This is a genomic window from Paenibacillus sp. N22P23, from assembly GCF_059383735.1.
Genome location: NZ_JBXENT010000001.1, coordinates 1 through 57,671 on the forward strand (window position 1 = coordinate 1; position 57,671 = coordinate 57,671).

Genomic DNA, 57,671 nt, shown 5'->3' on the forward strand with positions numbered 1-57,671 from the left:
GGGATAAGCGCTGAAAGCATCTAAGCGTGAAGCCCCCTTCAAGATGAGATTTCCCAGTATGTAAGACCCCTGAAAGACGATCAGGTTGATAGGTTCGAGGTGGAAGTGCAGTAATGCATGCAGCTGACGAATACTAATCGGTCGAGGGCTTATCCTACGAACATTCGCTCGGATGTTCAACTTCGGATCAAGATCAGCTAATCAAGACCTTCGCAAAGGTTCGTATCCAGTTTTCAAGGCGCAACACGCCATACATAATGAACCGACCAGGAGCAACTGGTCGGTTTTTTGTTGTGCAAAAACGAAGGATATGGTACCTTGATCTTCGAATACATGACGTTATGGAGAACGCTTACAGACAATAGTTCAAGGGGATGCTGCGAGTGTGGAGAAGGATTCAAGGGAATGCAAGAAACTGCTTGCTCTACGAGCCGCTGTTTCTGATCCCATTTAACATGTACATGACCTACGCTTCGATCTATATGCTTGAACTGGGGGTAAGCGAAACGCAGATTGGGCTCATTACATCAATCGGGATGGCGATGCAAATCTTCACGTCTTTAATTAGCGGTCATTTGACTGACAAAATGGGCAGGCGGCGCGCCCTGCTCGTTTATGATGTCATTAGTTGGAGCGTCGCGACCCTGATCTGGGCAGTTTCACAGAATTTCTGGTTCTTCCTGGTAGCCGCTGTTGTGAACAGTTTTCAACGTGTGCCGACTACAGCTTGGTACTGTCTGCTTGTGGAAGATACCGATCCAAAGGATCGTTCTATCGTGTTTACGATTCTTATGTTTATCGGTGTCATCGGAGGGCTGTTCGCGCCGCTTGGCGGCTTGTTTGTAAGTCAATTTACGCTGGTGCCTGCTATGCGGATTATGTATGTGATTGCTTTTGTAGGGATGACCATCATGATGATTGTACGTCATTTCACTACTCATGAAACTGCAATCGGGATTAAGAAGATGGAAGAAAGCTCGACTGTCAGTCTCTCAGATACGATTGCGGAATACAAAGCTGTTATGAAATTGATCTTAGCGAATAAAGCGCTGATGATTATTTTCGGCGTCTATATCCTGTTCAATTTTCAAATGACACTGCGTAATACGTATTTGTCTGTTTATTGGGTGGATGCCCTGCATATCAATGACTCGGTCATTTCAATCTTTCCGGCGATTTCATCGGCTGCTATGATCCTGTTTCTGATGGTGGTTACACCAAGACTCAAGGAGCGCCTCGCCAATCGATATATGATCGTCGGCTTCCTGATTTCAGCGGTGTCGTTCGTCATGCTGCTGACAACCAGGCCTGAGAACATTACGGCAACGATCATTAGTACGGTTCTGATGGCCATCGGCGGACTGCTGGCAAGCCCTTATTTGGAGTCTTCCATACAGAATGCGATCGATGACCATAACAGAGCGAAAGTTTTCTCCATTCTTGGTGTACTCATTCTGATTTTTACGTTTCCAGCGGGTATACTTGGCGGATGGACGTATACGATCAATGCAAAGTTCCCGCTAGTCTTTATCGTAGTGGCGTTTCTTGTAAGTGTGCTTATGATGGTCCTTTATGCTAGAAAAACGGCGCGAACCGCCATTCACAACTCCATATCAGGATAAACGCGTGTGTTAATAAAAGGGAAAACCATGCTGCTGATGATGAGTCAGAGCATGGTTTTTTATGTTTTTACAGGAAAAGTGTCAATGTACAATTTGCGATATGAAGTAAAGAATGGAATATATAAACATCAAATGGACGCCTCTATAATAAGCCTTGTAAGCACCACTACAAAGTAAAGGGGTAGAACATGAAACGGTATACAAAGCTAGCAAAAGGCGTAACGCTCTCACTCGTCCTAGGCATGCTTCCAACGCTTGCTGCTTGTTCTGACAACAACAACGGCAATCAAGAAGCATCGAACACAACAGCAACGGCGACGAACAATCAAGCTGCAAACAACGGTGCAGCAGCAACCGATGAGAAGCCGGCGGCTGATATTTGGAACCAGAAATTCGATCCTCCGATTACGATTACAACCGCGGTTGTAGATGATGGCGCTTCCAGGGGCAATGCCTTCAAGCCTGGTGAGTCCATGGAGGATAATGCTCATACCCGCTGGATGAAAGAAAACATGGGGATCGACATTAAGTTTGATTTTATCGTAACGAAACCGGAAGATTATGATACCAAAATTCGATTGCTGCTCTCCAGCAACGGCAAGCTTCCGGATGTATTCTCGGCACCGGGCGACTCGGTTCAGAATTTGATTTCTGCAGACCGGGTTATGCCGCTGGATGAAGCGATAGAGAAATATGCGCATCCGGAATACAAGAAAATTCTTGAGAAATACAACTATGCACTAGGTGGAGTAAAACGTGATGGTAAGCTTTACGGGCTTCCAAGCTTCTTCATGGGTGATGAAGGTACGGTCATGTGGATTCGTAAAGATTGGCTGGATACGCTAGGGTTGCAGCCGCCTAAAACGATCGCTGAACTTGAAAACGTTCTCAAACAATTCACGGAGAACGATCCGGACGGCAATGGCAAAGCGGATACATTCGGTTTGGCAGTACCGTTAAAAGAAGGTCCATGGACATGGATGGGTCAAACGGACGCGATTGTCGGTGCATTTACGAAGCAAATGATCAATACGTACGATGTTACCAGCTATTGGAACTTAGGTGATGACGGTAAGCTAAGCTATGGTGCGATTCATCCGGATGCGAAGAAGTACCTGACAACGATGAGAGACTGGATGAGTAAAGGCTACATGGATAAAGAAGCAGGTATCAAAGATCCGATGAAAGCTTCCGAGATGGCTGCAAGCGGTAAAGCCGGCGTTATGTTTGGACCTTTCTGGATGGGCGACTGGCCGCTTAGCGACGTGACAAAGTTGAATCCAAAAGCTGATTTTGAGCCTTTCGATCTTCCAGCCGGTGCTGACGGAACCGTTGGCCGTGCAGAGAAATCAATTACTGGCGGCTTCACAATGTTCAACAAAGACTTCAAAGATATTGAAGCTTGGTTTGCTTACTTCAACAAAATCTTCGCTAAAAACTTGGAGCAAGAAGGCGATCCTTACTTCGATCCACGCTTCAAAGACGGTTATCACGAAGGTTACGATTATGTAAATATGGATGGCAAAATCATCAAAGGTAACTACAAGGATGAAGGCGTACCGGAAGACAAATGGCCGCTTAAAGACGGCAGCCGGATGGATATGCGCTTCATGATCGCAAGCATCATTGGCGGTACGACAACGATTCCGTTCTCCAATGACGCTCCGATCAAGAAATTCCTTGCTGATCCGAATGCAGAGCCGATAACAACCAGAGAGTTTGACGTGAAGCAAATGGCGAAGAAGCAAATCGTTGCTGCAGGTGTCCGTATGAACCAAGGTATCGAAGAAGGTAAAAACTATTTCACCGGTCCGATGACAGCTACGATGAAATCCAAAGGCGAGCTGCTGAAGAAACTTGCTACGGAGAGTTACTTGAAAATTATTTACGGAGAGAAGCCAATTGAGTCCTTCGATGAGTTCACTGAGCAATGGCTGGACAATGGTGGCGAGAAGATTACGGAAGAAGTAAATGAATGGTACGCCGATAGTATCAAATAACAAGCATGGAATGACAGCGTACAAAACGGGGGAGAGGCTGCTGCAAGCTGTCGCCGACCCCCGTTTTTCTATGGAAAGGAAGGATGCAGTGTGGCGTCATATTGGAGGAAGACATGGCCGTTTCATTTACTGGTGTTGCCTGCGTTAGTGTTATGCATCATTTTCAATTACATTCCGTTATTCGGCGTCATCATCGCTTTTGAAGACTATCAGCCATGGCTGGGCATCACCAAATCGGCATGGGTCGGACTAGAGCACTTCCGCACATTGTTTGAATATCCGGACAGTAAGCAGGTCATTTGGAACACACTCATTATTGCATCATTTAAACTAGTCATTAATTTGTTCATACCGATTATTTTTGCGCTGCTGCTGAACGAGGTTGCCAAAACCTATTTCAAACGAATTCTACAGACGCTTGTTTATTTGCCCCATTTCTTATCATGGGTAATTCTCGGCGGAATCATGATCGATATCCTGTCTACGGATGGCGGTATCGTGAATAGGGTGATCGAAACGTTTGGCGGGAAGAGCATCTTCTTTCTAGGCGATGGCCAATGGTTTCGGTTTACGGTCATAATAAGCGATGTTTGGAAGGAATTCGGCTTCTCGGCAATTATCTTCCTAGCTACGCTCGTTGGCATCAATCCGGCTTTATATGAAGCGGCAGAGATTGACGGGGCCACGCGTTGGCAGCAAGTCATTTACATATCCATACCTCTTATACTGCCTATCGTTATCGTAGTAGCTACGTTATCTCTTGGACGTATTTTGGATGCCGGATTCGATCAAATCTTGAATCTGTACAATCCGCTTGTATTCTCGCATGGCGACATTATTGATACGTTTGTATACCGTGTGGGCTTGAACAATGGTCAATTCAGCTTTGGTACAGCCGTGGGGCTATTTAAGTCGGTAATCGGCTTCATCTTGATTATTGTCAGCTACAGATTGGCTTACAAGCTAGCCAACTACCGAATCTTCTAAAGGAGGCCCGTAATGAAATTTCGCTCCCGAGGTTACGCTGCATTTGCGATATCCAATAATATTGTGCTGAGTTTGCTCGGCATTCTCTGTATCCTTCCATTGATCCACGTATTTGCGGTGTCCTTCAGCTCGCGTGCCGCAGCTACAGCGAACATCGTCAATTTCTGGCCCATCGGCTTTACAGTGGACGCCTATGCCAAGACTTTAGCCAATGAGAAGTTTCTATTGGCCATGTGGATCGGTGCAGAACGTACAATTCTGGGGACGGTCATATCGATGGCAGTTATTACGATGGCGTCCTACAGTTTGTCGAAAACAAGCCTTCGATTCCCGGGCCGCCAAGTGTATACGTGGATCTTTGTCTTCACGATGTTGTTCTCAGGCGGCTTAATTCCTTCTTATATCGTCATCAGTAAGCTTCACCTCCTAGATAGCATTTGGTCCTTAGTATTGCCAGGTGCGGTGAGTGTGTGGAATATGATCCTCATGCTCAATTTCTTCCGGACCATTCCACAAGACTTAGAGGAAGCCGCTTATATCGATGGAGCAGGTCATTTGCGCGTATTATGGAGTGTATATTTACCGGTTTCTATGCCCTCTATCGCGACTTTATCACTGTTCACTATGGTATCGCATTGGAATTCATGGTTTGATGGCATCATCTATATGTCGAAGCCGGACGGCTATCCACTTGCCTCGTATTTGCATTCCATGATTGTCAGCGATAATTTATCCCGAATTGGAGTATCGACGGAGTCGATTGCCAACTTCTCGAACCGAACGGTCAAAGCAGCGCAAATCTTTATCGGTGCATTGCCGATTCTGATGGTGTATCCGTTCCTGCAGAAATATTTTGTCAAAGGCATCGTGCTCGGTTCTGTAAAATCCTAATCGTTATTCATGCAGAAGAGGAATGGATTCGGATGGTGACTATGTTGAAAATCAGACGTCTCGTAGGCGGCAGAATGAATATTTTCACCAAGATCATGATCGTCATCGTGCTCCTGCTTGTCCCGATCGTGATGATGTACAATTCCTCTAACAAAATAAGTACGGGCGTAGTGGAACGAGAGCTGCTTCAGGTTAACCTGAATCGGCTCCGTTTCTTTGTCGATCAGATGGATACAGAGGTTGATCGGCTATGGAGAGCGGCGTTCGTTATTGCCAGAGAACCGGATGTTGTCCAGCTCCAGTTCCGAAACTCAGATGCAGGGACATATTCGAGGCTTGAAGCAAAGAAGCTGCTGCAGGAGAAGCTCGATATGCAGTCGACGACTTTAGCTTGGACCAACAAACTGACTGTTTTCTCGCCACCGTCCGGTGTAGCGGTATCGACCAATTGGATGGAGGAGTATAATGAAGCTTATTTCGAGAACGCGGTTCAAGATCATTGGGATTATCGGCTTATTGTAACGGAACGCGGTGAAGAGAAGGCATTCGTGCGTCATTTGATACTGCCCTTTACTCCGCTAGGGAAGCCCGAAAATCCAAATTTATTTGTGGAAGTAACCTTCTCAACAGAGAATCTCGTCAACATGCTGGAGCGGTTCATGCAGGGCAGCGGCGGCAAACCATTCTTATACGATCCGGCATTCGAGACCATTCAAACGCATGATTCGGATAGGCAGCTGGTCGGAGAGATGACGCGTCAATTTGCCATCCTGAAACAAAATAAGCTAAATAAAGAAGGCTCCATCAAGATCACGTTTCATGATGAACCCTATCTGGTTAACTATGCTGCATCTGCCGCATTAGGCTGGTACTTGGTAGATTTTGTGCCGATGAAGAAGGTGCTGCAGCCGATTGACCAAAGTAAACGTATTTTCTATGGGGCGGGGCTGCTGCTTTTGGTACTTGGAGTAGCTGCTGCGGCATTATTGTATCGGAACGTACAGAGGCCGATCTATGAATTAATCCGCGCTGTTAAGTCGCTGCGTCGCGGTGAATATGGGCATCGCATCAAACGTGAGCCGCAGAACGAATTTCACTATTTAATCGAACAGTTTAACTTGATGTCAGACGACATCCAAACGCTTATCGATAAGGTCTATATTGAAGAACTGCGCGCGAAGGAATCCTCACTCAAACATTTGCAAGCACAGATTAACCCCCATTTCTTGTACAATAATTTTGCATATATCCAAAGTATGGCGCAGCTGGACCGTACGAAAGCGATCATCGCTTTCACACAGCATTTAAGCCAGTATTATCGCTATACAACAAAGACGGAGCAGCAGCTCACCTTCCTGGCGGAAGAGATGGATCTGCTTCGCAATTACTTGGAAATACACCGGATGCAGTCGGAACGGCTTCGCTACGATGAACATATTGAAGAAGGCATGATGCAGCTGCTCCTGCCACGACTTCTCCTGCAGCCGCTAGTCGAGAATGCGATCTTGCATGGCATGGGAGGCAGGAAAGGGGAGTGCCGGATTATCATCTCCGGGCATCGAACGGAGAACGGCTGTGAGCTTGCAGTGGAAGACAACGGAATCGGAATGAAGCAGGAAGCGCTGGAGTTACTCAGAAGCTCACTACTGCAATCCAGTGCGCTGCATAGTCTCGGATTATGGAACGTGCACCAGCGGTTGAGGCATTATTTTGGCCCATTATCGGGCTTGCACATTGACCACTCTGAGTTAGGTGGACTACGTGCCCGGCTCGTAATTATCAAAGAGGGAGGCGATTCCCATATTTGACATGCTGATTGTCGACGACATCCCTTCTCAGGTAGACAGTATCGCGGCGACGATACCGAAGGAAGAACTCGGTATTGCACGCATTCATAAAGCATTCTCAGGCGAAGAGGCACTCGCGATATTCCGGGAGCATCCCATTCAGCTTATCATTACAGATATTCGTATGCCGGAGATGAGCGGCGTTGAGCTCATTCAGGAAATCAGAAGAACGAATCAGAAAGTGAAATTGATTGTTCTGTCAGGCTATGCGGACTTCGAATATGCACAAAGTATCGTGCCGTATAATACTTCCGGTTATCTCATGAAGCCGGTTAACCCGCAGCAGCTTCGCTCGATGCTGGAGAAACTCGTAGACGAGATTGCGGATGAGTTGAAGGTGCACAATCAGCAGCAGCGCAGTGTATATGCTTTTCGCGAAAACTTGCCAACACTACGCAGCGAACTGCTTAATCGGCTGCTATGTGATGGACGCATACCTGATGCAGAGCTTGAGCGGAAGCTATCCCTACTGGATCTGCCATTCTCGTCTCAACAGGATATCGGGATGTTCGTCGTGCGACTGGAAGGGCGCATGCAGGATTATAAACGAATGGATCGGGCACTCATTGAATATGCGGTCATGAATATGGCGGAGGAAGTGTTTCATGATGCGTTCCATCTATGGTTCTGCTTGGACCAGAATGAGTATCTGGTATTTATCGCCTCGCCTATTGGAAGTAGAGACGGCTCATTCACAGGGATTGACCGATCTGCACTCGATTGCCGAGCAGCCAAGCTGAAGAAGAAGGCGGAATCGCTGTTAAACAACAGCTTGTCCATTGCACTCGCCGTGAATGGGACATCGTTTCCAGCGGGAGTGGCCAAGCAATATCGGATGATCATCAACGGGATTCGGACGATCGAAGACGGGCGGCAAAGTGTGTTTCTGCGGGTGGATGACCAACCGGAGCCGTTTGCGATCGGGAATATGACCTCCCTGTATAAGCCACCGCTGCTGCTAAATTTGCTCGATACTGGCAATTGGGCCGGAGCGGACAAGAAGCTGAGTGAAATTTTCAATGAATTAAAGAGTGTCCATTACCCGCCCGAATACGCGAATGAAGCCTACTTTACAATCGCAGGTGCTTATCAGTATATGGCGCACAAGAAGGGGAAGCTGCTGAGTGAGCTTGGCGGCTCTACTTTTGGACTCATGCCTGCAGCTCCTTCCTTGGCGCAGCTGGAGAAGTGGGCTTACTTCCTCTTTAGAAGTATGCAGGAGCTGTTTGGCGATCAATCAGAGAAGCAGAAGGTTAGTCTTATCGACAAGGTGCATAAATTTGTGGAACAGAATATGAATGGAAGCCTGTCCCTTCAGACAGTTGCGGCGCATATTGGACTGCATCCGGCCTATCTGTCACGAGCCTATCGAGCGGAAACGGGCAATAATCTAAGCGATTATATTCTGAAATATCGGATGGAGCTCGCAACCTATATGCTGCGCAGCAGCGATAAGAAAATCTACGAAATTGCACAGACGCTTGGGTATCAAGCCGTACCGCATTTTATCAAGCTGTTTAAGGCGCATTCCAATATGACGCCTCAGGAGTATCGGGAGCGGGCTGTACTGCCATCGGGCTAGAAGGATGCAGCGTTAATACGAAATTGTGCGCACATAAAAGGATTTTGCCGTTGCCTTCCCGAAGTTCTAGGAGATAGGTTGTCGAATAGGTGGAGGGAAATGTGCATGACGATTGTCAAAGATTTACGAGATGGCGAAGAATTTGTCGGTTTCTATCTCATTAAAGAGAGCGAAGTGAAGCAGACCAATACGACGCCTCCCAAGGATTTCATGAATGTGGTGCTTTCGGATGCCAGCGGTCATGTGGCTGGGAAGCTGTGGGATGCGACGGCTACGGATAAAGAACACCTAGTTCCGCTTACCCTAGTGAAGGTACAAGGTGTGGCTCAACTCTATCGGGAGAAGCTGCAGGTGAAGATCGTTCGCATCCGCAAAACGACGGAAGCCGATGACGTTCAGTTAACGGATTTTGTAAGATCGGCGCCAGTTCAACCTGAGGTGCTGCTTGCAGCAATTAATCAGGCCAAAGACAGCATAACGGACACAGATATTCGCGCTGTTGTGGACTATTGCTTAAACAAAGTCGGCGATAGGCTGCTCCATGCGCCAGCAGCGAAATCACATCATCATGCCTACTACGCAGGCCTCGTGTATCATATTTCGCGTATGCTGGAGCTGGGAGAGTTCATCTGCAAGCAGCGGCCGTTCTTGAATGCGGACCTGCTAAAGGCCGGTATTATTTTGCATGATATCGCAAAGCCGGTAGAGATGGTTTCTGAGCTTGGCATCGTATCCGATTACAGCAATACGGGCAAGCTGATCGGGCATATCTCGCAAGCGTCGCTCTGGGTAGCGGAAGCTGCGATGCGTCTTGGCATCGATCCGGATTCCGAGCGTATCATGGCACTGCAGCATCTCGTGCTCTCCCATCATAATCTGGGGGAATGGGGAAGTCCCGTGCAACCGCAGTTGGCAGAAGCGCTGGCACTGCATCATATTGATTCGATCGATGCAAAGCTGCAAATGATCGAGGATGCTTTCGATACTACTGGCAGCCATGAGGCCTGGACGCCACAAATTCGTGGTTTGGAGAATAAAGCGTTCTATCGGCTTACATTTTAATACCTTCTGAAGGATGGCGGCAGCCGATTCTTCTTGCTACAATAGAACGTATCACCATTGTCGGAGGATTGTTATGATTAGATTTGGCGTTATCGGAACCAATTGGATTACAGATCATTTTATCGAAGCAGCAAGAGAAGTGGAAGCATTCAGCCTAACCGCAGTCTATTCCAGAACTGAAGAGCGAGCGGAGGCGTATGCAGCCAAGCACAACATCCCGTTTACATTCACTGATGCTGTTGAGATGGCAGCGAGCAGTGAGCTGGATGCCGTCTACATTGCGTCGCCAACTTCGCTCCATGCCGAGCTGGCCATCTTGTTTATGAGCAAAGGGAAACATGTACTCTGTGAAAAGCCGGCAGCCTCGAATACGCGCGAGCTGCAGCAGATGGTCGATGCGGCGAAACAATATGACGTTGTTTTCATGGAAGCGATGAAGAGTACTCAAATGCCAGGCTTCACGGCGATCATGGAACACCTGCCGAAGCTTGGGAAGGTCCGTCGGTATTTTGCCAGCTACTGCCAGTATTCCTCGCGTTATGATGCCTATAAAGCAGGACAAGTATTGAATGCTTTCAAGCCGGAATACTCCAATGGGGCACTGATGGATTTGGGTGTCTATTGCATCTATCCGCTCGTTGTTCTGTTCGGTCAGCCGGATGAGATTCGTGCGAGCGGATATTTGCTGGAATCCGGCGTGGATGGTCAAGGAAGCCTGATTGCCAAGTACGCGGACATGGAAGCATCCATTATGTATTCCAAAATAAGCAACTCCTCGCTGCTAGCGGAAATCCAGGGTGAGGAAGCGACCATGACGATCGACAGCATTAATTTGCCGATCAACATACGCATCCAGTACAGGGATGGACGGGTTGAAGATGTGTCAAGACCGGTTGATCGTCCTACAATGAGCTATGAAGTTGAGGCTTTCGTCCATTTGATTCAAAGCGGAGAAAGGGAGTCCAGGCTCAATTCGCTTGCGAATTCCTTAGCCGTCATGAATATCTTAGATGAGGCACGGCGTCAGCAAGGCTTGGTTTATCCCGCTGATCTCAAATAAATAGAAAAGCTGCAGTTGCATGAGTCTAAGACTCACGTGACTGCAGCTTTTTGGCCATTACGTGTTTCGATCATCCACGCGTTTATAATGTGCTGGGGTGCTGCCGGCCACTTTCTTGAACATGCGGTAGAAATGCGGCAGGCTCTCAAAGCCACACATATTCGCGATTTCGGCAACCGTATAATCGGTGTCACCGAGCAGCTCCTTGGCATGCATGATTCGTTTGGCAATGACGTATTCCGTTACGTTCAGCCCGGTCATCTGCTTAAACATTCTGGAGAAGTAGGAAGGACTGACGGCTGCACGCGCCGCGAGAGCGGACAAGCTTAAGCTCTCTATCAGATGAGCGTCAATATAGTTCAGCGCGGATTGCAGCCATACCGGCCTTGAGCCGCCATGCTGCTGCTTTGGTTCTCCGGGATTCATTTTGCGATTTGTATGGAGAAGTACGGTTTGCAGCAGCAGCAGTACAGCTTGCCGAAAGCCGGGCTGACGCAGAAGGAGCTCTTCGTTCATCTCGTCGATGATGGATTCGATACGAGCGCGTTCTGCCGGGAGCAGCTCAATCCGGTAATTGCGCCCCGTCTTGGCCACATCGAAACAGCGCAAGAATGAGTACGTGTCCTTGCCAATTGCGGTAGTTTGCACATATTGTCCGCTGAAAAACAGAGCTGACGACGTAATCGGTTCATCCGAATGCGGGAGTGTGCGATGTATGGTGTTGCCTGGGATGAGATAGAGGTCGCCTGCCTGCATCTCATAGAAGGTATGATTGATAAAGAACGAGCCGGCGCCGCTGTGCACATAAATCATCTCGTACCAGTCATGCAGATGGTCAGGCAGCTCCGACTGCAGGTTCTTCGTACTGCGCAGAACGAGCTCAATGGGCAACGAAGTATCAGGATCAAAATGTTTGCGAAGCGGGTTCAACAGCTTGCCACCTCCAAGTTGTATGGATAGTACAAAAAAAGGTATATTTTCAGCGAAATCGATTATTTATATTCTGTTTCTTTGTTTCTATAATAGAACTATATCGAAGCTGAAGAAGATTGTCTATCATACTGTCAACTGGAAGGCGGCGCAAACGTGGAACACCGTATTGAAACAGGCGCAGATGCATTGTACATGGACGAGCGCGATCATGTAGCAACAGCGCTTCGCGATATGAAAGCAGGAGAATCGATTCATTACCGCAATGCAGCCGGGCTGCAAATGATAACGCTCGCAGAGGATATTCCATTTGGTCATAAAGTGGCGATCTCGGACATTGAGTTTGGACAAGACGTTCGCAAATATGGTGAAGTTATTGGGCGGGCCGTGAAGCCGATTACGCTTGGCCGCCATGTACATGTACACAACATTGAAGGCATCCGCGGCCGCGGAGACCTGGGAACGAAGGAGGCCGCGCAATGAGTAAGACATTCATGGCGTACGAACGCCCAAATGGAGATATCGGAATCCGCAATCATCTGCTTATCATCCCGACTGTTATCTGTTCGAATCAGGTATGCAGCCGGATTATGCAAATGGTACCAGGTGCCGTTGCTATTCCGCATCAGCACGGATGCAGTCAGATCGGCGCTGATAAAGAGCGTACGTTTGAAGTGCTTGCAGGTACAGGCAAGAATCCTAACGTTGGCGCAGTTCTCATCATCAGCTTAGGCTGCGAGGTAGTAGACCCTATTGCATTGGCTGAGGATATCCGTAAAACAGGCAAGCCTGTCGAGGTGTTCGACATTCAATCCGTAGGCGGTTCGGTCAAGGCGATTTCATATGGTACGGAATTGGCGAAACGGATGATGGCTGAGCTGGAGAAGGAAGAGAAAGTACCGGTTCCGCTTAGCAAGCTTAAAGTAGCGGTAAAATGCGGCGGCTCTGACGCGACTTCAGGTCTTGCCTCCAATCCGGCACTCGGTGCTGCAGCTGATTCGCTAATAGCAGAAGGCGGTTCCATCGTTATTGGTGAAACGACGGAGATTATTGGCGCGGAGCATTTGCTGGCTGAGCGCTGCATTACTTCGGAGCTTTCCGATCGTCTCTACTATATCGTTAGCCGTTTTGATAAAGAGGTTGAACGTATGGGTGCAGATATGCGCGGCGGTAATCCGAGCCCTGGCAATATTGCCGGTGGATTGTCTACGATCGAGGAGAAATCGCTCGGTTGCATTAGCAAATGCGGTAAAGCGCCAATTAAAGGTATCATTGAATATGCGGAGTATATCCCAGAGAATGGGCTTTATTTTATGGATTCGCCGGGTAATGATATTGAATGCGTATCGGGCATGGCCGCTGGCGGCGTTCATATCGTATGTTTCACAACGGGTCGCGGCACGCCGACAGGCGCTGCAGTTGTACCGGTCATTAAGATTACCGGAAATAAGATGATGTTTCAGCGAATGGAAGATAATATGGATATAGACGTCAGCGATATGCTAGACGGAACGGCTAGCCTTGAACAAGCGGGAGAGCGGATCTGGCAGGAAATCGTTGAGGTTGCGGAAGGCAAATGGACGAAAGCGGAAGTACTGGGTCATCAGGAGTTCAGTATTAACCGGATCGGACCAAGCTTATAAAATTAGCGGAGGTGCGTAAGGCATGAGCGCGATGAAAGAGAATTGGCTGGATTTAGAGTATCGCCCAGCCCTGCCTGCCAATAAAGAAATGGGCATCGGTATTATCGGAGCAGGAGAGATCGTGGATGCGTGCCACCTGCCGGCTTATCAAATGGGCGGACTTCGCGTTGTCGGTATTTATGACGTGAATAAGGAGCGGGCAGAGAAGCTTGCTGCAAAGTACGGTATCCCTAAAGTATACCGGGAGCTTGATGAGCTGCTTGCAGACCCGGATGTGCGAATAGCGGATCTTGCAATCCCTGCGAAGATTCAGCCGGAGATCGCGGAACGGGCAGCAGCGGCAGGAAAACATATTCTATGCCAGAAACCATTGGCGGAATCCTATCCGGAAGCTGTGCGCATTCAACAAGCATGCGAGCGTTATGGGGTAAAAGGGGCAGTCAACCAGCAAATGCGATGGTCGCCAAGCATTCGTGCGAGTCATACGATCATTCAGCGCGGCTGGCTTGGGGAGCTGCTGCAGGCTTCGATTCAAGTGAATGTGAAGCAGGACTTTGCCAACTGGGGCTGGCTGCGTGAAATGCCGACGCTGGAATTCATGTATCACAGCATTCATTACATGGATGCGATCCGCTTCCTGTTCGGCACTCCGGAGTATGTGTACGCAGACGGAGCTCGTTTCCCGGGCCAACGTACGATCGGGGAAACACGGACGCTGCTCCACATCAAGTTTGCAGGCGAAGCACGCGGTATTATTCATGATAATCATAACCATATTGCGGACGAAGACGATTGGTATGCGACTTATCGCTTCGAAGGCACGGAAGGTATCATTAAAGGGACGAACGGATCACTCTACAACTATCCGGTTGGTCGTGAAGATACACTTAGCTTCTTTACGAAAGCGATTCATGAGGATTACTGGTTTACGCCGAAGCTGCACGGTAAGTGGTTCCCGCATGCATTCATGGGGACGATGGGCGAGCTAATGCGTGCTGTCGAAGAAGAGCGCGAGGCGGAGAACAGCGTTGCGGATAATTTGAAGACGATGCAGATGGTGTTCGGGGCGTATTTGTCCATGAAAGAGAACCGTCCTGTGACGCTTCAAGAGATCGCGGACAGCGTTTAAGCTGTTTTAGGGGAAGAAGAGCCTTGTCATGTGAGATGACAAGGCTCTTTTTTGTTGTGGATTCGATGGAGTTAGCGATTCTTTTTGATATACGCTGCGATCTCCGCGAGCTGAGATGGATTAGCTTCCTTCATAGCGCGAGAGGCTCCGTACTTAGGGTCATTCTCTATTTCGCGCGCACTTTGGTATACCCAGGAGTTTAGATCGTGGATAATACGATGCGCATAAATAATGGCTTGGAAATCTCGTTTGGTCCTACCAATCGAGATTAATGCAGCCACATCGCTTAAGTCTTTCTTAATCTTCCCGTCTTTGACGACCTCTGCCAGCTGCTCATAAACATAAGGTTGTGCAGATAGTCGATTGCCAAAGGAGGAGTCCAAGAATTGATTGGCCGCTTCAGCTGAATGACCGTATCCTGTCGTTTTGAGTGAACCTTGGTTATATTCACTGATCTCTTCGCTAAGTCTGTTATGCAGACGGTAAATAGCAGATGCGACTTCTTTCTCGTTCGAAATTGCACTAGCCAATGCTTTGGTTCGTATGTCTGGGGGCAACTGAACAATTAATGTCTTAACCCCGTTGTATTCGACACGCTGCGATTCGATATTCGGTTTTATATCGAAATCGAACTTGTATTGTGAGGCGATCGCGTTGTTTAACCGCTGCTGTTTCCTCTGTGGATCCTCAGGAGCTTTTGGAATCGGGTTACCGATAGCGTGAGCCGTAGTTGCTTTTAGATTCAGATTCCAGTAGGTATAGGCTGCATAGAGTGAGCCTGCAATTATAGTGACGGCTGACACAGCGCCGATCGTTTGTACGAGCGTTCTTCTCATGCTGTTACCTCCGACAAATCATATTCAATCTTTAACGTTGACCACTCCCAATTATATAATGTTTTGTCATTATTTTGGTATGAAAATATTGGAAGTTATTTTGACGAGCATAATCTCACAGCACTCCGGAAGCTATGGAATAAAAGCCGTACAGGCACGTATAGGCCGACGCCTACATACACTGTAGAACAGTCTTCACTGTCGGTAATGGGAGAACTACTCATGTCGTTGTCCTCCTGTTAGAGGCGAAATTGTATGGAGGTGGCTTTTCGATGCCCGGATTGTTTGCGGCGATCGCATTGTTTATCAAACAGCTGTCGCTACTTGTTTCTTACGTCAAGAACAACGCTTTTCCTCAGCCGCTACATGAAGAAGATGAGCTTAAGCACCTGCAGCTCATGGCAGAGGGAAATCAAGTCTCGCGCAATCTGCTCATTGAGCATAACCTTCGTTTGGTTGCCCATATCGTCAAGAAATTCGACAACACCGGCGAGGATCTGGAAGACCTCATTTCGATCGGTACGATCGGGCTTATTAAAGCGATTGAAAGCTTCCAGACCGGTAAAGGGACGAAGCTGGCTACCTTTGCGGCTCGTTGTATCGAAAATGAAATTTTGATGCATTTGCGGTCATTGAAGAAGACCCGTAAGGATGTTTCGCTCCACGATCCGATTGGTACGGATAAGGAAGGCAACGAGATTACGTTAATCGATATCCTTGGCACGGAAGCCGATGATGTAGCAGAGAAAGTTCAGCTCAAAATCGAGAAGAGCAAGATCTATAAAAATTTAGATATATTGGATGACCGCGAGAAGGAAGTCGTCGTCGGCCGGTTCGGCCTTATTGCTGGAGGCGAGGAACGGACGCAGCGGGAAATTGCGAAGGAGCTCGGCATCTCGCGGAGCTATGTGTCGCGCATTGAGAAGCGGGCGCTGATGAAGCTGTATCATGAGTTTTATAAGGCGAAGAAGTGAAGCGACGGTTGAACTTGGATGAACTCCAGGTTCAACCGTTTTTAATTTTGCATGGCGCGTGCTCTAACGAACCAAAGAGCGCATATTGAGCGAATTTTGGAGGTTCGGAAGGTAATGCACGCCAGAGACGTGTTTTGTCGGATGCTGTATAACGCATAAGCATGTCTCGAAAATCTAACGAACCATACGGGCGTTATTTGGCCGAAATTCTGGGCTTTGAGATTCTAACGAACCACAGGGGCGTTATTTCAGGGGAAAACGCTCAAAACGACCCATTCGCTGCCCAATAAGGCCTCTATGGTTCGTTAGAATTATTTTGGGGGTGTTTTCGCCCAAATAAGACCTGTACGGTTCGTTAGAGCGTTCGGTATGCCGGTTGGCTGGCACCTGATGTCGGGTGCCGGTTGCGACATGCTCAACTAGAACGAAACATACGCTTGCGTATGGCGAAGCAAATACGAGCGGTCCCAGAGGTATCGTTGATCCTCATTGTGAGTGGCAGCCGGCTCAAGATTCCCATTCAGCTTCAATAGCGCAGACGCTATGAGCTCAGACCTCACGGGTCCCCATGTGGCAATCTTGCTCTGAACGTAGCCTAAGCTCTCGAGCAGCGTCTGCCCCTTCATCCGCTGAAGTGGGGAAGCCCACATAACCAAGTCGCAATTCATGTCTTTGCGTGGGATCGCAAACTCTCCAAATCCAACTGCTCCCGTCGTTGTGGTGATTGCAATTAACCCGCAGAAATACTCGCTGCCGTGACCCGGTTGGCGCTTCTTTTCCGTAAGCTCATAGTCGAATCGAAAACATTCAATACGGGAAATCTTACACTGCTGCATAAATTCCAACGAAACTCCAATAACCGATTTTCTCAAATTGAGCAAACCAATCACCTGAGGCAGAGCATCCCTGTGATTCAATACCGTTTCATCTATCGTCGAATGGTTAGAAATGGTGTTTAGCATCATGTTCCTCCTGTATGCAAGTTTTGTTGGTTAAACAAAAATGACCTTCTCTGGAATCAGAGAAGGTCATAGGAATGTAATGTCATAGATCCTCGCTCTTATCTCCCAGATTCGCTTCGTAAAGCGTTCCGCAAGAATTAGCACCGTGCATTCCTTTGTTGAACAAAGGTTTGTCGGTTGCCGGGTATCATCGGGCTTGTCCCTCCACCTACTCTTGATAAGAAAAAACATATTAAATTTTTTCCATTATGCTACATAAACAGGCTGGATGTCAAGGGGGGAACTGTTTTAGCGGCCTCTTAACTTAAGGTATAATAAATCCATATAATTGTTTTGGAGGAAGAGGAAGGAGCAAAGCACCAGATGAAATATCGTTATCTCGGAAGAAGCGGGCTTGAAGTGTCTGTATTAGGTTTGGGGACCAATGCATTTGGAAAACGAGCCGATCAGGAGACATCCATTCGGATCATCCATCACGCGATGGATAAAGGCATTAATTTTATTGATACGGCTAATATTTATGCAGGCACAGAATCAGAACGGATCATCGGGTTGGCGTTAGAGGGGAAGCGGCATGATGCCGTATTGGCTACGAAGGCGGGACTCGTGAGAGGCGCTGGCCCGAATGCAAAAGGATCTTCTCGTCGGCATCTAATGCAGGAGCTGGAGAGCAGCCTGAAACGTCTTCAAACAGATTATGTCGACCTGTATCAAATCCATACGTTCGATCCGCATACGCCGCTTGAAGAAACGTTAGCTGCGCTCGAAGATATGGTTCGCTCAGGCAAGGTTCGCTATATTGGCGCATCCAACTATGCAGCATGGGAGCTGATGAAGGCGCTCGGGATCAGCGACTCCAAAGGAACGGCGCGATTTGTTTCGACTCAAACCAGCTATTCCCTCGCAGACCGGACACCTGAGCAAGAACTCGTCCCCGTGTGCTTGGATCAAGGTGTAGGCATCATTCCTTATTTCCCACTGGCGGGCGGTATTCTGACCGGAAAATATGGCTTAACGGCTGAAGAAGCGCCGCTAAGCTCCAGAGTCGTTACCGACCCGAGCTTCGTTCGTTTTCTGGATGAGCGAAGAGTTACGCTGGGGCAGCAAGTAAGCAAACTCGCGGCTGACAGCGGCTATAGTGCGAGTGCGATTTCGCTGGCTTGGCTCATGGATCAGCCTGCAATCTCGACCGTTATTGTCGGTGCTACACGAGTCGAGCAGCTGGAAGATAATTTGAACAGTGTAGAACTGAATCTCGGCTCGGAGGTCATGGAAGCGCTGAATGAATGGAGCGAATCGTTCCGTTACGGCAAACCGTTCGCATTCTACCGTTTACCTTAATGAATAGGACAGTCTCGATCATCGCACGGATGGCGCAGAGGCTGTCCTTCTTGCTATATCGTCCGCGATAGCTTCCTAAACTGCATGGCAGACATTCCTTCCCAACGTCTGAAAATACGGCTGAAATAGTGAAAATCCTCATAGCCAACCGCACCTGAAATCCATTCGATCGTCTGATCCGTTTCCCGCAGCAGCCTTTTCGCCTCCTGATGGCGTACCGTTTGCACGAATTTATTCGGTCCGACCCCCATCATAGCTTTGAACTGTCGGCTCATATAATCTTCATGTACGAGCAGGAACTTCGCCATATCTGCGCTCGACCATCGGCGACTGCAATCGGTGCGGATCTCATGAACGAGCTCAAGAAGGCGCTTTTCGTATTTCGGATGCGGCGTTCCTCGCCCTTCGTTCTGCTGGCGAAGCAGTAACCCTATCAAGTGGATCATCAGCCCCTTGCAGATGCTGTCATAATCCTGCTGGCGATCATTCCACTCCTGAATGACATTTTCGAACAGGGAGATGATCCTCGGCGACACATTCGTAAGCAATGATTCTGTGAAAATCGGACGATCTAACGCCAAATAGGGCATGTCGCTGAAGGCATCCGAATCGGGATTATGCTCATCCACGATGATGGTATGACTGTTAGCCGCGCCATCGAAAAAGTCAAAATGGATGCCGAGCAGATCCGCATGCGGCTCTGTCAGCACTTCGAGACGATGATGCCGCCAAGGTGTTAAGACGAGCAGGCTGCCTGCACGAACATCAACAATCTCGCCCTCGATAGTGGCCCGGATCTCGCCATGCTTTACATAGAGGAGCTCAAAATCATAGATTCTCCGGCTCCACTTGAACGCCGGCGTTCGGCTGTGCTGCCGCGCCCAATGAATAACAGGAGAGATTTCACGTAACGATGTTTGCCTAATCCGAGGAAAGAGAGCTATGTCCAATTGACTTGCACCGCCTTGTACGCCGAGTTCGGAAAAGTCCAAAAAACGGTCTCCTTTATGTAAAGCCTTCCAGATACTGAAATGGTACCATGTAAGCGCATTCCTTAACAAGGATGAAAGGAACAGGTGATATTATTATGGGCAGCAGCCATTTATTTCAATTAACCGGTAAAGTTGCACTACTTACAGGCGGGACAGGCGGACTTGGTGTTGTAATGGCACAAACTTTGGCGGAAGCGGGAGCAGCAGTCGTCATTACGAGTCGTTCAGAAGAGAAAGCAGCTGCAGCCGCCAAGCAACTATCTCTCGATACAGGAACTGAAGTCATAGGTATGGCAGCAGAGCTGTCGGATGCCGACCAAGTGGAGCGGTTGGTGCAAGCAGTCAAGGAACGTTACGGACGCATCGATATTCTAATCAACAATGCGGGAATCAACATCCGCAAGCCGATCGAAAGCTACGATGAAACAAGCTGGGACCTGGTTATGGGCACAAATTTGAAAGCGCCGTACTTGTGCATACGTGCCGTTACACCGCTTATGAAGGAGCAGCAATCCGGCCGAATTATTAATGTGGCTTCGATGCTCGGCTTGGTCGGCCTGCCGGAGAGAAGTGCCTACTGTGCGAGCAAGGGCGGCGTTATTCAGCTGACCAAGGTGCTGGCATTAGAACTTGCGCCTTTTAACATTACCGTGAACGCGCTTTGTCCCGGCCCGATCGCTACCGAGCTCAACACGGTTGTGATGAACAATCCCGAAGCGAATCGATTCTTTGTCGATCAAATTGCGCTGGGCAGGTGGGGGAGACCGGACGAAATTGCGGGTCCGACCTTGTTCCTCGCATCGGATGCGTCAAGCTTCATGACAGGCTCTACATTAACGGTTGACGGCGGCTGGACGGCAAAGTAAATAACGCGAAAGGGTGATCGGGATGCGTTTTGGCTTATCTGTATTCGGCACGACCTACGCTATGGGCTTGCACCCGCGTGCAGGAAGTCCGAAGATATCGGCCGAGGGAGTCATTAACATGGCGCTGCAAAATGGACTTCAAGGCGTCGAGCTGCCCCTATCGATGCTGGCAGGCTGCGACATTAGAGCGATAGCAAGTACAGTCGACGCTAATGATCTCTATATCACGATCGCTTCAGACGGTTTCGATGCTGTGCGGCTAGGTGAAGCCTTTGAAATCGCGAAGTTGGTCGGTGCGAAGGTGGTACGCACAGTAGCAGGCGGAGCGAAGTTTGGCGGAGACCGCCGTCACTTAACCGGCACCTGGAAGCCTTTCCTTGAGGAGGTGCGGAGCGGGCTTACTGCGGCAACAGCGTTGGCGGAAGAAGCAGGCGTCATCCTAGCGCTGGAGAATCATCAGGATCTCTGCTCGGAAGAGCTGATTTGGCTGTGCGATTCGATTGCATCCCCAAACTTCGGCTTAACGCTGGATACAGGAAATCCGCTCGCTACCGCAGAGGAACCAGTCGAATTTGCCAAACGGATCTCGCCTTATCTGAAGCATGTCCACTTGAAGGATTATTGGATCTATCCGAGTGCGGAAGGGTACATGCTCGTCCGTTGCCCAATCGGACAAGGAGCGGTGGACTTCCCTGCGCTGATGGATGTGTTCCGCAAAAGCCCGGCAGCCAAAGAGCTGTGCATGTCCATTGAAATCGGAGCGCTTGAAGCGAGGCATACACGTGTATTGGCCGATGATTATTGGCCGGAATACCCCGAGCGATCTGCAAGATCACTAGCTGAGCTGCTGCGTTTCGTTCAGCGTAACGCAAAGCCGACCGCCGACTGGCGTACGCCGCATGAACGTGGCGAAGCAGTGGAGATTATTGCAGCCTACGAGCAGTCCCAGCTCATGTCGAGTATCGCGTATGTGCAGCAGCTGAAATACAGCTTGAACACTGTGAAACCAGAGGAGGCGGCTTGTCATGATCATTGATTTACAAGGAAAGGTAGCCATAGTTACCGGTGCCGGCAGAGGAATTGGACGTCATATCGCAATGACGCTTGCGAAGGAAGGCGTTATTACGATTGGCACAGATATCAAGCAAGAGCTGCTCGATGAGCTGGCGCTGGAATTTGCAGAACAGCAGCTTAACGGGGCACAGTTCATATGTGACGTGCGAGATTCGGCAAGAATCGCTGAGGTCGTGGAGGAGGTACGGAGCCGCTTTGGGCGAATAGATATCTTAATCAACAATGCCGGAGTGGCCAGCGGCGGCACTGTTGAGCTGCTCAAGGAAGAGATTTGGGATGCCAACATGGATATTAATTTGAAGGGTACCTTTCTGATGTGCCAGTCCGTTGTCCCGATTATGAAAGCTCAAGGCTCAGGCCGCATCTTGAACGCTGCTTCCTTCGCTGCTATAGTACCGGCTTACGGAAGCGCAGCCTATGCATCTTCCAAAGCTGCGGTGAAACAGTTTACGCGTGTGCTTGCAGGCGAGCTTGGCCCTTACGACATTACCGTGAATTGTTATTCGCCGGGGATGATCCCGACGGATATGAACCGTTATGCAGAGCAGCCGGAAGAGCGGCAGCAGCGGCTGCTAGATACGCTTACTCTTCGGCGCTGGGGAAGCAAGGACGATGTCGCGAACCTGATCTGTTTCCTTGCATCTGACCTTGCCGGCTACATTACCGGTACGATGATCGATGTGAGCGGCGGCAAATTTGCGACGCAGATTCCGAATATGGCCTATGAGGCGGCGCGGAAGGATGCACTGCGGTCATGACGGCGCCGATTATCACGTTTGAGGGGAAGAAGGTCGTTGTCACAGGCGGGGCCAAAGGGATTGGCCGTGCGATTGCCAAGCGATTCTTAGAATGCGGAGCACGGGTTATCATTGCCGATCACGACGAGAGTGGTACAGAGACGGCGAGGCAGCTTGCAGATATGGGGGCTGAGGTACATTTTATCCGATGCGACGTTTCCAAACGGAGTGAAGTGCAGTCCCTCGTTGCTGAGACGACCCGTCAATTCGGCGTTCCGATCGATGTGCTCGTCAACAATGCGGGCATTTTCCCAAGAGCAGATCTGCTTGAAACCGATGAAGCGTTCTGGGATAACGTACTCGGCATTAACCTCAAAGGCGCCTATATGCTGTGCCAAGCCGTTGTGCCAGGCATGATCGAACGGGGAAGCGGCGTCATTATTAACATTGGCTCGAACCACGCAACAGCAGGCGAGCCGGCTACGATGGCATATGCGGTTTCCAAGGGCGGCATCGTTACGTTGACGCGGAATCTCGCAAAGGCACTTGTGAAACACGGGATTCGAGTGAATTGCGTGCAGCCGGGCTGGGTGGCATCCGAAGGCGAGGTCGCAAGGTGGAAATCGAACGGAATGGATGAGGAGCAAATGGCATCATTGGCCGCGCGACTGCAAACCGGCGAGGATATCGCGGATGCCGTCTTGTTCATGGCGTCCGGCATGAGTAAGCAGATTAACGGCCAAGTGCTCATAGTAGACGGTGGAATCACTTTAAAATAGCTTGAAACATGCTGCTGGCCGAAAATGGATCTGGGAGGAAACGAATCATGCGTTATCGTAACATACCGGGAACACCTTTAAATGCTGCCGTCATCGTTATGGGGACGGCCGGTTTCGGCGGCGGAATGCCGCGGGAGGATGCGTTCCGGCTGTTTGATCTTTATGTGGAACAGGGCGGCAATTTTATCGATACGGCCCTCGTCTATGACGACTGGCTCGGCCAAGGGAGAAGCTTGACCGAAATCCGGATTGGAGAATGGCTGAAAGAACGAGGCCATCGCGATCAGCTCATCCTAGCCTCTAAAGGTGCGCATCCGGAGCTTGCAACGATGCATATTCCAAGGCTTGGACGAGCAGATATCGAAGCGGATATTGCCAGAAGCTTGCGCCAGCTGCAGACCGATTATATCGATCTCTATTGGCTGCATCGTGACAATGCAAGCGTACCTGTGGATGAGATCATGGAGACGCTGCATGACGAAGTGAAGGCCGGGCGCATCCGAAGCATCGGATGCTCCAATTGGACGGTGGAACGGATCAAGCAAGCCCAGACTTATGCTTCCGAACATGGCTTAACGCCTTTTGCAGCTAGTCAGCCGCTCTGGAATCTGGCCGTCACTACGCCGGGCTCAATCGGAGACCCAACGCTTGTTGTGATGAGTGAATCGGATCGGAATTACTTCGCTGAGACGGGGATGACGGTTATTCCGTATTCCTCGCAAGCGAACGGTTTCTTCAGCGGTCGATATGCAAGGGGCAAGGATGCCGGTACTCAAGGCAGTGCCGCAGGCGTGCAGAAGATGTATTTCAACGACGCCAGCTTTGACCGTCTTGAGCGCGTGCAGCAGCTGGCTGCGGAGCTCGAAACGACCGGTACCGTTATTGCGCTGTCGTATTTAACCTCGCAGCCGTTCCCGGTGTTTCCGATCATCGGCGCTTCGAAGCCGGCGTACGTGCTGGATAGCTGCGCGGCAAGTGAGGTTACTCTCACACCGGCGCAATTACGATTCTTGGAGACGGGCTCCTACGTGTCCGTTTAACAAACGAGAATGGCTTGCATCCTACAGGGATGCAGGCTTTTTTTTACGATAAGAAAACCGCCTCGTTGAAGAGGCGGCTTATTGAGCTGTCGTACCATAGTCATGCATATTTCAGGGTTAGTCTTCTTGTAAACGTCACTTATTTCTTACCGAGTTGTTCCGCCAAACCGATTAGAAGTCCTTCATGTCCACGAATGTAGCAGAGCCGATACGAGTCCCCGTACTGAACCACTTCGCCAACGAGCTGAGCGCCATACTTAGTGAGTCTGGATACCATTTCGTCAATGTCTTCAACGGTGAACATGACGCGTAGATAACCTAGGGCATTTACAGGAGCAGTTCGGTGATCTGATATAGTAGGTGGGGTGACAAATCGCGAAAGTTCAAGTCGGCTGTGGCCATCTGGGGTAACCATCATAGCAATCTCTACACACTGTGAACCCAGCCCGGTTACGCGACCGGCCCATTCCCCTTCGACAGTAGCTCGCCCTTCGGCTTCAAGCCAATCTCCTCGAAGAAAGAGATGGAGTCATCAAGTGATTCTACAACGATGCCAACATTGTCCATTCTTAGTAATCTGTTTTTTTCCATCGTTTTTTCTCCTTAGGAGTACAAATTTATTACCTGATCATCTTCTACAGATTCGGAGTTACGATATTATCTCCTGCTTTTTATTTTTGATCATTAAACTAAACTGCCCTAGTTCAACAAGGATAAGCAGAAAGCCGAAGTTTGTCATTCGTGTCGGCGACAGCCGTTTCGCCTTGCCTGCGCTTTTCACCAAACGCTGCACCCGATATAATAGATTCATGTGTAGTAGCGGAGCGAAAGTGAAGGAGTGACTCAAGTATGACTGCATCAACCTATATGGAATCGAATGGCGTATTCCCGTCGGTCTGCTCACTGGATTGTCCCGATCAGTGTGGACTTCTTGTTCATAAAGAGAACGGCCGAATTGTTAAAATTGAAGGTGATCCCGAGCATCCTGTGACGCAAGGGGCGATTTGTAATAAAGTCCGACATATGACGGAACGTATCTACGATAAGGATCGGTTGCAATACCCGTTAAAGCGCGTCGGTCCCAAAGGGAGCGGGCAGTTTGAACGCATTACGTGGGAGGAAGCCATCGACACTATAACGTCGCAGTGGAAGAGACTGATTGCAGCTGAAGGACCTGAAGCGATTCTGCCTTACAGTTTCTATGGCAACATGGGCCGCATTGGTACGGAAGGCTTAGGCCGTCGATTCTTTAATCGGATGGGTGCGAGCAAGCTGATTTATTCGATCTGCGAAGCGGCTGGTACGGAAGGCTACGGTTACACGATGGGTGGAAGCTACGGTACCGATCCGGAGGAAACCGTCCATGCGAAACTTATTATCATGTGGGGAATTAATGCGGTTAGCACGAATATGCACCAAGTGACGATTGCCGAGAAAGCACGCAAGAATGGTGCGACGGTTGTCGTCATTGATGTACATCGCAATCGGACCGCGAAGTGGGCCGATTGGTTCATCCCTGTTATGCCCGGTACGGATGCGGCGCTGGCGCTCGGATTGATGCATATTTTGTTCGCTGAGCAGCTTACGGATGAGTCGTTTATGGAACAGTTTACGGTTGGTCATGAGCAGCTTCGCGCACATGTGAAATCATACACGCCTGAGGTAGTCTCTTCAATTACAGGCGTGCCGGTCGATGATCTCTATAAGCTGGCTCGTATGTATGGCGGCAGTGAAGCCGCGTTTATCCGTATCGGGAACGGACCCCAGCATCATGATAACGGCGGCATGACGACTCGCGCGATTGCCTGTCTGCCGGCAGTGACAGGGCAATGGCTCAAGCGAGGCGGCGGCGCGATTAAAGGAAATGGCGGCTATTTGGCGCTGAATAAGTCCGCTCTGGAACGACCGGATCTAAGGGCTGTCGGAGGCGCACGCGAAGTGAATATGAATTTGCTCGGCAGCGCACTGATGGATTCGGATGAGCCGCCGATCTCGTCTTTGTATGTGTACAACTCCAATCCTGCTCTTGTAGCGCCGAGTGCAACCAAAGTGAGAGAGGGGCTCTTACGCGAGGATCTGTTTACGGTTGTGCATGATTTGTTCCTGACCGAGACGGCTGCTTATGCCGATATTGTGCTGCCGGCTACGTCCGCTTTTGAGAATACCGATCTGTACCTTTCTTATTGGCATCATTATGTGCACTTGCAGCAGCCTGTTGCAGCGCCTTATGGGGAAAGTAAGTCGAATTCTGAGGTGTTCCGATTGCTTGCTTCAGCAATGGACTATGAGGAAGAGGCACTTCAGGATTCGGATGAGGCCATGATCGAGCAGGCGCTGAACAACCCGAACAATTCGAATTTGGCTACTATTTCACTGCAGAAGCTGCAGGAGCACGGTGCGATAAAAGCAACTGTGAAGCCGCTATTCCCTGGCAAGCTGCGGACGCCGAGCGGTCGTGTAGAGCTCTATTCTGCTGCGATGGAACGCAAAGGTTACCCGCCAATGCCGACTTACACGCCGCTAGTGGAGGATGGTCCCTATCCGTTCTTATTCATTCCGACCGCCAATCATAATTTCTTGAACTCCACGTTCTCTAATAACGAGAAGCATATCGCAATGGAGAAAACGCCGAAGCTTCATATGAACCGGGCCGATGCAGAAGCTCGAGGCATTGAGAACGGCGATGCCATACGTGTCTGGAATGATCGCGCAAGCTGTGAGCTTACTGCGGCGGTAGGCGATGATGTGCTGGCAGGTGTCGTTGTCAGCCAGGGGCTATGGGCGGATGGGAGTGACGGCGGCAAGGCGATGGTGAATGCGCTGACCCCGGATCGGGTGGCGGATATGGGGAGAGGGGCAACCTTTTTCTCCGGGCGCGTGCAAGTCGACAAACGGTGATGAGGTGGCAAGTATGAGCATACGGCTAGTTATGAAGGGGCAAAGCTTACGGCCGGAGCATATTACGACGGATCGACAGCAAGGCCGTAAAGGTGAGCTGACGACAAGGCACCAACATCCGGTTTTTCATTTGATGTATATTACAGGGGGAGCGGGCAGCTTCCTCGTTAACGACAGGAAGAGCCGGGCATTGCCCGGCTTCTTGTATGTAATCAACCCGAACGAATGGCATCAATTTCATGCTGATGACGATATCGGTCTGCATAATGTGGAATGCACGTTTCTGCTGCGTGATGAAGGGAGCAACGAGCCTGCGCAATCGGTGAACCTGTTTGATTGGATCGAAGAGAAGAGAGGATATGTGCTGCCTGCCGGGTTCCGTGACGAGCCGATTCTCATACCGCCTGCGCTTCGTCCTTTTCTGCTTGAAGGCTTTAATCGGCTTCTTGACCCTAGCAATCGATACGTCACGGCAGAGCATCTGTCACTAATGGTGATCGAGTTAATGCTGCGAGTTGAACAAACATTATGGAAGCTTGGTGAGCAGGTCATCGAATCGACGTCGACGGAACGGCAAGCTAGGGCGTTAGCCGGTGAAATCAGTGATCTAAAGCAATTCATGCGCGCACATATTGGTGAACAGCTTAAACTGGAGGAGCTGGCACAGGTTGTACATTGGACGCCGAATTACTTGTGCCGCGTATTTAAAGCGCATACATCGATGACGCCTATGACCTACCTTCAGCAGCTGCGCATGACCGAAGCGGAGAAGTTACTGCTGTACACGGATTTTCCCGTATTTACTATTGCTGAGATGCTCGGCTATGAGGATGCTTCTTATTTTGCCAGACTGTTCCGCAGACATCATGGACGTGCACCAAGCGAATATCGGATAATATAGTCCGCATTCGGTGTAAGATTCTACCTTCCTATCAGATGGCAGCATCGCTATGATGAAGAAGAGAAGAACAATCCAAGATCAAAGGCGGTCGGTGGGCGAATGCGATTAACGCTTGAGCAAATGATCCGATATCAAACCGAAGGGTATTTGATTGTGCCAAATGTTTTCACGGATGAAGAGCTGCAGCCCGTTATCGACGAGCTTACGGCTGAACTAGGAGCAAGGGCTAGGCTGCTTCTGGCTGAGGGCAAACTGACAGAATTGTACGAGGATGAACCATTTGAGAAACGCTTTACGAGGTTGTATGAGCAAAGCAAAGAGATAAGCCGGGGATTTGATATTAACGGCTATTTGGGGGAAGCGATATTTCGCTTCATGGGTAATGAAGGGTTACTCGATCTCGTAGAGTGTCTGCTCGGAACAGAGCTCAGCTGCAATCCTATTCAGCATATTCGTGCCAAACATCCGGCGAAGTCGACGCAATCGGAACCGGATTATTTTCAAAATGTCCCCTGGCATCAGGATTGTGCCGTCACTTCGCCAGACTCGGAAGCATCGGAGATTATTACGTTCTGGTTGCCGCTTGTGGACGCAACCGCCGAAACCGGCTGCATGGAAATCATGCCGCATGTTTTCAAGCAGGGATACATTAACCATCGTGCAGAAGGCGGCACAACGATCGTTCCTGAGAAGCTTCCCAGCGTAACGCCTGTGTTAGCGGAGTGTAAGAAAGGCGGTTTGGTCATCATGAATAAATACACGCCGCATAGGGGGATTTCCAATCGATCCGATATCATCAGGTGGTCGATTGATCTGCGCTATCATAAGACGGGCGCGCCATCCGGGCGTTCTATTCATCCTTCATTCCCGGTTCGGAGTGCGTATGATCCGGCTAGCGTTCTGACCGATGTTACGGAGTGGCGGAGAATGTGGCGTGAAGTGAAAGAGGAGAAAGGGAAGAGTTTGCACCGCGTGTAGCTTCTTATACGAAACGGCCCCATAATTGGGGCCGTCAGTGTGTCGAGAAACCCACGTTGATATAATTGTACACCCGCGATGAGCGCATGCTTTGTCGTATTCCAACTCTAACGGTTGTGACTGTGGTTATTTGGCATAAATAGACCCTATTCATATTGTAACGGTTGCCAGCGAGCTTATTTGAACGTTTTCTACTAGGAATCGATCCATTTGCTGCAAATAACGACTGTCACAACCGTTAGCCTTTCAATAAAGCTTATTTTCATCAAATAGCCACGCTGTAAAATTATGTTCATGAAGCATATTAAAATAAGTGGCTGCCCTAGACTTTCTCGGACAGCCTGACGGCCCCATTATTGGGGCCGTTTTGCTTTGCGATATGCCATCGGCACCATGCCTTTACGTTCGCGGAAAATGCGGACAAATGTTTTGTACGAGCCGAAGCCGACCTCAAGTGCGACATCGACAACGCTGTAATCGGTGGATACGAGAAGGCTGCTTGCATGCCGCAAGCGCAAATCATGAACGAAATGAACGAAGGTTTGTCCGGTCGTTTCCTTGATTACTTCACTGATGCGAGAAACGCTCATTCCGAATCGATCCGATAGCTGCGATAATGTAAGCTCTTCACGATAATTGCGGTGAATGTGATGGATGATGGGCCAGATGGACGGGCTTGTTTTGGCAGGGGCGGTTAATGGAACGTTCACCGGCTGAGTCGCTCTGCGCTCCCTGTCGAAGCAAACGAGCAGTTCCTTCAATCTCGCCTGCAGCAGCGTTTGCCGCCACGGTTCGTTCTCCGTATACTCCTTCAGCATGTCTGTAATGAGAAAAAGCACTCTCTCCTGTTTCGAGCCTGTAAACGTCGTATACGGTTCAAGGAGGCTGGGCTCTATCAAGTCCGTCAACCCGTCGGCATGACCGGAATCGATGAGCAGATCCATACTGAAATTGCAATTGTAAAGGACAAGCGTGCTGCCGGGTTCCGTAAAGATCTCATGGACTTGGTAGGGCTGTACGAACGTAAACGTGCCCGGGAGCATCTCATGCTTTACATCGTTAATGCTTTCCCAGCCTCGGCCGTCAACGACATAGGAGAATTCCAGGAAATCGTGGCGATGCGCCCGAAACCCTTGTTTGAGCGTGTTCAAACTCATATGCAGCGGAAACGCGGTATCCATATTCGGGTATGATTTCAAGTAATCCGGAAAAAAAGTCATAGAATAGGCGGCCTCCGAAGAAATGGGACGTTTATCGAAATTTGAGTCAAGCTTTTTTCTATGTACTACTTTATCATAGAAATGGTAGAAGAAGTGATGGATCCGAGGAGGCAGATGGATTAACATGGCCATTCGAATTGGTATAATTGGTGCAGGCAATATTGGAAGCGTTCACGCAGCGCAATTCTCGCAGCTTGGCGAACTCTGCCAAATAACCGCAATCACAGATGTGTTTCTGCCTTTGGCTGAGCAAAGGGCCAAGGAATATGGCATTGCTGAGGTGCTTGCATCGCCAGAAGCGCTGATTCAAAGCGACAATGTGGATGCTGTCGTTATCGGCGTTCCCAACCAGTATCATGCGGAGCTTGCCATTCAGGCGATTGAAGCAGGCAAGCATGTGCTGCTTGAGAAGCCGATGGGCATCAACGCCGATGCAGCCAGACAAATTCTGAAAGCAAGCCGCTCCTCTGATCGCGTCGTCATGATCGCACATCAGATGCGCTGGGAATCGGTTCCGATGCAAATTAAGGAACAAATCGACCGCGGCGAGCTGGGTCATATTTATACGGCCAAAACAGGCTGGTACCGCCGGAAAGGCATACCGGGCTGGGGCACATGGTTTACGCGTACGGATCAGTCCGGCGGCGGTCCGCTGATTGATATCGGCGTACATATGCTGGATCTCGCATTGTATCTGATGGGCAATCCGAAGCCGGTGTCTGTCTATGGTGCAACCTATGCTGAGTTCGGTCCGAAGCGCAAAGGGATTGGAACGTGGGGTAAGCCGAACTGGGACGGCATCTATGATGTCGAGGATTTGGCAACCGCTTTGATCAAAATGGATAATGGCAGCACACTGTCGCTTGAAGTCAGTTGGGCCGTTCATATGGACACGGATAATACGCCGTTCGTGCATCTCATGGGCACAGAAGGCGGCGCAAGCTATCGCGGTGCCAAAGGCAAGCTGTTGACGGAGAAGTTTAATCAACCGATGGAAGTTCCGCTCAGCAAGCCGGAGAACGACGAGAATGAGCGCTTGCGTCTCAGCCGCCATTTCTTGAGCTGCATTAAAGAAGGCAAGCAGCCGATTACGACTGCGCTGTCCGGGTTTACGAACAATTTGGTGCTGGATGCGATCTATGAATCGTCACGCACCGGTAATGAAGTGAAGCTGGACTGGAATCTATAATAATTGGAGGATCATTCAAATGCTAAGAGGATTATCACATGCCGGACTCGGCAATATTGGAAGCGATGAGAACCTAATCGCTTCTGCAAGTAAGTACGGTTTTCAAACCGTAGATATTAACGCAAAAGGGCTCATCGATCGCAAAGGTTTGGAAGGCGCTAAGTCGCTTCTTGCAAAGCATGAGGTTGCCATTGGCTCAATCGGTCTTTCCGTTGAATGGCGGGATTCGGAGGAAAAATTCCGCGAGGGACTCGGCAAGCTGGCCGAGGAAGCAGCAGCTGCCGCGCTGCTTGGCTGCACTCGCTGCTGCACGTATGTGCTGCCTGCGACAAACTTTAAAGCAGCGCATTTCACGGTGCTTGCTACGCGCAGACTGCGTACATGCGCACAAATTCTCGGTGCGTACGGCATTTCCTTGGGGCTTGAATTTGTTGGCCCGCATCATCTGCGCAGTGCTTGGACGAATCCGTTTCTGTGGACGCTGGAGGAAACGCTCGATTGGATCGCAGCAATTGGGGAGCCGAATGTCGGCTTGTTATTCGATGCGTACCACTGGTACACGAACGGCTTGACCGTTGCCGATATCGAGGCGCTTACGCCGGATCAAATCGTTCATGTTCACATTAACGATGCACCGGACCTGCCTTTGGAAGAGGTACGTGACAATGGCAGACTTTATCCGGGCGAAGGTGTAATTGATTTGGCCGGGTTCCTTCGCGCGTTGAACGCGATTGGCTACAAGGGTTCAGTTACGCAGGAGATCCTCACTGCTGAACCGCCGGCACAATCGCCTGAGGAGCTGCTTGCACGCTCCCAGGCTGGATTTGACCGCGTGTATACGGCGGCTGGATTAGTTTAATAGTGACCGAGAATCCCGTAGGGGCTGGCTGTGATGGCCGGTTCTTGCGGGATTTGTTTGTTTGTGGCAAGGGACCACTTGGGCTTGGCTGAGTAATAGCGATCCTCGGCTGGCTGGATTGTCGCTCGAACGCACTACACGTTTCGTTAGAATTTCGAAGCCCCGAAATTTGGCCAAATGACGCCTGTACGGTTCGTTAGCTTTTCGCGGAAAGCTCTAACGAACCGTACGGCGCTTATTTCCATCAAAATAGCTCAAATAAACTTTTAACGAACCGTAGAGGCGCTAATTGGCGGTTTTTGAGTATTCGGGAGCCGATTATCCCCCAATAACGCCTGTACGGTTCGTTAGAATCTCGAAGCCCTCAATTTCGGCAGAATAACGTCCGTACTGTTCGTTAGCTTTTCACTCTGCTGGGAACGAATAGCATGGCATCCGTGGATCAAATTTCGCGACGATTTATGCTACAATTATAGTATCACTTACTAGAATAGGAGACGGTCAATGAACATTCACGAGGCGATCCGAACAAGAAGAAGTATTGGAAAAGTGACGCAGGAACCGATCGATAAGGCGGTAATCGAGCAGATTTTGGAAGCGGGCATCTATGCGCCGAACCATCGCTTGACAGAGCCTTGGCGGTTCTTTGTCCTTCGCGGCGACGGACGTAAGCAGCTGGGCGATGCGATTGCGCGTATTGCTCTTGTCGGAGAAGCAGACCCGTCAACGCCTGAGAATGAGCTCAAAGCAGAATCAGCCAAGAAAAAAGCGTTCCGCGCGCCTGTCATTATCGCAGTTGCCGTCGCGCCTGTTGAACGGCACGATATTATTGAACTAGAAGAATACGGCGCAGTAAATGCTGCAATCCAGAACATGCTGCTTACGATACACGCACTAGGTCTCGGCGCTGTATGGCGCAGTGGGGAGCCGTGTTACCATCCGTTGATGAATGAGAGCTTCGGCCTGCGCCCGCAGGATAAGATGCTCGGATTCATCTATCTCGGCATCCCGGATATGGCTCCGCCTCAGGCGAAGCGGGCAGCAGCCGAATTAAAGACGACATGGATTGACGGCTAGGCAAATTGACCAAAGGCAAACAACAAGAAAGAGATGACTCCCGGATCAACCGGGAATCATCTCTTTCTTGTTGTTCATCGGCTTTTCTTTATTTATCAAGAAACTTGCCGTCTCCAGCGCCAGCTCCATTTGACCGGTCGTCATGTAATAGTTGAATAAATCCTTCTCGTACCGCTGCACCAGCATGGCATCACCGTGTTTACGGAGAACGGACAGCGCATTATTGCGCAAGTAACTATAATATTGCTCGTGCTGCTCTTCGATCTTATAGAGGAGAAGCTGGAACCGGATCTGCAGCATTTGGTCTTGAATTTCTTTGGCAGATCGGAGTCCGCCTTCCGTAACTCGCAGCAGCTCTTCTTTGCTGAGCAGATTTCCCTGCAAATTGCAGCGGGCATAGCCTTCGAGAGAGAGCAGATACAGCATGGTCTTCGGATTATGAAGCGCCATGGAAGCTTGATAATATTTGGATGCCATCTCGTAATTGCTCTGTTCCAGATATTCATAGGCTAGATTATGCAGCGCGATTCGCTTACGATCCGGCGTGTTGCAGATGTCACAGGACTTAATTAAATTCTCGAAACGCAAAATAATATCCGCTTGGTTGCGATTCTCGTCGAACACGACCTGTAGTAGCAATAGCATCTCTGCATCGATGGTTCTCACGAAGTTCCGGCTGTCCTTGAAGAAACGAAGCGATTTTTCCCCGTAATAATAGGCCATCATATGTGAGCCGATCCAATGGTAGGCCACAGCCATATGATAGTAATATTCCCGATTGTTGTATTCCTCTTCGTCAATTTGCTTGAACGTTTCAATCGCAGTTAGATAGTCTTGTCTAGCAAGATAGCAGATTCCCGTTATGTGAAGCAGCAGGTTGCTCTCGTAAGTCGGGAGCTTGGAGTGGCTGCGCTGCATCTTCAGAACAATGGCATAGGCGGCGTCCGGCTCGGAATGAACCAAATAATAACGTGCCTGAATGAGTTGGTACAGCGCCGTATAATCCGAAATTTGAATTAACTGCTCATTCTCCAGCTCTAGCTTTATCGTTTCCATTTCATCTAGCAGCAGCATCACGATCGCTTCGTGCCAGGCAAATAACCGCTTCTTGATGGTGTTTAATTTGACGAGCTCACATTCGAGGCTGATATTCAACCGTTCGGTGAGAAGTGAAATGACCTCAGGAGAGAAATCCGTCGATCCACGCTCGATTTTACTGATATGCGTATCGGAGCAAATGCCTTTTCCGAGTTGTTCTTGGGTCATACGTGCTTGTTCGCGATAAAATTTGACGATTTTCCCTATCATGCGTGATTCCTCCTACTGCAACCCCATAACCACTTAACCATATTCCTGGTTCGCCAGGGCCTGAGAATGAAACGATTTCTCCATTATAGCATGACCTTAAAGCCTGAATGATAAAAAGAAAGGCAAGCAGCAGGAGTTCCCTCCGATCTGCTTGCCTTAATCGCATTAAAATGATACGTCGATTTGAACTTCTTGCGGACGATAAACCGCAAGAAGTTTGCCGGCAGCATCTGCAGCGAACATGACGGTCCGCTCTTGCGGCAGTGTAAAGGAGTATACGGTGCCTGACTGCGGATCGCGAACTTCGATAGCCGTATCACAGCCGAATTCCGATACGAAAATGTACAATGCACCGGACGCGAAAGCCATCTTGCGGCCGTAAACACCAGGCAGCTCCCCGCCGTGCAGCCATTCAAGCTCATCAGCCACGCCGGCTTGCGCCAGTGCAGCACCGTACACCGCTTGCAGCGGCTCGAGGCGTTCATTCAGCTCCAGCGGAAGCGGGCACCAGAGCAGGCGGCCTGCGCCGAGCGCAATATCCGTTACTTTGGCAGGACCTTTATCGGCTGAAGTGAGTACACCTTTGTTGCTGTCCGTAATGCGATCACCGCCGAAGGAGATCGGATGGAGAACACCATTACCGAGCTCAAGCAGCTCTTCGCGAAGCAAATTGCTGACCGCGTTCTGACCCAGCTCGCCAGTCAAACGCTCAACCGGGCGCCAGTACTCGTCCAGTCCGAGCGGGCCTGTAAATAGAAGCGTGCCGCCATTTGTCTTCACATGCAAGAGCAGCTGATCCAGCGCTTGGCTGCTGAAGTTATGCGTACTTGGGACGATGATTAGCTTCGGCTTCGTGACAGCAAGTGAATCCAGCTGATATTCCCCAAGGCCGAATGTGTGAACATTCATCGTGTAGGACAGTGTCCGAATGGCACGAGTTGTAGCTCCATAAGCGAGCTTGCGGTTCGAGAAGTCGTTGGAATAAGGGTAAATCACAGCAACTTCTTCCAGCTTACGATCCACGAACAAGTCGCGAATTTGCTCCATGAAGGCACCGAAATCATAGGAAACGTTTGCTTCCGGCTTCTCTGTACCATCTGCGCGCAGCGCTCCGATATGGGACTCATTGATGTTGTTCATATAGAAGTTAATGTTCCATATCCATTGAACTGCTCCGGCTCCGCCTGTAGAAAAGGCGTACGCGTATTTGCGTTCCAGAATGTTGCGAAGCTCTTCCTCGCTGCGTTTTGCACGACCATCAGGCGTCTCCACATACATAATACCCGTCTCTTGAATGAGGTTCGGTTTATCCGGTGCTTTGGCAAAAATACCATCCCACACGAGATTGTCCATCAGCCACCACGAGTGAACCGTTGTATAATCCACCTCTTGCGCATAGAAGAACGGTGATGGACGCTGAGCGCCAAGCCCTTCATCCTGTCCAACTGTAACAAGCTGTTTCGGCTGAATCGCACGAATCGTAGCAACGAGCTGCGAAGCCCAGCGGTTGTGCATGTCCATTGTGAACAACGTGTAGTCGAGCCATGGACCGCCATGTTTCTTCAGCGTATTCGTCGTGCCGAAGCTGATTTCGCTCGCCTCCGGCAGCTTTACGGACGCAAAGGAAGGCAGCTCTGCAGGCGTCATATTCCAGCGCTCTTGAAGCACGCGAATCGAACCATGGCGCTCCTGCAGCCATTTCACATAATGCGCTTTCTCGAACTGATCATGGGCGGATCGAGGTCCGGAGAAGATGCGCTTCGGATCGAACATGGAAGGTTCATTGATCAAATCCCAATGGACATGCTTGGATTCGGCATGGCGGGACACGATAGCCGCGATGAACCGTTTCTGCGCTTCAACGCTGCGCGGATCAAGGTAAGGGTTGACGCCTTCCCAAGCTTCCGGCGTGAAGGCAAAGAAGTTGAACGTGACTTCGAGATCATACCGTTTAGCAGTGAGGAAGAAGGCATCAATTGCGCGCAGCACTTCCTCATAAGGATGGCCGTCTACGTACATGACACTGCGATAGGCTGTCCAGATCCCCGTACGAATCGAGTTGATGCCCGCACGTTTCATTTGCGCCATGTCGCGATCCCATACTGCAGCATTCGGCAGGAACAAATATTTACGCGCCACATCACTCGTCATGTAAGTCATGCCGACAATCGGAAGCGGACGGCCGTTTTTCCAGAAATAGTCTCGGTCGCAAGTAATCATTTCGCCGGATGTGAGCAACGCTTCATCCATGCCCCAGAAACCTTGACGGAGCAAGCGTCGTTCGCCTTCAGGGGAAACGGCTTCGCATTCTACGATATAGAAGCCCGCCTCCACGTTAAAAGGCAAGACGATACGCTGAATGCTCAGCTCACGACCAATTGCAAGCTCTGCATCGCTGTGCCATACTTCTGTGAAATCAGCCTCTTCATAGACAAAAGATGGAGTAGGCTCACTGATAGTATTGCTGTTCGCTTTGCGAACACGCAAAGCGAACGACCATGCCGCTGTGGGATGGCTGCTTGTCCGCTCGTCACGAGCCAATTGCAGCTGTTGACCTTGCAGCATCAAGACCGGACGTTCACCAAGCTCGTACGAGCCGTAATTCGGCTTCAACCATAACTCTGTTACGCCTTGCGAAGTGAAGCCAGCCCACTCGGTGAGTGCGGCAGCGCCATTGCTTGACCAGAAAGAGCTGCGCAGAGGCTGATTGATTAGAATCCAGCGGCCGCCGCTGAAAGGACCTTTCGTGTGCTCCAGCAAGATAGCAGGTGCTGACAGCTCACGTGCCAAGCCGTCTCCGCTGATTCCGCGAAGCAGCGGATAGATGTGGGCGTCGATCGGGCCGGCAGATCCGCCCTCGCCAGGCATGTCATCTGCTCTAGTGACATGAAGCGCTAGGCCGAATGTAGACTCGATCGTAAACAGCGATTCATATCCTGCGAAGAGAGGAATATCGCGCAAATGCTGCAGCTTCGCAACGCCATCCACCGAAACAGGAAGTGCCTCATGGATGTGAAGTTGTTGATGATAAGCCGTTTGATCCGGCTCGAGTTGCCATTCTCCGTTCTCTTCATACACTGGCGTCTTAAACGGAGCGCCGCCCGCTACCAGCAGACCCTTACCTTCATTAGCATGTGCCAGAATGGCTGACCAAGCCGATTTAGGGAAATACGAACCGTGAAGATGCACATAAGTAGAAGCGCCTGGCAGCCGATCAGCAAGCTCAGCTGCGGATACGATTTGGAAGTTTTCTCTAAGCCCAGCCAGCGTCCCGGCATCCGGGCGATCTCCTGCAAAGGGGAAACTTTCGTCATAGAATAAAATTGTATTGCTCATTCTCTTGTCACTGCCTCTCATAGTTAGTCCTGCTTGTTCACATATTGTTAGGTTTGTTAGGTTGTTCGGCTCTTTATCCGGGGCCAACTTTAGAGGTAAACTAGAGAAAAGTCAATCGGAATTATGGCAAGGTAAGAAGGGGGAAAGCAGCAGCAATGGCACAGAAAATATCGATGCAGCAGTTAGCCGACCGTTTAGGTGTTTCCAAATATACTGTTTCCCAAGCGCTCGCTGGCAAACCAGGCGTCAGTGAGGCGACCCGAAGGGAAGTGACAGCTCTTGCAAGTGCACTTGGATACAAGGTGCGTCCTATTCCTGCTCACCTGACAGATGATAAACAAGGAGCTCGAATTGTACATATCGGTTTACATGAGCTGCAGGTGAAGGAGCCGCATTTCTGGCAGCGTGTCAGGGAAGGGCTGGAGGCAGGCTGCCATATGCATGGATTGACGCCGAATTTTTTTACATTTGGATTGGCTGAAAATGCTTCTGTACAGGACTGGCTGGAGCTTGCGCCTGGGTCCATGCATACATCAGAAAGCAAGGCATCAGGGTTCATTATTGCCGGGAAATGCCCGCTGGACATGCTGCTCAAGCTGAAGCGTCTTGGTTTGCCAATGGTGCTGGTAGATCATGAAGAGCCATTGATCGGTGCAGATGCCGTGCTCAATGCAAATACGGATGCGGGCAGAATGGCCTGCCATCATTTATTGACGCAAGGCTGCAAATCGCTCGTCTTTGTCGGTCGTGACAGCTTTGCCGTCAGCTTCCGCGAGCGGTGGTGGGGATGCAAGCTGGCCATGGACGAAGTAAAGGAAGGACGACGAGGTGAACCAGGGAAGCCAGCCTCGGTCGCTCAACTGAGGAAATGGACCGTTCCCTATGGAAATGCACAATGGAATTCGTGGCAAGCAGGTCTTGAACGGCGATTGGATGCGATGTATGGCAGAGGCGTCAACGGGGAAGGGCCAGCCCAGCATGAAGAACTGCCGGATGGTTACATTTGTGCGAACGACGATATCGCCTTATACATGCTCCAGCTGCTGCAGCAGAAAGGAACTAAGAAGAAAGTAAGAGTCGTCGGCATTGATAATACGGCTCCGGGGATGGATGCGGTGATTCCGCTGACCACAGTGGATTTGGCGAAAGAGTGGCTGGGGATCCGAGCTGTGGAGCAGTTTGCGCGTAAGCTAGCGCAGTCTGAGGCGCAGCCGGAGAAAATCATCCTTTCTGCCAGATTGGTCGTGCGAAATTCAGGCTGATGCATGAATTCGCGGCTGGACAAATCTCGTATCCGCACCAGCCCGCATAAGATAGCGCAGAAGCCGTTTCAGGTAGAGAGGAGCCTCCCCACATGCAAATGGAGCAACATGCCCGTAGAGTTTCGATGCTGCTTGCGCTTGTACTGTTCGTGCTGCTGGTTGTTTTATTGTTTATCGCGTTCCTTTAAGCATCACTTTCGGACGTTACCTTGTAAACCTTTGGTTGTCACACCGAAGGTTTATTTGCATGTGATTGATCACCTGCTTCCTCTTCCAATTTCGGCATAATGGACGACAATTTAACACATACTCCAGAAAGACGAACCCAAGGAGGCAACCATCATCGCAACGAAAAGCGCAGGACAAGGCAAATACCAAAAAATGTCTATGTCTCCCAAAGAATATCAGGCCTACGCCAAAAAACGCGAGCCGGCAAGATCCGTATTGGCGAATTGTATTAGAGCCTTCTTAGTCGGTGGCTTCATATGTATACTTGGACAAGCCATAACGGAAGTGTTCATATATGGGCTCCATATGTCCAAAGAAGATGCGGGCAATCCGACGGTAGCTGTACTAATTGTAATTTCTGTCATTCTGACTTGTCTTGGCGTATACGACAAGATTGCGCAGTGGGCAGGAGCGGGTACAGCGGTTCCCGTTACAGGCTTCGCGAACTCGATGTGTTCGGCGGCGCTTGAGCACCGTAGTGAGGGACTCGTGCTCGGTGTAGGCGCGAATATGTTCAAGCTGGCAGGCTCTGTTATCGTATTTGGCGTCGTTGCTGCATTTTTAGTCGGAATTATCTACTTAGTGTTCGGAATCGAGGGGAGTTTTCATGCTACGCGGTAAACAAACATGGTGGTTTGATCAGCGTCCGGTCATTATTGGCGCGGCGACGGTCGTCGGTCCGGACGAAGGGGAAGGACCGCTGGCAGCCGATTTCGATCTTGTCCATCCGGAGCTCGATATGCAGCAGAAGAGCTGGGAGAAAGCGGAGCGACTCCTGCTTGAGCAAGCGTCTGAAATGGCGCTGAAATATGCCAAAGTCAACAAGCAGCAGCTGCAGTTCTATGTTGGCGGCGATCTGATGAACCAAATTATTAGCAACAGCTTCGCGGCAAGAACGATTGGTGCCCCTTACTTGGGTGTATTCGGCGCCTGTTCAACGTCGATGGAATCGCTGGCCATTGCGTCACTCATCGTCAATTCCGGCTCTGGCGAATACGTGCTGGCAGGGACTTGCAGCCATAATTGCACGGCGGAGAAACAATTCCGTTATCCGACGGAATATGGCTCCCAGAAGCCGCCGACAGCACAATATACCGTAACCGGAGCAGGTGCGGTCGTCGTTGCCCCATCAGGCGACGGTCCTATTGTGGAATGCGCGACAATCGGACGTATTGTTGATCTGGGTATTACGGATCCGTTTAATATGGGAGCTGCGATGGCTCCGGCTGCTGTCGACACGTTGCAAGCACATTTCAACGACACAGGCAGACAGCCAAAAGATTATGATTTGATCGTGACAGGGGATCTGGCTACAGTTGGTCATGGCATCGCGAAGGATTTGCTGAAGAGAGACGGAGTGCCAATGGAAGACACCGTGTTTGGCGACTGCGGCTTGATGATCTATGATGTGCAGAACCAGAAGGTACAGGCGGGCGGAAGTGGCTGCGGCTGCTCGGCGGTTGTAACCTATGGTCATTTGCTTAAACGATTGCAGCAGGGGGAATTGAAACGAATTCTCGTCTGTGCGACAGGCGCGCTGCTCTCGCCGCTGTCGTTCCAACAAGGCGAATCGATCCCATGTATTGCTCACGCCGTAGCGCTCGAAAGTCCAATGCACAATTAATATTGAAGGAAAGGAGCAGAGCTTACATGATCTATTTATGGGCTTTTATCGTAGGCGGAGGCATTTGCGTCATCGGCCAGCTTATGTTTGATGTAGCGAAGCTGACACCTGCGCATACGATGGCAACGCTCGTTGTAGCAGGTGCTGTAGTGGACGGGATCGGCTTGTACGAACCGCTCGTCAAATTTGCAGGCGCAGGAGCAACAGTACCTATAACGAGCTTTGGTAATGCGCTTGTGCACGGCGCGATAACAGAGTATCAGAACGATGGCTGGATCGGGATCATTACCGGTATATTCAGCATCACGAGCGCAGGGATTTCCGCCGCGATTATTTTCTCCTTCTTGGCAGCGCTGGCGGTTCGGCCTAAGGGGTAGCAGAAGCTGATCACATCCGGAAGGATTCGCGGAAAATATAGACAGTACTACTGAATTGGAGGGTCCCTGTGGGATTCTCCAATTTTTTTTGGCGGTTATGTTGCTATACGAGTAGTTGTATTTTTTGTAAAATAATAGAATCACCACACTCATATCCAACTACCATCATCCGGGAGGAATTGTCATGGACAATCGTACAGCTGAGTATCGCTTATGTAAGGAAATTCGCCGTAATTTGGGCAGTTGTATATTGGGTAAAGAGGTCGAAATCGAGAGACTGCTTACAGCGCTGCTAGCTGGCGGCCATGTACTCATCGAGGATGTGCCGGGAACGGGCAAGACACAGCTCGTTAAAGCGCTCTCCCGCACAATAGGCGGCCAATTCCGACGTATTCAATGCAATCCTGATCTACTTCCAACTGATATAACCGGCGTTGCTATTTATCATCCGAAGAATGAAACGTTTATGTTCCGGCCTGGTCCGGTGATGACAAACCTGCTGTTAGTCGACGAAATAAACCGCGCTACCACGAAGACGCAATCGGCGCTGCTCGAAGCGATGGAAGAGCATCATGTTACGGTGGATGGCGAGTCTCATGAATTGCCGGTACCTTTCACGATGATTGCCACGCAGAACCCGATTGAATTCGACGGCACCTATACACTCCCAGAAGCGCAGCTTGACCGATTTATGATGAAGCTTACACTAGGCTACCCGGATGCTGCGACGGAGAGGCAAATGATTATTTCTCCCAATGCTTCCTCACCGGCGGATAAACTGGAGCCGATAGTAGATGTCGAGCAGATCGCCGTTATGATGGAAGCGGTCAAACGAGTGCATCTCGACGAAGCGGTTGCCGATTATATCATTCGAATCGTCCGCGCCACACGCGCTCACAGCGGCGTACAGCTGGGTGCGAGTCCGCGTGCTGCCATTTCACTGACAGCAGCTGCCAGAGCAAACGCCTATCTGCAGGAACGTGATTATGTTATTCCTGACGATGTGAAGCTGCTGGCTTCCTCGGTGCTTTCCCACCGGATTATTATGCATACGGAATCCAGAATGAACGGTCTGAAACCCGAGGACGTGATTCAGTCCGTCATCCGTGACACGAATGTCCCTGTCCGAATGGAGCGCTGACGCTAATGCTTACGGCTAAAGCGACAATGTTCAGGTGGCGTTTTATCGGCCTTGTATATGTGATCTCGCTCTTATTTTTACTTTTTCAAGGCGGCAAGACGTCTTTCATGTTGTTCTGTATCTTTAATGTTCTTCTGATTTATCTGGTCTTTGGCAGATGGAGCGGGATTGCATCGGTTACCGGTGTTCGGAGGCTGAGCAACGGCACGAACTCAATCAATGAACAGTCTTTGTCTGCCGGAACCCGGCTTGAAGTCAGTTTGACCATGCAAATTCCCGGTGTCTGGCCCATCCCTTATGTACTCGTTCGTGACCGTTTGAAAAGCATAAGCGGAACGGTGATTCCGATTGAAGCATCATTCGTGCCCAATTATCGCAGAACCGGCGTTGTTCACTATGTAACACCTCCGCTTGAACGTGGCGTCTACCGGTTTGATTCAACAGAATGCTCAACGCGGGATATATTCGGTTTATTCGAGCATAAAGGGTCATTCGAATCGTCCGAGCCGTTCACGGTGTACCCTCGGATTGTTGCGATTCGGCAGTGGAAGCAAATGAAACGAGGCTCAAAAGGGCCGTACTCGACCTCCGCATCACGATTATCAGCGAAAGAAACGACACAGATCAACGGTGTCCGTGAATATATTTATGGGGATCGCCTATCTCGTATTCATTGGAATGCTACGGCTAAGACGGGGCAGTGGAAATCGAAGGAATTCGAGCGTGAATCGCTTCCTCGTACAGTCGTCATGTTGGACCGATATGCCGGGTCTTATGAGAATAAGGACCAATTCGAGCTGGCGGTCTCGGCTGCTGCCTCGCTGCTGGAATTTGGTTTTCGCAGAGCTACAGTCGTCGGATTAATTTCCGTCGGCGCGAAGAGTGAAGGCTTCGCGCCTAAATCGGCCGCTGATCAACGCGAGCTGATGATGAATCATCTGGTCCGCGTGAAAGCGGATGGGGAACAGCCTCTCTATCGCGCAATCAGGCAGTCAGGGACGCTGGCAGCGGCGGGTTCCTTTGTAGTCATAGTCAGTCCGCAAGTAGGCGAAGAAACCATTCGTGCAATGGAATGGCTGAACCGAACCGGCGTTGTGCCTGTCCTCATTCATTTGAAATCTAATGCGGCTGCCGGAAAAAGCATCGTCGGCGATATCCGCGGAAATGAATGGATGAAGCTGCTTCGTAAGAATGGCTTCTCCGTGCATACAATCAGCTCGCTGCAAGAACTGCCTGACGCGCTTGAAGGAGGTCAGACGTAATGAGAACCTTCAATCGTGCGGCAATCAAATGGTTTTCCGCAGATGTCTATCGTAAACTATCGGCTATTTTCTCCGCACTTATCGTATTTCAGTGGATTCGATGTCTTGGTGACTATTGGTGGTCAGAGACCTACACGATCGTTAATGGGATTCTATTCGCCGCTGTTGCGGCTAATCTGCTCATCCCATCCAAGCTGCTTTCCGGCACTGTACAGCTGGTATCACTGGTCGGTCTTAATGCAGCCTACTCGGGGTACGTTTGGGTAGCATTCGAAGGTGATAAACGTTCTCCTGCGCAGTGGCTGGATTGGTTCAAGCTCCAGTACGACCAACTGACGCCGTTTATCTGGATCAGCCTTGGTGTATGGGCGGTATTTCATGCCATTGTGCTGCTCCGTCATAAACGAGCTTATATGATGATCGCAGTTGGGCTTGCGATTCTATCGCTGGCTGCGGCAGATTCCTTGTTTACACCGATTCATTTATGGGACGAGATTGCTTGGCTGGTCTTCATCGGCCTCGGCTGGCTGGTTGCAAGCCACTTCTCTAGATTCAAAGAACGTCATCCAGAGAATTGGGCGCAGCTGCTTGAATATCCGCTCAGCTTGTTTCTGCCGATGCTGCTTATCATTACGCTCGTTATGGGAGCCGGACTGTTTGTTCCGGCTGTCAAGCCGATCTTGACGGATCCTTACACGGCGTGGAAAGAAGCGCGTGGTGAAACGATTCCTAATTTGGTCGGTGACAAAGCGATTGTTGTGGCTGCCACCAAGAATAATGCAGATGGGCAATCCGGCTACAGTCGTGATGATAATGAGCTTGGCAACGGATTTGAATTTGACTACACGCCGGTCATGACCGTAACGACCACCAAACGCAGCTATTGGCGCGGCGAAACCAAGTCGCTCTACAGCGGTAAGGGGTGGTCAGAGGCGCCGCAAGAGAAGAAAGAGAAGGCACTTGGCTCCATCGTAAGTAAGCAGGAACTGAAGCCAAGCGGTATTGCGGATACGACCAATAAAGAGGTTGTCGATCAGACGATTACGATGCTGAAGAAGGATAAGTTTCCGGTTATATTCGGTGCAGGACCGATCTCGTCCGTGATTGCGGTAGATGGGAAGAATACATCTCTGCCTAAGCTGAATTGGATGTCTGATTCCTGGGAGCTGAGGCTGCCGAAGTCTAACTCGGCCAGCTACCCTTCAAGCTATATTATTCAATCGAGCGTTCCGATTCTTGATGTGGAAGCAATGAAAACCGGAGCACCTGCAACGCTAAGCGAGGACATCAATCCTATGTATTTGCAGCTGCCGGATACATTACCTCTTCGTGTGAAGCAGCTTGCTCAGAATATTACGTCTACAGCAGCAACGCCTTACGACAAAGTGAACTTGTTGGTCTCCTATTTGCAGGCGACCTACGCCTATACCAATACACCGGACTTGTCGAAACGCGTAAGTGATGATTTCGTGGATTCCTTTTTATTTGAAGTGCGCGAGGGATATTGCGATTATTTCTCCACATCGCTTGCCGTCATGTCACGTACACTTGGCATTCCTGCCAGATGGGTGAAGGGGTATTCGCCCGGCTCCAAGCCGGTCGATCCGGAAATGCAGCGTCTCCAAGGGATGACGGGTGCAGAGCCGGAAGAGAGCGATGCAGGTACGTACACGGTGCGAAACGCAGATGCACATTCTTGGGTTGAAATTTATTTTAACGGTTATGGCTGGCTGCCTTTCGAAGCGACTTCCGGATTCGCATTCCCATATGCGGTACCGAAGGACACAGCGGCACCTGAACTCGCACCTGTTCCGGTTCCGGAACTGGACAACGAGACACAGCCTGCAGAAGATGGCGGCTTTAAGGTGAAAGCTTGGATGTTCTGGACTGCAGCTTCTGTGCTCGCGTTGCTGCTCGCTGTGCTGGGCTTAGGGCCGCTGCAAGCGAAGTTCAAACGATATCGCGGAGGTTCTGGCACGATCAATGAGCGAATCGTAAAAGAAACCAACCGTCTGATTAAGCACTGCCGTAAGAAGGGACTTGACTACAATGAGTATGAGACGGTCAGGGAAACGATGGCACGCTGGTCGGGAAGGCTCTCCTCGCTGCAAACGCATTTTCGTGAGGTGCAAGTGGCTTTCGAAAAAGCGATGTACAGCAATAAGTCGATGACGCGAGAAGAAGCGGATCGCTTGGCGCTGACGATGAAGCATATTCGGGAGCATTTGGGATAACAGTCGCTTTGAGAGCCGCTAAAGGTGTGTTTACGCATCTTTAGCGGCTTTTTTGCAACAAATTCACTAATTATGGTATAGTTTGCGTGATAGCGATAAGCAGGGGAGTCGAAACTATGTTTGAACGGCTGTTGCCGCACATGCGCGTCAATACCATTTATGATATCAATTTGCAAACATTGAAAGATCAGGGGATACGAGGCATTATCACCGACCTAGATAATACGCTTGTTGGTGCCCGGGAGCCGCTGGCTACGCCGGAGCTTACCAAATGGCTCGATGATGTGCGCGATAATCTTGGCTTCAAGGTTGTCATCGTATCCAACAATAATCAGACACGTGTCGGGAAGTTTGCGGATCCGCTGAACATTCCGTATGTTCATGCTGCCCGTAAGCCGGCCGGAAGGGCGTTTACTCGCGCGCTTAATGAACTTGGTTTGCCAGCGGAGCAAACAGCCGTAATCGGTGATCAAATGATGACAGATGTGCTTGGCGGTAGAAGGATGGGGTTGTTTACCATTCTCGTCAGACCAATCGCACCACATGATGAAGGGATCATGACCCGTTTCAATCGGTTTCTGGAACGCATTGCCCTATCCCGTCTGCGGAAGAAAGGGCTATGGCCCGAGGAGGAACATAAGAAATCATGACTACTTACCATGAAGAAGACAAACATGCTTGCGCCGGCTGCGGTGTAAAGCTGCAAACCGAATCATCGGACAAGCTGGGGTACATCCCGCAAGCGGCGCTTGCCAAGGATCCGGCCATCTGCCAAAGATGTTTCCGAATCAAGAACTATAATGAAGCGGCGTCAATCGCTGTTGATCAAGACGACTTTCTGCGGCTGCTAAGCGGCATTGCGAATACGCAAAGCTTAGTTGTACATATTGTCGATTTGTTTGATTTTGAAGGCAGTTTGATTTCCGGCTTACAGCGGTTCGTAGGCAATAATCCCGTACTGCTGGTCGTGAACAAGATTGACCTGCTGCCAAAGAGCATTAACCCGAACCGGATTCTTAACTGGGTTCAGAAGCAAACAAAGGCGCAAGGCTTGAAGGTTGTCGATGTGGTGCTTTGCTCCGCGAAGCGCAATATCGGCTTTGAGCGCGTTATTGAAGCAATCGGCACGCACCGCGGTAAGCGGGATGTGTACGTTGTCGGCGCCACTAACGTCGGAAAATCAACATTAATCAACAGACTGATTCGCGACTACAGCGATCTGGAACGTGAACTGACAACGTCCCGTTACCCGGGTACAACGCTGGATGCGGTTCATATTCCGCTTGATGACGGGAATGAAATTATTGATACGCCAGGTATCGTATATGCTCACCGGATGACGGAAATCGTGCCGCGCGAGGTGCTTGGCGCCTTGCTGCCGGATAAGCCGATTAAGCAGTTGGTTTACCAGCTGAATGCGGGGCAAACGCTGTTTGTCGGTGCACTGGCGAGGTTTGATTTTATCGAAGGAGATCGTCAATCCTTCTCTCTCTATGTTTCAAATGCACTGCAAGTGCACCGGACGAAGCTTGAGCGCGCAGATGAGCTGTACGAAACGCATAAGGGCGAAATGCTTGCACCTCCTTCCAAGGAGCAATTAGAGGAAATGCCGGCTTGGACGCGTCATCGTTTGACGATTAAACGCGGCACAGATACGGATGTGTTTATTTCCGGTTTGGGCTGGATTCATATCAACGGCAGCAGCGGTGCACTGGTTGATGTGTTCGCACCGAAGGGGATTCGTGTGCTGCAGCGTGATGCGCTGATCTAATCGAATAGAACAACAGCCGATTCATCTTGCATGGGGAGAGTGAACAGAAGGATGGGCAACGCGGTGGACAGCCATACCGTGCTCTACAGTGTAATCGGGGATCCGATACATCATTCGAAATCGCCGATTATGATGAATCGGGCTTTCCGAGAGACCGGGATCAATGGCATTTACACAGCTTTTCATATTACTGGTGACCGACTTGGCGATTTCGTAGCAGGTGTGCGTGCGATGGGCATCAGAGGCGTGAACGTAACGATTCCACATAAGCTCGATATCATGCCTTTGCTCGATGAAATCGACGAGAGCGCGCAGGCGATCGGTGCTGTTAACACAATCGTGAACACAGACGGTCATCTGACAGGCTACAATACCGATGGTCTTGGTTATGTTCGGTCGCTCAAAGAAGAGGCAAAGTCAGATCTTGCAGGCGCTAATGTGCTTATTATCGGTGCAGGAGGCGCGACAAGAGGGATTCTGTATGCACTTGCCCGTGAAGGCGTCGGCTCGATTACGATTTCCAACCGGACGGCAGCTCGTGCTGAAGAGCTTGCTGATGCATTCCGAGCATGGGTTCCTTCGATTCGCGCGATTGGGCAGGATGAATTGCAGGAAGCTTGCGGTTTGAATGACATTATTATTAATACAACCTCGCTTGGCATGTATCCGAATGTGGAGGCCACACCAATTGATTGTGCATGGCTTAAACCGGATACGGTTGCGAGCGATCTTATTTATAACCCGCTGACGACGAGATTTCTCGCGGAAGCGAAAGAACGAGGCTGCACCATTCACGGCGGGCTTGGAATGTTTATTTATCAAGGCGCGTACGCCTTTGAATATTGGACGGGCCGTCCGGCTCCGGTTGCCGCCATGCGGGAGACGGTGCTGGAAGCGCTGCTCGCCACATAAGGAAAGTACCGTTTTCACTTTGACGAGAGAAGGAATCACATATGCTAACAGGTAAACAAAAACGTCATTTGCGCTCGCTTGCGCATCATTTACAGCCGATTTTCCAAGTAGGTAAAGGCGGCACAAACGATCATCTCGTTCGCCATATCGAAGAAGCGATTGAAGTTCGCGAATTGATCAAAGTATCCGTTCTGAATAACTGCATGGACGATCCCAAAGAAGTAGGTAAATGGATCGCAGAAGAGTCCGGCTCCGAGCTTGTACAAGTCATCGGCAAAACGATCGTATTGTACAAAGAATCGAAAGATAACAAAACAATCGAGCTTCCTTAAGGGCGGGTTCGGCTAAGGCGAGAGGAGTCATGTCGATGTCGTTGATTAAAGTGGGATTTATGGGCGGAACGTTCGACCCCATTCATTATGGCCATTTGCTTGCTGCCGAATCGGCACGCGAAGCTTGCGGTCTCGACGAGGTTTGGTTTATACCTGCCGGTCATCCGCCGCTGAAAGAAAACGGGCCTCTTGCTGACGGCCAGACTAGGCTTGAGATGGTGTACCGTGCCATTGATTTTCAACCCCATTTCCGCGCAATGGACGTTGAGCTGGAGCGTGAAGGCACCAGTTATACGATTGATACCGTAAAATCACTCATGGAGATCTACCCCGGCAGGGAATTCAGCATCATCATCGGCTCGGACCGCGTGAATGACTTGCCGCTGTGGCATGAAATCAAAGAACTGGCAGCTTTGGTTCGCTTTATCGGGGTGCGCAGAGCCGGTGAAGAATTGAAGGCAGACGAGCTTCCCGCTTATCTGCAGGAAAGGCTGACGATGATTGAGATGCCGCAGATCGATATCTCCTCTACGGATATTCGAAATCGAAGGGCACAGGACCGGTCGATTCGTTTCCTCGTTCCGGAGAAGGTCTATTCGTTTATAAGAAGGAACGAGCTTTATGAATCGTGATGAGATGATTGCCAGGGTAAAAGCCGAGATGCCGGAGCGGAGATGGACGCACACAGTAGGCGTAATGGAGACATCCGTTATTCTTGCTGAGCGGTTTGGCGCCGACCCTGTTAAAGCTGAACAGGCAGCTATTTTACATGATGTAGCGAAATATTGGCCTACCTTACGTATGGATACGATTATTCGGGAAGAAGGGCTTCCCGCTGATTTGCTGGTGTTTGATAAAGAGTTGTGGCATGCGCCTGTCGGTGCGTTCGTCGCAGAACGTGATTACGGCGTCACTGACATGGAGATCCTTGATGCTATTCGTTATCATACTTCCGGGCGTGAGCAGATGACGCTGATGGACAAGATCGTTTGTCTTGCCGATTATATGGAGCCCGGCCGCGATTTTCCCGCTGTTCAATCCATTCGGGAATTAGCGGAACATAGCGTGGAACGCGCATTGGTTGCGGGGTTTGATTCAACGATTTCTTATTTGCTGCAGCAGGGAAAACGGATTTATCCGCTGACGATTGCTGCGCGAAATGATTTACTACTAACGATACGGGAGGCTGGGCTATGACGGTTCATTCCGACGAGCTGCTTAAGCTTGTAGTTAAGGCAGCTGATGATAAGAAAGCGCAAAATGTGATCGCGCTTGACTTGAAGAACATCTCGCTTGTAGCGGACTATTTTGTTATCTGTCACGGGAATTCGGATGTGCAGGTGCAGGCCATTACAACGGAAATTCGCAAACAAGCGGAGTCGCGCGGCGTACGTGTTCGCGGGATAGAAGGCGCGGATACAGGAAGATGGATATTGGTAGACATCGGCGACGTTGTCGTCCATGTGTTCCACCGCGAAGAACGCGAATATTACAATATTGAACGTCTATGGTCCGACGCGAAGGTCGTGGAATTCGCATGAGTTTAATCGCCGGCACAACAATGAATCTTAAGCTGGCACGTGAAGTTTCGCCTTACGGTTATTTCATGACCGATGGTGAATCGGAAGTGCTGTTGCACTATACCGAGCTTGTCGGACATCGTCCGCAAATCGGGCAATTCTATGATGTTTTTCTGTTCTTCGATTCGGAAGATCGCATCGCTGCAACGATGAAGACACCTCTTATCCAGCTCGGCACTGTGGCGAGACTGGCAATAGCGGATATTCATCCGCGTATCGGAGCTTTTCTGGAGATGGGCCTCGGCCGTCAGCTTCTGCTGCCACTGTCTGAGCAACCTGAACTGAAGGAACTTCGTCCGAAACGGGGCGATGAGGTCCACGTAATTCTGGCTCATGACAAAATCGGCCGTCTGGTCGCAAAGGTTGCTTTCGAGGAAGAACTATCGGAGCTGGCCTTCCACGCGCCGCAAGCTTGGCATAACACATGGGTTGAGGGCTGGGTAACGAAGACGCTTAAGATCGGCTCGTTTGTGATGATCGATGGCGGCGTAATTGGTTTTGGCGCTTACGGCTTTATTCCTGCGGATGAGCGGACTCGGTTGCTTCGACTCGGTGAGCGTGTGAAAGCGCGGGTTACGTTCGTACGCGAGGACGGACGGGTGAACCTGTCTATGAATCAACGTAAGGAAGTTGGACGGGTAGAAGACTCGGAGCGGATTCTCACCTTCTTGAAAGAGCGTCCGAATGGCGCAATGCCATATTCGGATGAAACGCAGGCTGAAATCATCAAGGAAAAATTCGGCATCAGCAAAGGCGCGTTCAAGAGAGCGATCGGTAAGCTGATGCGCGAAGGACTCGTCGTTCAAGAAGGAAGCTGGACGAAGCTGACCGAGCAAGCAACGACGGCGACTGTTATGTCGCAGCCGGCTGCTTCTTCGGCAGACGCGGGGGAATAGCAATGGAAGCCTATCGGCATTTCGCCTCTGTGTATGACAGGCTGATGGAAGAGATGCCGTATCCGCAGTGGCTGAAGTTTGCAGAGGATTGCTGGGCACGCTATGGAACTCCGAAAACCGTCGTTGATCTGGGATGCGGAACAGGCAGCATTGCAATTCCGCTGGCACGAAGCGGTTACCAGGTCTTCGCGATTGATCTTTCCTCTGATATGTTGACCATTGGGCAGAGCAAGTGGGGCGAGGAGCCTTCGCGCAGCGGCGGCACGCTTACTTGGCTGCAGCAGGATATGACAGAGTGGGAGATTGGCGAACAGGTCGATGCCGTCATCTCATTCTGCGATTGTATCAATTATTTGACAGAGGAAGACGAGGTTCAAGCTGCTTTTCAGTCCACTTTCGCTGGCTTGAAAGAGGGTGGTCTGTTCCTCTTTGATGTTCATGCGCCAAATACGTTAGCTAGGTATGCCGCAGAGCAGCCGTTTGTACTCGATGATCCGGATGTTGCCTACATCTGGACTTGCGAGCTGGATGAAGAGCGGATTGAAATCGAGCATCGACTGACGATATTTGCACAGGATAGCGGCTCGCGAGATAACAGGTTTTCTCGCATCGAGGAGATGCATGTACAGCGGGCGTATGACGCGGAGTGGATTCGGGAATCACTGCTAATGGCGGGATTCAGTCGCGTAGAGCAATTTGCGGATTTCACGATGAATGAGGCTGATTCGGAATCAGAACGGCTGTTTTTTGCGGCAATCAAGTGAATTTGACCGATTACGGGCGTTCTGCGCCTTGACATGACAGGATTCGCTTCTTTATAATCGAACTATCTATTTAGGTGTTGAAGAGGAGCAGTAGCTTTAGAAGCGTTTGGATCAGAGAGCCGGCGGTAGGTGCAAGCCGGACCAACGTGAAGTGAACTCGCCTTGGAGCCGCGCGTGAACACGATTGCAGTGGTAAACGTGCCGTTTCGCCTGCGTTAAGGGCAAAGAGTGAGCAGCGACAAAGCATGTCGTTTGCTAACTAGGGTGGTACCACGGGAGACTAATCTCTCGTCCCTAGCGTTGTCGCTAGGGACGGGAGTTTTTTTTGTTTTCTGATAAGGACTGGTTTGGCATGGAAGAGAGAATAGGGAGGCAATTCGTTATGACACAGGAACGCCAAGAGCAGCAGGGGTATAACCCCTTAGTCATTGAGCCGAAATGGCAGAAGCATTGGGATGAGAACAAGTCGTTTAAGACGACCGAGGATGCAGGGAAACCGAAATTTTACGCACTTGATATGTTCCCTTATCCATCCGGAGCAGGCCTTCATGTCGGTCATCCGGAAGGTTACACTGCAACAGATATCGTCTCGCGTTATAAGAGAATGCGCGGCTACAACGTGCTTCATCCGATGGGCTGGGATGCATTCGGCTTACCGGCTGAGCAGCATGCGCTGGATACAGGTGAACACCCGCGTGAAATTACGGTCAAGAACATCAACAATTTCCGCCGTCAAATTAAATCGCTGGGTTTCTCCTATGATTGGGACCGCGAGTTCAGCACGACAGATCCAGACTACTACAAGTGGACGCAATGGATCTTTATTCAGCTGTTCAATAAAGGTCTGGCTTATGTAGCGGAAGTGCCGGTTAACTGGTGTCCTGCACTTGGAACTGTTCTTGCCAATGAGGAAGTTATCAACGGCTTGAGCGAGCGCGGCAACCACCCGGTCATTCGTAAACCGATGCGCCAATGGGTGCTGCGGATTACGGAATATGCAGAGCGTCTGCTTGAAGATTTGGAAGAGCTGGACTGGACAGAGAGCATTAAAGATATGCAGCGCAACTGGATTGGCAAATCCAAAGGTGCGGAAGTTACATTTGCAATTGACGGACATGATGCTTCCCTTGTCGTATTTACGACTCGTCCGGATACCCTCTTCGGAGCTTCCTACTGCGTACTTGCACCGGAGCATGAACTGGTAGATGTAATTACTACTTCTGCACAGCAAGCTGCTGTTAAGGATTATCAAGAGACAGCCGCACGCAAGAGCGATCTTGAGCGTACGGATCTTAATAAGGATAAGAGCGGCGTATTCACGGGTGCTTATGCAGTCAATCCGGTTAACGGTGCGCTTGTTCCGATCTGGATTGCCGATTACGTCCTTGCCGGATATGGCACAGGTGCGATTATGGCCGTTCCGGGACATGACCAACGCGACTGGGAGTTTGCAAAACAGTTCGATTTGCCGATCGTGGAAGTTGTTCAAGGCGGCGATGTACTGGCTGAAGCTTTCGCCGGCGACGGTCCACATGTGAATTCCGGATTCTTGGACGGACTCAGCAACGAAGAAGCTATTGCTCGCGCTATCGAATGGCTCGAAGCGGAAGGTAAAGGCCAAGGCAAAATAACTTACCGTCTGCGTGACTGGTTGTTCAGCCGTCAACGCTACTGGGGTGAGCCGATTCCGATTCTGCATTTGGAAGACGGCACAATGAAGCCGGTACAGGACGATCAATTGCCGCTGCTGCTTCCTGACGTTGAACAAATCAAACCATCGGGTACAGGCGAATCTCCACTTGCGAATGTAACGGAGTGGGTAGAAACAATCGATCCGGAAACAGGTCTGCGTGCCCGCCGCGAGACGAACACGATGCCGCAATGGGCCGGCAGCTGCTGGTACTACCTGCGCTTCATCGATCCGCATAACGATAAGGAGCTGTGCTCCAAAGAGAAGCAGGCCGAGTGGCTTCCTGTCGATCTGTATATCGGCGGCGCAGAGCATGCCGTACTTCACTTGCTGTATGCGCGCTTCTGGCATAAAGTGCTCTATGATATCGGCGTAGTGGATACGAAAGAGCCGTTCCACAAGCTGGTCAACCAAGGCATGATCTTGGGCACCAACAATGAAAAAATGAGTAAATCACGCGGCAACGTTATCAATCCGGACGATATCGTGAACGTATACGGCGCTGACACCTTGCGTATGTACGAAATGTTCATGGGGCCGCTTGAAGCGACAAAGCCTTGGAACACAAACGGCGTAGAAGGCATGTACCGCTTCTTGGCTCGCGTATGGCGCTTGTTTGTTACGGACAGCGGTGAGCTTGCCGAGAAAATCGGCGGCGAAGCTTCGGAAGTCTCCGAAGTGTTCAAACGTACTTGGCACCGTACTGTTAAGAAGATCACCGATGATTACGAGAACCTTCGCTTCAATACGGCGATCAGCCAGTTGATGATTTTCGTCAACGATGCTTACAAAGCGGAATCCTTGCCTCGTGAAGCAATGGAGAGCTTCGTACAAATGCTCTCGCCGCTTGCGCCGCATATTGCGGAAGAGCTGTGGTCGAAGCTGGGTCGTACGGATGCCTTATCGTTTGCGGCATGGCCGACTTTCGATGAAGCGTTGACGATTGACCAAGAAGTCGAAATCGTCGTTCAAGTTAACGGCAAAATCGTAGAGCGGATTTCAATTGCTGCCGATACAGACGAAGCAGAGATGGAGCGAATTGCGAAGGAGTCCGAGAAAGTAGCGGAAGCGATCGCAGGGAAGACTGTTCGTAAGCTGATCGTCGTTAAAGGCAAGCTGGTTAATATCGTAGTAGGCTAAACAAGGCGCGGGCGGGTTCATAGAGGATCCGTTGTAATAAAGAAAGAGGTGAGCGACCTCTTAACGCAAAGCATGCGTTAAGGGCCGTTCACCTCTTTGCCGTATAATGACACTTTCACACGTTCTAAATCTTCGTTGTATTTGGCATGTGTTGCTCGAATAAGCCGGTTGAATACGCCATCCAGTTCACGATTGAGCAGCGCCAGCGCTTGCGCGGTAATACCGCCAGGCACTGCGACACGCCTTTGCAGCTCCTCCGGAGACATTCCGCCTGCAGTTAAGAGCTGGCCAGTTCCTAGGAGCATTTCACTGGCAACGATACGCGCCTCATCACGCGGAATGTTGGTTTCCTCTACGGCTGCATCGATGAATCGCTGGAGGAGGTAAGACATGATGGCCGGTCCGCAGCTGGATAAATCCGATACGATGCGCGTATGCTGCTCGCTGATTGGCATCGGCTCACTGATATAGGAGAGTAGATGGTTCAATCGATTTTTATCGGCATCGGTCATCCGGTCGCCGTACATACACAAGGATACGCCGCTGCACATATAGTTTGTGATGCTCGGAATAACTTTCGCTACTTTACAAGGAAGCGATTCCTCCAACTGCTCGATCATAACCGGGCTGGTGATCGAGATAACAATCTGCTGCGGCTGGATGACATCGCGGATTTGATCGATGACGGTTTTGAACTCCATCGGTTTGATGCATAGAAAGATCAGATCCTGATCGATGACGGCATCACGGTTCGAAGGGACAGCCTGAAGACCGGGATGGCGGTCAGCTAAGCAGATTGCTTTTGCTAAGGTGCGGTTGCTGGCAGTTATTTGCGACGGCTTTAGAGCTCCCGATCCGATAAACGTATCGATGAGCAAGCTGCCCATGCTTCCAATCCCGATAAATCCGACATTCATCGCAATCCCTCCTATGCGCTATAAGGCAATCAGCGCAGCTTTAACACAGTATTGGGTTAGTGAATCTATAAAGTAATTGTGGTGCTCTTACTACGTTATGCCGGGCAGCAAGGCCATCATGACCAGCAATAACGTAAAAATTACAAAGTTTTCTAAATGGGGGAGGCGTATTGGGATGCTGCAATCCGGATCAGGCCGATTGGATCGGTATAAGCTGCTGATTCTTGCTTTGTTTCTCGCCGCACTTCTGATGGCTGCGACAGCTGTCTTCTTACATCCGAAGGCTGAAGAGCCGCCGGGCTGGGTTCAAGTGAATGATGAGGTGGACCAAGCATTAAAGCCGCTGGAGCAGCAATTGGTCAACAAGCAACAGGTCGTAGTCGAGAAACCTGCGCCTGCGACAGCTGCACAGTCCAACGATGCGGTTGTTCATGAGACAGCTCCGGTTGCGAAACCTGCTGATGGAGGGAAAATCGATATCAATCATGCGACGGCTGAGGAGCTGGATGCACTTCCAGGTATCGGCGCCTCCAAGGCCAAATCGATTATTGAGGATCGGGAGAAAAACGGATTGTATCGCAGCATAGACGATCTGCTTCGCGTGAAAGGCATCGGACCGAAGCTGCTTGAGAAAATGAAATCTTCCATTGTTCTCCATCCCTGATTATGCGACAATAAGAGAATTATCGGTAAGCAATAGCAGTAATCTCACACGAAGCGTTTATTTCGCTTATTAATGATCATACGTTTCCAAGCCCGTACTTGTGCCGCCGGATTGTATGAGAGGCATAGATGATATTTTGCATGATTTAACACATGCCAAGGAGGAAGAGCTACAGAAATGGCAGAAGAAGTTCAAGACAGCGCCAGAAAAGACTGGGACACTTATTTTATGGATATTGCGTATATGGTTTCTACTCGCTCACGATGTCCGCGCCGGCATGTCGGTACCGTTTTGGTACAGGGGAAAAAGCTGCTTGGTACGGCCTATAACGGTGCACCAATGGGAGTTGCAGACTGTTCAGAGGATGGCTGTATGATCGTCGAAGAGCTGGAGATGAAGCAAGTAGGTGAGGTCGAGCAGATGGTAAAGAAACAACGCTGCATCCGTACGATTCATGCTGAGCAAAATTTGCTTCTTTTCACCGATCGGATCGACCGTGAGCGTTCCACAGTGTATGTGACAGATCAGCCTTGCTGGACCTGCGCGAATATGCTCGCGAACAGCGGTGTGCGCGAGATTGTATATCATCGTGCATATGCTAAAGACAGCGATAAGGTAATATCCCTTATGAGCTTGAAGGGGATTGTTTTTCGGAATCTTGCTGCTTATGAGCCGCCGGCTCAGGCAGGCATGAATGTTATTGGTTAATCATCAGCGCATGTGGGGAAGAACCTCCGAATGTGCCTAAGGAAGAGAG

General features: G+C 50.2%; 51 protein-coding genes, 1 rRNA gene, 1 pseudogene, 1 riboswitch and 1 other annotated feature. Of the genes and pseudogenes, 44 read left to right on the top strand and 9 right to left on the bottom strand.

The window, feature by feature from the left end; all coding sequences use genetic code 11:
* From AC506A_RS00005 to AC506A_RS00045, 9 genes are all read left to right on the top strand, one after another.
* Positions 1–157: ribosomal RNA gene (locus tag AC506A_RS00005) — 23S ribosomal RNA — on the top strand; the annotation flags it as partial.
* A 217-nt stretch (positions 158–374) separates the two neighbouring features.
* Complete coding sequence (locus tag AC506A_RS00010; RefSeq protein ID WP_495458984.1) at positions 375–1,622, top strand: MFS transporter; 1,248 nt, start codon at positions 375–377, stop codon at positions 1,620–1,622.
* A 188-nt stretch (positions 1,623–1,810) separates the two neighbouring features.
* Positions 1,811–3,622, top strand: a complete 1,812-nt coding sequence (locus AC506A_RS00015; RefSeq protein WP_495458985.1) for an extracellular solute-binding protein — start codon at positions 1,811–1,813, stop codon at positions 3,620–3,622.
* A gap of 90 nt (positions 3,623–3,712) precedes the next feature.
* The gene (locus AC506A_RS00020) at positions 3,713–4,609 is read left to right on the top strand and encodes an ABC transporter permease (protein ID WP_495458986.1); all 897 of its coding nucleotides are present in this window, start codon (positions 3,713–3,715) and stop codon (positions 4,607–4,609) included.
* A gap of 12 nt (positions 4,610–4,621) precedes the next feature.
* Entirely contained in the window at positions 4,622–5,500 is an 879-nt protein-coding gene (locus AC506A_RS00025) for a carbohydrate ABC transporter permease (RefSeq protein WP_495458987.1), read from the top strand.
* Between the two features lie 32 nt (positions 5,501–5,532).
* Entirely contained in the window at positions 5,533–7,308 is a 1,776-nt protein-coding gene (locus tag AC506A_RS00030) for a histidine kinase (protein WP_495458988.1), read from the top strand.
* 1 nt (position 7,309) lies between these two features.
* The gene (locus AC506A_RS00035) at positions 7,310–8,929 is read left to right on the top strand and encodes a response regulator transcription factor (protein ID WP_495458989.1); all 1,620 of its coding nucleotides are present in this window, start codon (positions 7,310–7,312) and stop codon (positions 8,927–8,929) included.
* 105 nt (positions 8,930–9,034) lie between these two features.
* Entirely contained in the window at positions 9,035–9,991 is a 957-nt protein-coding gene (locus AC506A_RS00040) for a 3'-5' exoribonuclease YhaM family protein (protein ID WP_495458990.1), read from the top strand.
* Between the two features lie 73 nt (positions 9,992–10,064).
* The gene (locus AC506A_RS00045; RefSeq protein ID WP_495458991.1) at positions 10,065–11,051 is read left to right on the top strand and encodes a Gfo/Idh/MocA family protein; all 987 of its coding nucleotides are present in this window, start codon (positions 10,065–10,067) and stop codon (positions 11,049–11,051) included.
* 57 nt (positions 11,052–11,108) lie between these two features.
* Here AC506A_RS00045 and AC506A_RS00050 read toward each other — a convergent pair whose 3' ends face one another.
* A complete protein-coding gene (locus AC506A_RS00050; RefSeq protein ID WP_495458992.1) occupies positions 11,109–11,981 on the bottom strand; it encodes a helix-turn-helix domain-containing protein in 873 nt (290 codons plus the stop codon).
* Positions 11,982–12,137: 156 nt separating this feature from the next.
* Between AC506A_RS00050 and AC506A_RS00055 the strand changes: the two genes are divergently transcribed.
* Genes AC506A_RS00055 through AC506A_RS00065 form a run of 3 tightly spaced genes read left to right on the top strand, consistent with a single transcriptional unit; the run spans position 12,138 to position 14,753 of the window.
* Positions 12,138–12,464, top strand: a complete 327-nt coding sequence (locus AC506A_RS00055; protein ID WP_495458993.1) for a UxaA family hydrolase — start codon at positions 12,138–12,140, stop codon at positions 12,462–12,464.
* On the top strand, positions 12,461–13,624 hold the full coding sequence (locus tag AC506A_RS00060) for a UxaA family hydrolase (RefSeq protein ID WP_495458994.1): 1,164 nt from the start codon (positions 12,461–12,463) through the stop codon (positions 13,622–13,624). Before AC506A_RS00055 ends, AC506A_RS00060 begins: the two co-directional genes overlap by 4 nt.
* Positions 13,625–13,646: 22 nt before the next feature.
* Positions 13,647–14,753 carry a Gfo/Idh/MocA family protein gene (locus AC506A_RS00065; protein WP_495458995.1) on the top strand — a complete coding sequence of 369 codons (1,107 nt, stop codon included), beginning with the start codon at positions 13,647–13,649 and terminating at the stop codon, positions 14,751–14,753.
* A gap of 71 nt (positions 14,754–14,824) precedes the next feature.
* Here the strand turns inward: AC506A_RS00065 and AC506A_RS00070 are convergent, their stop codons facing one another.
* Complete coding sequence (locus tag AC506A_RS00070) at positions 14,825–15,589, bottom strand: hypothetical protein (protein WP_495458996.1); 765 nt, start codon at positions 15,587–15,589, stop codon at positions 14,825–14,827.
* 272 nt (positions 15,590–15,861) lie between these two features.
* On the opposite strand from AC506A_RS00070, the gene sigK reads away from it, so the two are divergent.
* Positions 15,862–16,563: an RNA polymerase sporulation sigma factor SigK gene (gene sigK / locus AC506A_RS00075; RefSeq protein ID WP_494818637.1), complete on the top strand. Its 702-nt coding sequence runs from the start codon at positions 15,862–15,864 to the stop codon at positions 16,561–16,563.
* A 419-nt stretch (positions 16,564–16,982) separates the two neighbouring features.
* Here the strand turns inward: sigK and AC506A_RS00080 are convergent, their stop codons facing one another.
* Positions 16,983–17,528 carry a hypothetical protein gene (locus AC506A_RS00080; protein WP_495458997.1) on the bottom strand — a complete coding sequence of 182 codons (546 nt, stop codon included), beginning with the start codon at positions 17,526–17,528 and terminating at the stop codon, positions 16,983–16,985.
* A 92-nt stretch (positions 17,529–17,620) separates the two neighbouring features.
* Positions 17,621–17,749: riboswitch (SAM riboswitch) on the bottom strand.
* Between the two features lie 139 nt (positions 17,750–17,888).
* Between AC506A_RS00080 and AC506A_RS00085 the strand changes: the two genes are divergently transcribed.
* Positions 17,889–18,866 (top strand): aldo/keto reductase, encoded by a 978-nt coding sequence (locus AC506A_RS00085; protein WP_495458998.1) that lies wholly within the window; start codon positions 17,889–17,891, stop codon positions 18,864–18,866.
* Between the two features lie 53 nt (positions 18,867–18,919).
* On the opposite strand, the gene AC506A_RS00090 is transcribed toward AC506A_RS00085, so the two are convergent.
* Entirely contained in the window at positions 18,920–19,858 is a 939-nt protein-coding gene (locus tag AC506A_RS00090; RefSeq protein ID WP_495458999.1) for a helix-turn-helix transcriptional regulator, read from the bottom strand.
* 95 nt (positions 19,859–19,953) lie between these two features.
* Between AC506A_RS00090 and AC506A_RS00095 the strand changes: the two genes are divergently transcribed.
* The 5 genes from AC506A_RS00095 to AC506A_RS00115 are packed head-to-tail and all read left to right on the top strand — an operon-like array spanning position 19,954 to position 24,354.
* On the top strand, positions 19,954–20,724 hold the full coding sequence (locus AC506A_RS00095; protein ID WP_495459000.1) for an SDR family NAD(P)-dependent oxidoreductase: 771 nt from the start codon (positions 19,954–19,956) through the stop codon (positions 20,722–20,724).
* A gap of 22 nt (positions 20,725–20,746) precedes the next feature.
* Positions 20,747–21,760 carry a sugar phosphate isomerase/epimerase family protein gene (locus AC506A_RS00100; protein ID WP_495459001.1) on the top strand — a complete coding sequence of 338 codons (1,014 nt, stop codon included), beginning with the start codon at positions 20,747–20,749 and terminating at the stop codon, positions 21,758–21,760.
* Positions 21,750–22,556 (top strand): SDR family NAD(P)-dependent oxidoreductase, encoded by an 807-nt coding sequence (locus AC506A_RS00105; RefSeq protein WP_495459002.1) that lies wholly within the window; start codon positions 21,750–21,752, stop codon positions 22,554–22,556. Before AC506A_RS00100 ends, AC506A_RS00105 begins: the two co-directional genes overlap by 11 nt.
* Positions 22,553–23,314, top strand: coding sequence for an SDR family NAD(P)-dependent oxidoreductase (locus AC506A_RS00110; RefSeq protein ID WP_495459003.1), 762 nt, complete (start codon positions 22,553–22,555; stop codon positions 23,312–23,314). Before AC506A_RS00105 ends, AC506A_RS00110 begins: the two co-directional genes overlap by 4 nt.
* Before the next feature lie 47 nt (positions 23,315–23,361).
* Positions 23,362–24,354: an aldo/keto reductase gene (locus tag AC506A_RS00115; protein ID WP_495459004.1), complete on the top strand. Its 993-nt coding sequence runs from the start codon at positions 23,362–23,364 to the stop codon at positions 24,352–24,354.
* Positions 24,355–24,493: 139 nt separating this feature from the next.
* Here AC506A_RS00115 and AC506A_RS00120 read toward each other — a convergent pair.
* Positions 24,494–24,945, bottom strand: a pseudogene (locus tag AC506A_RS00120) (VOC family protein).
* A gap of 258 nt (positions 24,946–25,203) precedes the next feature.
* Between AC506A_RS00120 and AC506A_RS00125 the strand changes: the two are divergent.
* The 3 genes from AC506A_RS00125 (at position 25,204) to AC506A_RS00135 (ending at position 29,131) form a co-directional block, all read left to right on the top strand.
* Positions 25,204–27,252 carry a molybdopterin-containing oxidoreductase family protein gene (locus AC506A_RS00125; protein ID WP_495459005.1) on the top strand — a complete coding sequence of 683 codons (2,049 nt, stop codon included), beginning with the start codon at positions 25,204–25,206 and terminating at the stop codon, positions 27,250–27,252.
* 13 nt (positions 27,253–27,265) lie between these two features.
* A complete protein-coding gene (locus AC506A_RS00130) occupies positions 27,266–28,153 on the top strand; it encodes an AraC family transcriptional regulator (protein ID WP_495459006.1) in 888 nt (295 codons plus the stop codon).
* Between the two features lie 99 nt (positions 28,154–28,252).
* Positions 28,253–29,131, top strand: a complete 879-nt coding sequence (locus tag AC506A_RS00135; protein ID WP_495459007.1) for a phytanoyl-CoA dioxygenase family protein — start codon at positions 28,253–28,255, stop codon at positions 29,129–29,131.
* 353 nt (positions 29,132–29,484) lie between these two features.
* Here the strand turns inward: AC506A_RS00135 and AC506A_RS00140 are convergent, their stop codons facing one another.
* Positions 29,485–30,351 carry a helix-turn-helix domain-containing protein gene (locus tag AC506A_RS00140; RefSeq protein ID WP_495459008.1) on the bottom strand — a complete coding sequence of 289 codons (867 nt, stop codon included), beginning with the start codon at positions 30,349–30,351 and terminating at the stop codon, positions 29,485–29,487.
* Between the two features lie 124 nt (positions 30,352–30,475).
* Here AC506A_RS00140 and AC506A_RS00145 point away from each other — a divergent pair, with 124 nt between their 5' ends.
* From AC506A_RS00145 to AC506A_RS00155, 3 genes are all read left to right on the top strand, one after another.
* Complete coding sequence (locus tag AC506A_RS00145; protein WP_495459009.1) at positions 30,476–31,540, top strand: Gfo/Idh/MocA family protein; 1,065 nt, start codon at positions 30,476–30,478, stop codon at positions 31,538–31,540.
* 19 nt (positions 31,541–31,559) lie between these two features.
* On the top strand, positions 31,560–32,399 hold the full coding sequence (locus tag AC506A_RS00150) for a sugar phosphate isomerase/epimerase family protein (RefSeq protein WP_495459010.1): 840 nt from the start codon (positions 31,560–31,562) through the stop codon (positions 32,397–32,399).
* A gap of 504 nt (positions 32,400–32,903) precedes the next feature.
* Positions 32,904–33,476: a nitroreductase family protein gene (locus AC506A_RS00155; RefSeq protein ID WP_495459011.1), complete on the top strand. Its 573-nt coding sequence runs from the start codon at positions 32,904–32,906 to the stop codon at positions 33,474–33,476.
* Between the two features lie 45 nt (positions 33,477–33,521).
* Here AC506A_RS00155 and AC506A_RS00160 read toward each other — a convergent pair whose 3' ends face one another.
* Both AC506A_RS00160 and AC506A_RS00165 read right to left on the bottom strand, forming a co-directional pair.
* Positions 33,522–34,784 carry a helix-turn-helix domain-containing protein gene (locus AC506A_RS00160; protein WP_495459012.1) on the bottom strand — a complete coding sequence of 421 codons (1,263 nt, stop codon included), beginning with the start codon at positions 34,782–34,784 and terminating at the stop codon, positions 33,522–33,524.
* Between the two features lie 165 nt (positions 34,785–34,949).
* A complete protein-coding gene (locus AC506A_RS00165) occupies positions 34,950–38,120 on the bottom strand; it encodes a beta-galactosidase (protein ID WP_495459013.1) in 3,171 nt (1,056 codons plus the stop codon).
* Positions 38,121–38,275: 155 nt separating this feature from the next.
* Here AC506A_RS00165 and AC506A_RS00170 point away from each other — a divergent pair, with 155 nt between their 5' ends.
* From AC506A_RS00170 to leuS, 17 genes are all read left to right on the top strand, one after another.
* Positions 38,276–39,382: a LacI family DNA-binding transcriptional regulator gene (locus AC506A_RS00170; protein ID WP_495459014.1), complete on the top strand. Its 1,107-nt coding sequence runs from the start codon at positions 38,276–38,278 to the stop codon at positions 39,380–39,382.
* Between the two features lie 381 nt (positions 39,383–39,763).
* Positions 39,764–40,231: a stage V sporulation protein AC gene (spoVAC, locus tag AC506A_RS00175; protein WP_495459015.1), complete on the top strand. Its 468-nt coding sequence runs from the start codon at positions 39,764–39,766 to the stop codon at positions 40,229–40,231.
* On the top strand, positions 40,218–41,234 hold the full coding sequence (gene spoVAD, locus AC506A_RS00180; protein ID WP_495459016.1) for a stage V sporulation protein AD: 1,017 nt from the start codon (positions 40,218–40,220) through the stop codon (positions 41,232–41,234). Before spoVAC ends, spoVAD begins: the two co-directional genes overlap by 14 nt.
* A gap of 26 nt (positions 41,235–41,260) precedes the next feature.
* Positions 41,261–41,611 (top strand): stage V sporulation protein AE, encoded by a 351-nt coding sequence (spoVAE, locus tag AC506A_RS00185; protein ID WP_495459017.1) that lies wholly within the window; start codon positions 41,261–41,263, stop codon positions 41,609–41,611.
* Between the two features lie 184 nt (positions 41,612–41,795).
* The gene (locus AC506A_RS00190; protein ID WP_495459018.1) at positions 41,796–42,752 is read left to right on the top strand and encodes an AAA family ATPase; all 957 of its coding nucleotides are present in this window, start codon (positions 41,796–41,798) and stop codon (positions 42,750–42,752) included.
* 5 nt (positions 42,753–42,757) lie between these two features.
* Positions 42,758–44,014: a DUF58 domain-containing protein gene (locus AC506A_RS00195; RefSeq protein ID WP_495459019.1), complete on the top strand. Its 1,257-nt coding sequence runs from the start codon at positions 42,758–42,760 to the stop codon at positions 44,012–44,014.
* The gene (locus tag AC506A_RS00200) at positions 44,014–46,248 is read left to right on the top strand and encodes a DUF4129 domain-containing transglutaminase family protein (protein WP_495459020.1); all 2,235 of its coding nucleotides are present in this window, start codon (positions 44,014–44,016) and stop codon (positions 46,246–46,248) included. The genes AC506A_RS00195 and AC506A_RS00200 overlap by 1 nt, the downstream gene beginning before the upstream one ends.
* A gap of 95 nt (positions 46,249–46,343) precedes the next feature.
* A complete protein-coding gene (locus AC506A_RS00205; RefSeq protein WP_495460923.1) occupies positions 46,344–46,898 on the top strand; it encodes a YqeG family HAD IIIA-type phosphatase in 555 nt (184 codons plus the stop codon).
* The gene (gene yqeH / locus AC506A_RS00210; RefSeq protein WP_495459021.1) at positions 46,895–48,019 is read left to right on the top strand and encodes a ribosome biogenesis GTPase YqeH; all 1,125 of its coding nucleotides are present in this window, start codon (positions 46,895–46,897) and stop codon (positions 48,017–48,019) included. The genes AC506A_RS00205 and yqeH overlap by 4 nt, the downstream gene beginning before the upstream one ends.
* 51 nt (positions 48,020–48,070) lie before the next feature.
* Positions 48,071–48,931 carry a shikimate dehydrogenase gene (gene aroE / locus AC506A_RS00215; protein WP_495459022.1) on the top strand — a complete coding sequence of 287 codons (861 nt, stop codon included), beginning with the start codon at positions 48,071–48,073 and terminating at the stop codon, positions 48,929–48,931.
* Positions 48,932–48,972: 41 nt separating this feature from the next.
* On the top strand, positions 48,973–49,263 hold the full coding sequence (gene yhbY / locus AC506A_RS00220) for a ribosome assembly RNA-binding protein YhbY (RefSeq protein ID WP_495459023.1): 291 nt from the start codon (positions 48,973–48,975) through the stop codon (positions 49,261–49,263).
* Between the two features lie 44 nt (positions 49,264–49,307).
* Positions 49,308–49,895, top strand: coding sequence for a nicotinate-nucleotide adenylyltransferase (gene nadD, locus AC506A_RS00225; protein WP_495460924.1), 588 nt, complete (start codon positions 49,308–49,310; stop codon positions 49,893–49,895).
* Positions 49,885–50,460 (top strand): bis(5'-nucleosyl)-tetraphosphatase (symmetrical) YqeK, encoded by a 576-nt coding sequence (gene yqeK / locus AC506A_RS00230; protein WP_495459024.1) that lies wholly within the window; start codon positions 49,885–49,887, stop codon positions 50,458–50,460. Before nadD ends, yqeK begins: the two co-directional genes overlap by 11 nt.
* Positions 50,457–50,804, top strand: a complete 348-nt coding sequence (gene rsfS, locus AC506A_RS00235) for a ribosome silencing factor (protein WP_475779117.1) — start codon at positions 50,457–50,459, stop codon at positions 50,802–50,804. The genes yqeK and rsfS overlap by 4 nt, the downstream gene beginning before the upstream one ends.
* Positions 50,801–51,739, top strand: coding sequence for a CvfB family protein (locus AC506A_RS00240; protein WP_495459025.1), 939 nt, complete (start codon positions 50,801–50,803; stop codon positions 51,737–51,739). Before rsfS ends, AC506A_RS00240 begins: the two co-directional genes overlap by 4 nt.
* Positions 51,740–51,741: 2 nt before the next feature.
* Positions 51,742–52,503, top strand: a complete 762-nt coding sequence (locus AC506A_RS00245) for a class I SAM-dependent DNA methyltransferase (RefSeq protein ID WP_495459026.1) — start codon at positions 51,742–51,744, stop codon at positions 52,501–52,503.
* Between the two features lie 68 nt (positions 52,504–52,571).
* Positions 52,572–52,802, top strand: a binding site (T-box leader).
* Between the two features lie 83 nt (positions 52,803–52,885).
* A complete protein-coding gene (leuS, locus tag AC506A_RS00250) occupies positions 52,886–55,333 on the top strand; it encodes a leucine--tRNA ligase (RefSeq protein WP_495459027.1) in 2,448 nt (815 codons plus the stop codon).
* A 77-nt stretch (positions 55,334–55,410) separates the two neighbouring features.
* Here the strand turns inward: leuS and comER are convergent, their stop codons facing one another.
* Complete coding sequence (gene comER, locus AC506A_RS00255) at positions 55,411–56,250, bottom strand: late competence protein ComER (RefSeq protein WP_495459028.1); 840 nt, start codon at positions 56,248–56,250, stop codon at positions 55,411–55,413.
* Positions 56,251–56,425: 175 nt separating this feature from the next.
* Here comER and AC506A_RS00260 point away from each other — a divergent pair, with 175 nt between their 5' ends.
* Together AC506A_RS00260 and AC506A_RS00265 are read left to right on the top strand one after the other, a co-directional pair.
* Positions 56,426–56,914 (top strand): ComEA family DNA-binding protein, encoded by a 489-nt coding sequence (locus AC506A_RS00260; RefSeq protein ID WP_495459029.1) that lies wholly within the window; start codon positions 56,426–56,428, stop codon positions 56,912–56,914.
* 177 nt (positions 56,915–57,091) lie between these two features.
* Positions 57,092–57,622: a deoxycytidylate deaminase gene (locus tag AC506A_RS00265; protein WP_495459030.1), complete on the top strand. Its 531-nt coding sequence runs from the start codon at positions 57,092–57,094 to the stop codon at positions 57,620–57,622.
* Positions 57,623–57,671 lie beyond the last annotated feature (49 nt).

Excerpts from the sequence above, each read along its gene's own strand:
- AC506A_RS00010 (WP_495458984.1), top strand. The coding sequence starts at position 375 with ATGCTGCGAGTGTGGAGAAGGATTCAAGGGAATGCAAGAAACTGCTTG.
- AC506A_RS00015 (WP_495458985.1), top strand. The coding sequence starts at position 1,811 with ATGAAACGGTATACAAAGCTAGCAAAAGGCGTAACGCTCTCACTCGTC.
- AC506A_RS00025 (WP_495458987.1), top strand. The coding sequence starts at position 4,622 with ATGAAATTTCGCTCCCGAGGTTACGCTGCATTTGCGATATCCAATAAT.
- AC506A_RS00030 (WP_495458988.1), top strand. The coding sequence starts at position 5,533 with ATGGTGACTATGTTGAAAATCAGACGTCTCGTAGGCGGCAGAATGAAT.
- AC506A_RS00035 (WP_495458989.1), top strand. The coding sequence starts at position 7,310 with ATGCTGATTGTCGACGACATCCCTTCTCAGGTAGACAGTATCGCGGCG.
- AC506A_RS00040 (WP_495458990.1), top strand. The coding sequence starts at position 9,035 with ATGACGATTGTCAAAGATTTACGAGATGGCGAAGAATTTGTCGGTTTC.
- AC506A_RS00045 (WP_495458991.1), top strand. The coding sequence starts at position 10,065 with ATGATTAGATTTGGCGTTATCGGAACCAATTGGATTACAGATCATTTT.
- AC506A_RS00060 (WP_495458994.1), top strand. The coding sequence starts at position 12,461 with ATGAGTAAGACATTCATGGCGTACGAACGCCCAAATGGAGATATCGGA.
- AC506A_RS00065 (WP_495458995.1), top strand. The coding sequence starts at position 13,647 with ATGAGCGCGATGAAAGAGAATTGGCTGGATTTAGAGTATCGCCCAGCC.
- AC506A_RS00070 (WP_495458996.1), bottom strand. The coding sequence starts at position 15,589 with ATGAGAAGAACGCTCGTACAAACGATCGGCGCTGTGTCAGCCGTCACT.
- sigK (WP_494818637.1), top strand. The coding sequence starts at position 15,862 with ATGCCCGGATTGTTTGCGGCGATCGCATTGTTTATCAAACAGCTGTCG.
- AC506A_RS00080 (WP_495458997.1), bottom strand. The coding sequence starts at position 17,528 with ATGATGCTAAACACCATTTCTAACCATTCGACGATAGATGAAACGGTA.
- AC506A_RS00085 (WP_495458998.1), top strand. The coding sequence starts at position 17,889 with ATGAAATATCGTTATCTCGGAAGAAGCGGGCTTGAAGTGTCTGTATTA.
- AC506A_RS00095 (WP_495459000.1), top strand. The coding sequence starts at position 19,954 with ATGGGCAGCAGCCATTTATTTCAATTAACCGGTAAAGTTGCACTACTT.
- AC506A_RS00100 (WP_495459001.1), top strand. The coding sequence starts at position 20,747 with ATGCGTTTTGGCTTATCTGTATTCGGCACGACCTACGCTATGGGCTTG.
- AC506A_RS00105 (WP_495459002.1), top strand. The coding sequence starts at position 21,750 with ATGATCATTGATTTACAAGGAAAGGTAGCCATAGTTACCGGTGCCGGC.
- AC506A_RS00110 (WP_495459003.1), top strand. The coding sequence starts at position 22,553 with ATGACGGCGCCGATTATCACGTTTGAGGGGAAGAAGGTCGTTGTCACA.
- AC506A_RS00115 (WP_495459004.1), top strand. The coding sequence starts at position 23,362 with ATGCGTTATCGTAACATACCGGGAACACCTTTAAATGCTGCCGTCATC.
- AC506A_RS00125 (WP_495459005.1), top strand. The coding sequence starts at position 25,204 with ATGACTGCATCAACCTATATGGAATCGAATGGCGTATTCCCGTCGGTC.
- AC506A_RS00130 (WP_495459006.1), top strand. The coding sequence starts at position 27,266 with ATGAGCATACGGCTAGTTATGAAGGGGCAAAGCTTACGGCCGGAGCAT.
- AC506A_RS00135 (WP_495459007.1), top strand. The coding sequence starts at position 28,253 with ATGCGATTAACGCTTGAGCAAATGATCCGATATCAAACCGAAGGGTAT.
- AC506A_RS00140 (WP_495459008.1), bottom strand. The coding sequence starts at position 30,351 with ATGACTTTTTTTCCGGATTACTTGAAATCATACCCGAATATGGATACC.
- AC506A_RS00145 (WP_495459009.1), top strand. The coding sequence starts at position 30,476 with ATGGCCATTCGAATTGGTATAATTGGTGCAGGCAATATTGGAAGCGTT.
- AC506A_RS00150 (WP_495459010.1), top strand. The coding sequence starts at position 31,560 with ATGCTAAGAGGATTATCACATGCCGGACTCGGCAATATTGGAAGCGAT.
- AC506A_RS00155 (WP_495459011.1), top strand. The coding sequence starts at position 32,904 with ATGAACATTCACGAGGCGATCCGAACAAGAAGAAGTATTGGAAAAGTG.
- AC506A_RS00160 (WP_495459012.1), bottom strand. The coding sequence starts at position 34,784 with ATGATAGGGAAAATCGTCAAATTTTATCGCGAACAAGCACGTATGACC.
- AC506A_RS00165 (WP_495459013.1), bottom strand. The coding sequence starts at position 38,120 with ATGAGCAATACAATTTTATTCTATGACGAAAGTTTCCCCTTTGCAGGA.
- AC506A_RS00170 (WP_495459014.1), top strand. The coding sequence starts at position 38,276 with ATGGCACAGAAAATATCGATGCAGCAGTTAGCCGACCGTTTAGGTGTT.
- spoVAC (WP_495459015.1), top strand. The coding sequence starts at position 39,764 with ATGTCTATGTCTCCCAAAGAATATCAGGCCTACGCCAAAAAACGCGAG.
- spoVAD (WP_495459016.1), top strand. The coding sequence starts at position 40,218 with ATGCTACGCGGTAAACAAACATGGTGGTTTGATCAGCGTCCGGTCATT.
- spoVAE (WP_495459017.1), top strand. The coding sequence starts at position 41,261 with ATGATCTATTTATGGGCTTTTATCGTAGGCGGAGGCATTTGCGTCATC.
- AC506A_RS00190 (WP_495459018.1), top strand. The coding sequence starts at position 41,796 with ATGGACAATCGTACAGCTGAGTATCGCTTATGTAAGGAAATTCGCCGT.
- AC506A_RS00195 (WP_495459019.1), top strand. The coding sequence starts at position 42,758 with ATGCTTACGGCTAAAGCGACAATGTTCAGGTGGCGTTTTATCGGCCTT.
- AC506A_RS00200 (WP_495459020.1), top strand. The coding sequence starts at position 44,014 with ATGAGAACCTTCAATCGTGCGGCAATCAAATGGTTTTCCGCAGATGTC.
- yqeH (WP_495459021.1), top strand. The coding sequence starts at position 46,895 with ATGACTACTTACCATGAAGAAGACAAACATGCTTGCGCCGGCTGCGGT.
- aroE (WP_495459022.1), top strand. The coding sequence starts at position 48,071 with ATGGGCAACGCGGTGGACAGCCATACCGTGCTCTACAGTGTAATCGGG.
- yhbY (WP_495459023.1), top strand. The coding sequence starts at position 48,973 with ATGCTAACAGGTAAACAAAAACGTCATTTGCGCTCGCTTGCGCATCAT.
- yqeK (WP_495459024.1), top strand. The coding sequence starts at position 49,885 with ATGAATCGTGATGAGATGATTGCCAGGGTAAAAGCCGAGATGCCGGAG.
- rsfS (WP_475779117.1), top strand. The coding sequence starts at position 50,457 with ATGACGGTTCATTCCGACGAGCTGCTTAAGCTTGTAGTTAAGGCAGCT.
- AC506A_RS00240 (WP_495459025.1), top strand. The coding sequence starts at position 50,801 with ATGAGTTTAATCGCCGGCACAACAATGAATCTTAAGCTGGCACGTGAA.
- AC506A_RS00245 (WP_495459026.1), top strand. The coding sequence starts at position 51,742 with ATGGAAGCCTATCGGCATTTCGCCTCTGTGTATGACAGGCTGATGGAA.
- leuS (WP_495459027.1), top strand. The coding sequence starts at position 52,886 with ATGACACAGGAACGCCAAGAGCAGCAGGGGTATAACCCCTTAGTCATT.
- comER (WP_495459028.1), bottom strand. The coding sequence starts at position 56,250 with ATGAATGTCGGATTTATCGGGATTGGAAGCATGGGCAGCTTGCTCATC.
- AC506A_RS00260 (WP_495459029.1), top strand. The coding sequence starts at position 56,426 with ATGCTGCAATCCGGATCAGGCCGATTGGATCGGTATAAGCTGCTGATT.
- AC506A_RS00265 (WP_495459030.1), top strand. The coding sequence starts at position 57,092 with ATGGCAGAAGAAGTTCAAGACAGCGCCAGAAAAGACTGGGACACTTAT.